The sequence below is a fragment of the Clostridium subterminale genome (assembly GCF_039521425.1).
GTDB classification, from domain to species: domain Bacteria; phylum Bacillota; class Clostridia; order Clostridiales; family Clostridiaceae; genus Clostridium_J; species Clostridium_J subterminale.
Genome location: NZ_BAAACI010000001.1, coordinates 1,095,758 through 1,142,566, shown reverse-complemented (window position 1 = coordinate 1,142,566; position 46,809 = coordinate 1,095,758). Strand labels below are relative to the sequence as shown.

General features: G+C 30.6%; 43 protein-coding genes, 1 other RNA gene and 1 pseudogene (1 of these 45 running past the window's edge). 34 read left to right on the top strand and 11 right to left on the bottom strand.

What is annotated here, in order from left to right:
* The 3 genes and pseudogenes from ABDZ93_RS05800 to ABDZ93_RS05790 all read left to right on the top strand — a co-directional run.
* Positions 1 to 183, top strand: a pseudogene (locus ABDZ93_RS05800) (glycoside hydrolase family protein); the annotation flags it as partial.
* Positions 184 to 435: 252 nt separating this feature from the next.
* On the top strand, positions 436 to 588 hold the full coding sequence (locus ABDZ93_RS05795) for a hypothetical protein (RefSeq protein ID WP_343824480.1): 153 nt from the start codon (positions 436 to 438) through the stop codon (positions 586 to 588).
* A gap of 67 nt (positions 589 to 655) precedes the next feature.
* Entirely contained in the window at positions 656 to 916 is a 261-nt protein-coding gene (locus ABDZ93_RS05790) for a hypothetical protein (protein ID WP_343824478.1), read from the top strand.
* Between the two features lie 594 nt (positions 917 to 1,510).
* Here the strand turns inward: ABDZ93_RS05790 and ABDZ93_RS05785 are convergent.
* Positions 1,511 to 2,311 carry a MerR family transcriptional regulator gene (locus tag ABDZ93_RS05785; RefSeq protein ID WP_343824476.1) on the bottom strand — a complete coding sequence of 267 codons (801 nt, stop codon included), beginning with the start codon at positions 2,309 to 2,311 and terminating at the stop codon, positions 1,511 to 1,513.
* A gap of 108 nt (positions 2,312 to 2,419) precedes the next feature.
* Here ABDZ93_RS05785 and ABDZ93_RS05780 point away from each other — a divergent pair, with 108 nt between their 5' ends.
* Both ABDZ93_RS05780 and ABDZ93_RS05775 read left to right on the top strand, forming a co-directional pair.
* Positions 2,420 to 4,147 carry an ABC transporter ATP-binding protein gene (locus tag ABDZ93_RS05780; RefSeq protein ID WP_343824474.1) on the top strand — a complete coding sequence of 576 codons (1,728 nt, stop codon included), beginning with the start codon at positions 2,420 to 2,422 and terminating at the stop codon, positions 4,145 to 4,147.
* Positions 4,148 to 4,151: 4 nt separating this feature from the next.
* Positions 4,152 to 5,978, top strand: a complete 1,827-nt coding sequence (locus tag ABDZ93_RS05775; RefSeq protein WP_343824472.1) for an ABC transporter ATP-binding protein — start codon at positions 4,152 to 4,154, stop codon at positions 5,976 to 5,978.
* A 128-nt stretch (positions 5,979 to 6,106) separates the two neighbouring features.
* Here the strand turns inward: ABDZ93_RS05775 and ABDZ93_RS05770 are convergent, their stop codons facing one another.
* Entirely contained in the window at positions 6,107 to 6,706 is a 600-nt protein-coding gene (locus tag ABDZ93_RS05770) for an aldehyde dehydrogenase family protein (protein ID WP_343824470.1), read from the bottom strand.
* 637 nt (positions 6,707 to 7,343) lie between these two features.
* Between ABDZ93_RS05770 and ABDZ93_RS05765 the strand changes: the two genes are divergently transcribed.
* The 5 genes from ABDZ93_RS05765 (at position 7,344) to ABDZ93_RS05745 (ending at position 13,604) form a co-directional block, all read left to right on the top strand.
* Positions 7,344 to 8,147 (top strand): RelA/SpoT domain-containing protein, encoded by an 804-nt coding sequence (locus ABDZ93_RS05765; protein ID WP_343824469.1) that lies wholly within the window; start codon positions 7,344 to 7,346, stop codon positions 8,145 to 8,147.
* A 265-nt stretch (positions 8,148 to 8,412) separates the two neighbouring features.
* Positions 8,413 to 9,450, top strand: coding sequence for a phosphatase domain-containing putative toxin (locus ABDZ93_RS05760; RefSeq protein ID WP_343824467.1), 1,038 nt, complete (start codon positions 8,413 to 8,415; stop codon positions 9,448 to 9,450).
* A gap of 1,370 nt (positions 9,451 to 10,820) precedes the next feature.
* Complete coding sequence (locus ABDZ93_RS05755; protein ID WP_343824465.1) at positions 10,821 to 11,411, top strand: P-loop nucleotide/nucleoside kinase family protein; 591 nt, start codon at positions 10,821 to 10,823, stop codon at positions 11,409 to 11,411.
* Positions 11,412 to 11,504: 93 nt separating this feature from the next.
* The gene (locus tag ABDZ93_RS05750) at positions 11,505 to 11,642 is read left to right on the top strand and encodes a hypothetical protein (RefSeq protein WP_343824463.1); all 138 of its coding nucleotides are present in this window, start codon (positions 11,505 to 11,507) and stop codon (positions 11,640 to 11,642) included.
* Positions 11,643 to 11,681: 39 nt separating this feature from the next.
* A complete protein-coding gene (locus ABDZ93_RS05745) occupies positions 11,682 to 13,604 on the top strand; it encodes a S41 family peptidase (RefSeq protein WP_343824461.1) in 1,923 nt (640 codons plus the stop codon).
* 123 nt (positions 13,605 to 13,727) lie between these two features.
* Here ABDZ93_RS05745 and ABDZ93_RS05740 read toward each other — a convergent pair whose 3' ends face one another.
* From ABDZ93_RS05740 to ABDZ93_RS05730, 3 genes are read right to left on the bottom strand one after another with little or no spacing between them, the layout of a single operon-like run.
* Positions 13,728 to 13,937, bottom strand: coding sequence for a hypothetical protein (locus tag ABDZ93_RS05740; protein ID WP_343824459.1), 210 nt, complete (start codon positions 13,935 to 13,937; stop codon positions 13,728 to 13,730).
* A 23-nt stretch (positions 13,938 to 13,960) separates the two neighbouring features.
* Positions 13,961 to 14,164, bottom strand: a complete 204-nt coding sequence (locus ABDZ93_RS05735) for a helix-turn-helix transcriptional regulator (protein WP_343824456.1) — start codon at positions 14,162 to 14,164, stop codon at positions 13,961 to 13,963.
* Between the two features lie 14 nt (positions 14,165 to 14,178).
* The gene (locus tag ABDZ93_RS05730; protein ID WP_343824454.1) at positions 14,179 to 14,580 is read right to left on the bottom strand and encodes a DUF2178 domain-containing protein; all 402 of its coding nucleotides are present in this window, start codon (positions 14,578 to 14,580) and stop codon (positions 14,179 to 14,181) included.
* 478 nt (positions 14,581 to 15,058) lie between these two features.
* Here ABDZ93_RS05730 and ABDZ93_RS05725 point away from each other — a divergent pair, with 478 nt between their 5' ends.
* The 5 genes from ABDZ93_RS05725 (at position 15,059) to ABDZ93_RS05705 (ending at position 20,051) form a co-directional block, all read left to right on the top strand.
* Positions 15,059 to 15,520, top strand: coding sequence for a hypothetical protein (locus tag ABDZ93_RS05725; RefSeq protein WP_343824452.1), 462 nt, complete (start codon positions 15,059 to 15,061; stop codon positions 15,518 to 15,520).
* A 3-nt stretch (positions 15,521 to 15,523) separates the two neighbouring features.
* On the top strand, positions 15,524 to 15,772 hold the full coding sequence (locus tag ABDZ93_RS05720) for a BhlA/UviB family holin-like peptide (protein ID WP_343824545.1): 249 nt from the start codon (positions 15,524 to 15,526) through the stop codon (positions 15,770 to 15,772).
* 753 nt (positions 15,773 to 16,525) lie between these two features.
* The gene (locus tag ABDZ93_RS05715; protein WP_343824450.1) at positions 16,526 to 17,605 is read left to right on the top strand and encodes an AI-2E family transporter; all 1,080 of its coding nucleotides are present in this window, start codon (positions 16,526 to 16,528) and stop codon (positions 17,603 to 17,605) included.
* A 199-nt stretch (positions 17,606 to 17,804) separates the two neighbouring features.
* A complete protein-coding gene (locus tag ABDZ93_RS05710; protein WP_343824448.1) occupies positions 17,805 to 18,572 on the top strand; it encodes a dimethylarginine dimethylaminohydrolase family protein in 768 nt (255 codons plus the stop codon).
* A gap of 21 nt (positions 18,573 to 18,593) precedes the next feature.
* A complete protein-coding gene (locus ABDZ93_RS05705) occupies positions 18,594 to 20,051 on the top strand; it encodes a basic amino acid/polyamine antiporter (RefSeq protein ID WP_343824446.1) in 1,458 nt (485 codons plus the stop codon).
* A 108-nt stretch (positions 20,052 to 20,159) separates the two neighbouring features.
* Here ABDZ93_RS05705 and ABDZ93_RS05700 read toward each other — a convergent pair whose 3' ends face one another.
* The 4 genes from ABDZ93_RS05700 to ABDZ93_RS05685 form a co-directional block, all read right to left on the bottom strand.
* Positions 20,160 to 20,327 (bottom strand): hypothetical protein, encoded by a 168-nt coding sequence (locus ABDZ93_RS05700; RefSeq protein WP_198028596.1) that lies wholly within the window; start codon positions 20,325 to 20,327, stop codon positions 20,160 to 20,162.
* A gap of 446 nt (positions 20,328 to 20,773) precedes the next feature.
* Positions 20,774 to 23,275: a CoA-disulfide reductase gene (locus ABDZ93_RS05695; protein ID WP_343824442.1), complete on the bottom strand. Its 2,502-nt coding sequence runs from the start codon at positions 23,273 to 23,275 to the stop codon at positions 20,774 to 20,776.
* A 158-nt stretch (positions 23,276 to 23,433) separates the two neighbouring features.
* Positions 23,434 to 23,727, bottom strand: coding sequence for an ArsR/SmtB family transcription factor (locus tag ABDZ93_RS05690; protein WP_343824440.1), 294 nt, complete (start codon positions 23,725 to 23,727; stop codon positions 23,434 to 23,436).
* A gap of 304 nt (positions 23,728 to 24,031) precedes the next feature.
* The gene (locus tag ABDZ93_RS05685) at positions 24,032 to 25,423 is read right to left on the bottom strand and encodes a hypothetical protein (protein WP_343824438.1); all 1,392 of its coding nucleotides are present in this window, start codon (positions 25,421 to 25,423) and stop codon (positions 24,032 to 24,034) included.
* Between the two features lie 233 nt (positions 25,424 to 25,656).
* Between ABDZ93_RS05685 and ABDZ93_RS05680 the strand changes: the two genes are divergently transcribed.
* From ABDZ93_RS05680 to ssrS, 19 genes are all read left to right on the top strand, one after another.
* Positions 25,657 to 26,070, top strand: a complete 414-nt coding sequence (locus tag ABDZ93_RS05680; protein ID WP_343824435.1) for a DUF3785 family protein — start codon at positions 25,657 to 25,659, stop codon at positions 26,068 to 26,070.
* A gap of 142 nt (positions 26,071 to 26,212) precedes the next feature.
* A complete protein-coding gene (locus tag ABDZ93_RS05675) occupies positions 26,213 to 26,875 on the top strand; it encodes a hypothetical protein (protein ID WP_343824432.1) in 663 nt (220 codons plus the stop codon).
* 292 nt (positions 26,876 to 27,167) lie between these two features.
* Positions 27,168 to 27,761 carry a Holliday junction branch migration protein RuvA gene (gene ruvA / locus ABDZ93_RS05670; protein ID WP_343824430.1) on the top strand — a complete coding sequence of 198 codons (594 nt, stop codon included), beginning with the start codon at positions 27,168 to 27,170 and terminating at the stop codon, positions 27,759 to 27,761.
* 37 nt (positions 27,762 to 27,798) lie between these two features.
* Positions 27,799 to 28,806 carry a Holliday junction branch migration DNA helicase RuvB gene (gene ruvB, locus ABDZ93_RS05665; RefSeq protein ID WP_343824428.1) on the top strand — a complete coding sequence of 336 codons (1,008 nt, stop codon included), beginning with the start codon at positions 27,799 to 27,801 and terminating at the stop codon, positions 28,804 to 28,806.
* Positions 28,807 to 28,850: 44 nt separating this feature from the next.
* Complete coding sequence (gene queA / locus ABDZ93_RS05660; RefSeq protein ID WP_343824426.1) at positions 28,851 to 29,879, top strand: tRNA preQ1(34) S-adenosylmethionine ribosyltransferase-isomerase QueA; 1,029 nt, start codon at positions 28,851 to 28,853, stop codon at positions 29,877 to 29,879.
* 16 nt (positions 29,880 to 29,895) lie between these two features.
* Entirely contained in the window at positions 29,896 to 31,023 is a 1,128-nt protein-coding gene (gene tgt / locus ABDZ93_RS05655) for a tRNA guanosine(34) transglycosylase Tgt (protein ID WP_343824424.1), read from the top strand.
* A 51-nt stretch (positions 31,024 to 31,074) separates the two neighbouring features.
* Positions 31,075 to 31,365, top strand: a complete 291-nt coding sequence (yajC, locus tag ABDZ93_RS05650; RefSeq protein ID WP_343824422.1) for a preprotein translocase subunit YajC — start codon at positions 31,075 to 31,077, stop codon at positions 31,363 to 31,365.
* A 54-nt stretch (positions 31,366 to 31,419) separates the two neighbouring features.
* Positions 31,420 to 31,788 carry a TIGR04086 family membrane protein gene (locus ABDZ93_RS05645; protein ID WP_343824421.1) on the top strand — a complete coding sequence of 123 codons (369 nt, stop codon included), beginning with the start codon at positions 31,420 to 31,422 and terminating at the stop codon, positions 31,786 to 31,788.
* Positions 31,789 to 31,815: 27 nt separating this feature from the next.
* Positions 31,816 to 31,953, top strand: coding sequence for a six-cysteine ranthipeptide SCIFF (gene scfA, locus ABDZ93_RS05640; protein WP_035134469.1), 138 nt, complete (start codon positions 31,816 to 31,818; stop codon positions 31,951 to 31,953).
* A gap of 58 nt (positions 31,954 to 32,011) precedes the next feature.
* Entirely contained in the window at positions 32,012 to 33,376 is a 1,365-nt protein-coding gene (gene scfB / locus ABDZ93_RS05635) for a thioether cross-link-forming SCIFF peptide maturase (protein WP_343824420.1), read from the top strand.
* A 169-nt stretch (positions 33,377 to 33,545) separates the two neighbouring features.
* Positions 33,546 to 35,690 (top strand): protein translocase subunit SecD, encoded by a 2,145-nt coding sequence (secD, locus tag ABDZ93_RS05630; RefSeq protein ID WP_343824418.1) that lies wholly within the window; start codon positions 33,546 to 33,548, stop codon positions 35,688 to 35,690.
* A 249-nt stretch (positions 35,691 to 35,939) separates the two neighbouring features.
* Complete coding sequence (locus ABDZ93_RS05625; RefSeq protein ID WP_343824416.1) at positions 35,940 to 36,785, top strand: DHH family phosphoesterase; 846 nt, start codon at positions 35,940 to 35,942, stop codon at positions 36,783 to 36,785.
* Between the two features lie 122 nt (positions 36,786 to 36,907).
* Positions 36,908 to 37,426, top strand: coding sequence for an adenine phosphoribosyltransferase (locus ABDZ93_RS05620; protein WP_343824415.1), 519 nt, complete (start codon positions 36,908 to 36,910; stop codon positions 37,424 to 37,426).
* Positions 37,427 to 37,532: 106 nt separating this feature from the next.
* Positions 37,533 to 39,704 carry a RelA/SpoT family protein gene (locus ABDZ93_RS05615; RefSeq protein ID WP_343824413.1) on the top strand — a complete coding sequence of 724 codons (2,172 nt, stop codon included), beginning with the start codon at positions 37,533 to 37,535 and terminating at the stop codon, positions 39,702 to 39,704.
* A gap of 15 nt (positions 39,705 to 39,719) precedes the next feature.
* Positions 39,720 to 40,169 (top strand): D-aminoacyl-tRNA deacylase, encoded by a 450-nt coding sequence (gene dtd, locus ABDZ93_RS05610; RefSeq protein ID WP_343824411.1) that lies wholly within the window; start codon positions 39,720 to 39,722, stop codon positions 40,167 to 40,169.
* 37 nt (positions 40,170 to 40,206) lie between these two features.
* Positions 40,207 to 40,809, top strand: a complete 603-nt coding sequence (locus tag ABDZ93_RS05605) for an MBL fold metallo-hydrolase (protein ID WP_343824409.1) — start codon at positions 40,207 to 40,209, stop codon at positions 40,807 to 40,809.
* A gap of 62 nt (positions 40,810 to 40,871) precedes the next feature.
* Positions 40,872 to 42,320: a coproporphyrinogen III oxidase gene (locus ABDZ93_RS05600; protein ID WP_343824407.1), complete on the top strand. Its 1,449-nt coding sequence runs from the start codon at positions 40,872 to 40,874 to the stop codon at positions 42,318 to 42,320.
* A gap of 93 nt (positions 42,321 to 42,413) precedes the next feature.
* Positions 42,414 to 44,198 carry an aspartate--tRNA ligase gene (gene aspS, locus ABDZ93_RS05595; protein ID WP_343824406.1) on the top strand — a complete coding sequence of 595 codons (1,785 nt, stop codon included), beginning with the start codon at positions 42,414 to 42,416 and terminating at the stop codon, positions 44,196 to 44,198.
* A 141-nt stretch (positions 44,199 to 44,339) separates the two neighbouring features.
* A non-coding RNA gene (gene ssrS, locus ABDZ93_RS05590) (6S RNA) lies at positions 44,340 to 44,519 on the top strand.
* A 244-nt stretch (positions 44,520 to 44,763) separates the two neighbouring features.
* Here the strand turns inward: ssrS and ABDZ93_RS05585 are convergent.
* Positions 44,764 to 45,339 (bottom strand): response regulator, encoded by a 576-nt coding sequence (locus tag ABDZ93_RS05585; protein ID WP_343824404.1) that lies wholly within the window; start codon positions 45,337 to 45,339, stop codon positions 44,764 to 44,766.
* A gap of 8 nt (positions 45,340 to 45,347) precedes the next feature.
* Positions 45,348 to 46,809, bottom strand: the 3' portion of a protein-coding gene (locus ABDZ93_RS05580) for a sensor histidine kinase (RefSeq protein ID WP_343824402.1). It continues 368 nt past the right edge of the window; only the last 1,462 of its 1,830 coding nucleotides appear in the window; its start codon lies beyond the right edge, outside the window; its stop codon occupies positions 45,348 to 45,350.

Below are 46,809 nucleotides of genomic sequence, written 5' to 3'. Positions count from 1 at the left end.
AATTTTTTACCAATGAAAAATTTATTCAATCCTTCAGAAGGTGAAGAGTCTTTTGATAACGGTACTCTATATAAATCAAGTTTAGTAAGATTGAAAAATAGATATTTGCTATATTACTCTGCAAGGAGTAAAGCGGGACAATGGAGAATTGGTTTAGCTGAAGAAAAAGATATTGCACAATGAAAATAAAGAGAGTATTTAAATTCTACAATATAATCACAGTTAACAAATATAAATTGTAAGTATGAGAAAAAGTGGACCAACTTTTATAGTTGATCCACTTTTTTAAAATTTCCACTAGGTGATATTATCTTATTATATATTATGTTCAAATACCAAATTTATGAGTTTAAAGAATATAACATTGGGTTTATGATAGTAATATATATTTATTAATGATGTGAAAAGGATGGGGTTAAATTGTACGTTAAACAATTGTCAGAAAACGAAGAAAAAGCACTAAATCAAAGATTTGAAAAGATAAAAGAATTTCAAGAAAAAGGCATATGCTTCGGATGTTATAACTTTAATACAGGAGATATATTCCCTAACGAGGGTTTAATTTTTTACGAGGACGTGTCAATTTGAAAAATATCCAAGAGCAACTGGGCAGACAATCATTGTATCAAAGGAACATTATGAAGACATTTCTGAAATGCCTCTTGAATTAGGAACATATATATTAAAAATATCAAGTGAAATAATTAAACTTCATAAAGAAATTATTGGTGCAGAAAAAGTATATATGTGTACAATATGTGACGGCAAAAGGAATCATTTACATTTTCAACTTTTCCCTCGATTAAAAGGCGAGCCGAGAGGCTATGGAAATTTTGTCAGAGAGGAAGGAATTATTATGGATTATCGTGAAACAGTAGAGCTTTATAAAAGTAAAATGAAAGAATTTATACTATAAGCTAGGAAGTATAAGAATGCCATTTGTAAAATGCAATCTGCGACACTTCATATTTTATATGAATATAATGCTATATCTTCTAATGTTTTGACCTAATCATAAAAGTGTGAGGAACTTGGTATTTCGCACTTTCTTCTACATAAAATAAATTATATTTTCCAAAGTAAATGGTTTATCTGCTATCCCAAGTAGCATTGCAGGAGTTACTTCCTCCTTCATATATTTTAAGGAACTCGTTATAAAAGGTTCCCTTGATTTACATTTAAAGAAGATTATTAACAAACTGAATTTATCTGATGACTACCCGCTCTAATAATCCTATCTTCTTCAAATCAGGAGTAAAGAGCGACTACGTCCATGAATAAAGATTTCCCATAAAGGACAATGACTTCTACGTATTAAAAATACTGATACTTAGAAGTCTGTTAGTAAGCTTCAGTGGGAGTAAAAACACCTTCTAAAGCAAAGAACCCTGTTTATAAAAGTGTACTTTCCATCTAGGCGCCATAATCTTAGCTATGTCAATGGTTTAAATGGGGTGGAATACCGGAAGTGTGGAAGTTAGGAATCTGGTAAGGAGCATTGAAGAAGAAATCAAATATCATCCACCATAATTTCTATCTTTACACAGTATTGTTGTTCATCCTCAGTGGAAAGTTCATTTAGAGGATATTCCTCATAGGCATGACCACAAATGCGTAGTTTATTTTCTTCTATAAATGTAAATAGCTTTTGATAGAACCTATCTGCTTCTCCATAAGCACATCTGCCATAGATCACTGCATATTTGCCTTCTGGCTTATATGCATTTGGGTCGTTTTCTACTTTAAAATAACATTGTGAAAGTAATAGAGGCTCTCCAGATTGAATATTTTCTTTATATATAATAGTGCCAAGGGGATATCCTAAATCAATTCCATTTTCAGCAGCAAAATCATAAAATGAAATGAAAGAAGCATCTAGATCATCAGTAGAAAGTATTGGTCCTAAAAAAATGGGCTCTTTCTTTTTATATTCTATATTTATGCTGTTCTCCTCATATTTAAGAGCATCCTCTGCCATATCCATGTATAAGTTCATAACCTCAAGCATGCGCTGAAGTTTTTTCATTTCCTTTAATATATGTTTTTTCTGTGATTTAAACAAAGAAAACATCTGCTCAGGAGTACGTCTATCTACATACTTCTTGATTTCTTCTATACCAATACCAAGTTCCCTGAGAGAAACTATTAAATATGAGGTATTAAGCTGCCTTCGAGTATAATATCGATAACCGTTTTCACCACGACATTCTGGAGACAGTAACCCAATTTGATCATAATATCTTAGATTCTCACTTTTAATACCAGTGATACGGGAAAATTCACTGATTGTCATATAAGATTTATACTTCATAAGGACCCCCAAATTTTTAATAAACTATTGACCTTAAAGTCACTTTAAGGTTTATAATACCACTGAACAGGAATTTCTGCAAACTAATTTACATAACGGAGGTACATTATGAAATATTTAAAACTGTTCTTAAAAGAGAGAAAAGGAAAAGTAGCAATAACGTTAATTATGCTTTTAGGACAGGTAGTCGGAACATTACTGATTCCATTTCTAATTGCGGGTATTGTAGACAATGGAATTTTAAAAGGAGATATGACGGAGATTCTTCGTATAGGAGTTCAAATGCTAGTAGTTGTACTAGTGACAACGGTGGCAGCTGTTTTGGGAAGCTACCATTCTGCTGATTTAGCTGCAGTTTTTGGCTATGACATGAGAGATAAAATTTTTCGTAAGAGCCAAGAATTATCTATCCATGAATTTGACACCATTGGTGTTTCTTCTATGATTACACGTACAACTGCGGATATTTCTAATCTACAAATGACTTTTGGCTTGGTCTTGCAATTGATTGTTCCAGCTCCCCTTATTATTGGGGCATCTATTGTTATGACAGCAGATACTAGTTTGGCTCTAGCATTCATACTGATTTTCAGTGTGGTGATATTTATGGTTTTTGCTGGAGTGGTCCTTAAGAAATCAAATTATATTTCTCAGAGGGTTCAAGCTAAATTAGATCGTATTAACCAAGTAATAAGAGAGTCTATCACTGGAATCCGTGTTATACGTGCTTTTGGAAATGAGAAATACGAGGAAGGTAGAGCTGGTAAAGCCTTTGAGAATTATGCTACAGATATGATAAAACTAAACAAGCTATTTGCTGTGTTGAATCCTATCATATGGCTAATTATTGGTTTGTCCGTGGCGATCATAGTTTGGTTAGGAGGACTACTTTCTATGAAAGGTGCTATGGAAATCGGACAAATCACTGCAGTTACGGAATACTCTATTATTACATTGAGCTATCTAATCATGGCTACAACAACAAGTGTTACCCTTCCTAAAATGTACTCATGTCTAAATCGTATTGAAGAGGTATTAGATATTAATCCAGAAATTCAGGATTTAAACAAAAATTTAGGAGGCGTAAGAGGAAATGCACCGGTGGTGGAATTTGAAAATGTATCCTTCTTTTATCATGGAGCAGAGGAGCCTGTTATAAAAAAACTATCATTCTGTTGCAACGTAGGACAGACCACGGCCATCATTGGAAGTACCGGTTCTGGTAAGAGTACTATCGCTAATCTTATTCTTCGACTACATGACATAGATGAGGGTGAGATTAGGCTCAAGGGTTTGGATATACGAAACTTATCGCAACAAGAATTAAGGGACAGTATTGGTTCTGTTCCTCAGAAGGCTTTCTTATTCAGTGGGACAATCGAGGACAACCTTAGAATGGGTTATAAAGCTGCAACTAAGGAAGATATGATAAGGGCATTAAGTATTTCTCAAGCAGATTCTTTTGTAGAGAAATTACCTCTTGGATTAGGCTCTCCAGTTGCCCAAGGTGGCTCTAACTTTTCAGGTGGACAGAAACAGCGTTTGGCCATTGCAAGGGCTCTTATAAAAAAGGTTCCAGTATATATTTTTGACGATAGCTTTTCTGCTCTAGACTTAAAAACCGATGCTGCACTGCGCAAATCACTGAAAGAAAATATGACTGACGCAGTTAAGATTATAATTGCCCAGAGGGTAAGCACCATTATGGATGCAGACCAAATCCTTGTACTGGATGAGGGAAAACTAGTGGGAATTGGAAAACATGATACTCTAATGAAAAACTGTTCTGTATATCGGGCAATTGCTAAAAGTCAGATGAATCTAAAGGAGGCTTGATTTCATGAAGAAGGATAAGAAAAAAAACAGTGACACATTGTCATTCAGTGAGGATATCCCTCAAAATACAAAAAAGACTATTAAGAGATTAATGAGCCACTTGGCACCACAGAAGAAAAAGTTAATGATTGTTGGAGTATCAGCATTAATCAGCAGTTCAGCCTATGCAGCTATGCCCCTTATGGTTGGAGTAGCCATTGATAATCTAGTAAATGTAATCCGTAGCTTTGATGGTTCTGTAAGTGTTCTATCTGCGGTGACAAATGCACTAGCTATACCAGTTTTACTTTTAATATTAGCTTCCATTGCTAGCAGTTTACTTTCTTATATGCAGCAGTACATCATAGCTAGCATCGGTGAAAACTTAACCTTATCTCTGCGCCAGGATATCAGCGAGAAAATCAATAAACTACCATTACGTTACTTTGATTCACATAAAACAGGAGATGTTATGAGTAGAGTAACAAATGATCTTGAAAAAGTATCCATGGTGATGCAGGTGGGCTTCATGCAGTTTATATCTTCTTGCTTTACAATTATACTCACCATTATTGCCATGGTTATCTTAAATCCAAAGTTAGCTCTTTTGGTTCTTATATTTGTTAGTATCAGTGCTATTGCAACAAATTTTGTATCCCAATTGAGTCAGCGTTATTATGCAGAGAATTTTGATGCCATGGGTGCCTTAAGCGGAAAAATTGAAGAAGTATATTCAGGTAATCGCATTATCAAGGTATTTAATCAACAATCTGATGTTATTGAAGAGATTTCTCAGTTAAATCACAAGCAGTTTGAAGCAAATAGAAAGGCACAGTTCGTTGATTTTGCTATATATCCAACCATAAGGCTTTTGAATCAATTAGGTTTCGTTGCAACAGCTATTGTAGGAGGAATCATGACACTTAGTGGACAGATTTCCTTAGGTGGGATTCAGGCATTTTTACAATATGTAAATCAAGTTTCTGAGCCTGTTACTCAGGCTGCTTATGTTATTATGTCTCTACAGTCTGCTATAGCCGGAGCTGAGAGAGTTTTTGAACTATTAGATGAAGAGGAAGAGATTACAGACAACGCATCTAGTACATTCCCAATATCTAATGGCAGAGTGACTTTTGAGAATGTAAAGTTTGGATACACACCAGAGAGAACTTTAATAAAGAACTTGAATTTGGAAGTAAAGCCTAATGAAATGGTAGCCATTGTTGGTCCAACAGGTGGAGGAAAAACTACATTAATTAACCTGATCATGCGTTTTTATGAGTTGAATGGTGGCTTAATATCCATTGATGGGGTTAATATTACTGAGATTTCTCGTAGTACATTGCGTCGACAAATTGGTATGGTACTTCAAGACACATGGCTATTTGAAGGCACAATAGCTGAGAATATTGCTTATGGTAAGATGGATGCTACACGAGAGGAGAGTGTAGCTGCTGCCAAAGCAGCCTGCTGCGACCATTTTATTCGTACACTTCCACAAGGATATGATACTATAATCTCTAGTGAGACATCTAATGTATCTCAAGGACAGATGCAACTTTTAACTATTGCTCGTGCCATGATGACTAATCCTACAATTATGATATTGGATGAAGCAACTTCCAGCGTAGATACAAGAACAGAAGTAGAACTTCAAAAAGCTTTAACAAAGCTTATGAAGGATAAAACAAGCTTTGTCATAGCTCACAGATTGTCAACTATCCAAAATGCAGATATGATTTTGGTTGTAAAGGATGGAGATATTGTGGAGAGAGGAAATCATGAGAATCTTCTAGCACAAAATGGGTTCTATGCTTCTCTTTATTACAGTCAGTTTGAAGTGGCCAATTAAATATTAACTTTTTTGTTATTGATAGATTTGTAGACAAATCAAGTATAGAAGCAATTTAAAAGAGTGGCTATGCATAGTATATAAATCAATATGCATAGCCACTCTTTTATTAATTATTTTCAAATACCTTATATGCTTATAAAATCAAGACCAAAGTAAGATTCATCTTCTGGTTTAGATTTTTCAGGTTGTGTATCTGACATATATGGAGATTCGAAGTTAGTAGGTTGACATAGAGTTTCCTTTATAGTTCTAGGTGATACCCATCTAAGCAGGTTAAGATGACTACCAGCTTTATCATTAGTTCCAGATGCTCTAGCACCACCAAATGGTTGCTGACCAACAACAGCTCTAGTTGGTTTATCATTGATATAGAAGTTACCCGCAGAGTTTCTTAGTTTGTAAAGCATGTGTTCTATATTATAGCGATTATTAGAGAAGATAGCCCCTGTAAGTCCATAGACAGATGTTGTATCACAAAGGTCTAAGGTTTTTTCCATTTCTGTAGCTTTGTGATAACGAGCTAGCACATGACCTTTTTCATGAGGAATAATAAACTCTTCAGTGATATTTGTGAAAACTTCCTTTCCATCTATAATTAAAGAAATATCTGTTTGGGTATTGTATAGCTTGTCTAACGCGGTTTTTAATTCTAGTCTTTCAGATGTACCAGTAACATAACTCTTTATAGGCTCATTTGTAGGCTTATTTATTTTGTAATTATACAACCTCCATTTAATAAAAAATAGGTCTTGTGACCTTTGGCTACAATAGATAATTACACGTTGATGTAATAATTCTATAAATATGCAATAAAAATTGAAAATCATAACGAGTATATTAGATATATAATAATTATTAGACCTTTGATTCATTAAATCATATGAATCAAATTAATATATTAGAACAAGATGTTGTGGAAAAAATTAACCTATATTCTTTAAGCTTGCATATAGTGTGCAGGAGTAAAATTTTTAGTAATTAATTGATATCTTTTATAATTTTGCGTTACAATAAGGTATCTGAAAATAAATAACAAGTCAAAGGTGAGAAGTATATTTTGAGTTAGGCAAGGAAACAAGGTTCCGCAGATAGTAGCACTATCTAAGGGTTCTGTTGACGCAGTATAAACAGAGTTCTTTGCTTCAGAGGGAGGTTTTTACTCCTACTGAAGCTTAGAAATCGTTATCTAGGGTCGTAGCCGCTCTTTACTCCCACTTTGAAGAAGATGGGAGTATTAGAGCGGGTAGTCATCAGATAACACAAAATAGACGAGCATTCTGACTTATTTATTTTTTGAAGATGCATAAGTTTAAAATATATTTACTATGGACAAAATAAGTAAAACTAGAGGTGGCAAAGTTTATGGTTTTAGATAAAGAAACTTTTTTAAGTAAATATCATCTTAAGGAAGAGGAGATTATAAAGAGTGGAATAGTTTGGGACACTCTAGAAGAAATATATAAGGATTTCAATATTTATAAAGAGACTTATGAGACACAAGCAGAATTTATAGCAAATACTCTTAGGGCACATAAGAAAATACATACGGTAAAATCTAGAGTAAAGGACTCTGAAAGGCTTATTGAAAAGATTATTAGAAAGACAACCGATAGAAAATCAAAGTATGGAGAGAATTTTCAATTTTCCGTTTCTAACTATAAAGAAGAAATAAATGATTTGATAGGTATTCGAGCCATACATATTTTCAAGGATGATTGGGAAGATATACATAATTTTATTCTATGTACTTGGAAGGTTGTTGAGATAACTGCTAATGTTCGAGAAGGCGATGATACAAAAAGATTTGAAGAGTTAAATATACAAATTAATTCTAGAAAATCAGGATACCGTTCTGTCCATTATCTTATAGAATTTTTTCCAACTAATCAAAAGGTCATAGCAGAAATTCAAGTAAGAACTATATTTGAAGAAGGCTATGGAGAGATTGACCATCAACTTAGATATTCTCACAAAGAGATTCCAGAGGTTTTATCATCAAACCTTTTGTTATTTAACCGTATAGCAGGAAGTTCCGATGAGATGGCATCCTTTATAAATATGCTAAGCAAAAACTTGATGGAAATGGAACAAAAGTATGAAAAGATAATAGCGCTTAAGGATAAAGAGATTGAGTATTTAAAAAGGCAGGTAACGAAAAATAAATAAATGTTACTCACACATTTTTTCTAGATGTATTAAAGAAAACTAAGGCGTAGAAGATTTAATATATATAATAGTGGATTAAGTAAATGTGGTTTTTTGATGAAGCTGTTTATTTCTTAATGTTTAATTTTGGTGTTGAATATCTATATATTAAATAGTAAAAAATATTAATTCCATAATAAAACCATAAGACTGGTAGAAATAGTTAAGCACAATGTGAGTTAATACCATATAATATAATGTGGAAAATTATTATGGAGAATTATATATGAAACAAAATGAAATAGCTTTAGATCACTTTACAAATTACGATTCAATTGAAGATCGTTTTAGATATGACCATCATTTATGGTATTCTTATTGCCATAAATGTCCCTATCCTTATTATTTATACTATTGCCAATATAAAGCACCTACTTATAGGCATCCATCTTTATATGAATATGGATGGCATATGAATGATGGAATGATACAAGAACCTTATTATGAACCTCGAAATAATAATTTACGCCTTTCTATAAATGCTGATAATGTAAAAAGGCTACCTAGACACTTTCGCAAAACTACTGACTTATCTAATCTTAAAGATTATAGATTTATAAACTTAAATGGATTAGCTAATTTAAATGCATCTGCTAGTGGACAATTTTCAGAAAATGGTCTTATATTAGCTAAACAATCCATAGGCAATGCTATGCCAATAATTATAGTTGACTTAAGACAAGAATCACATGGATTTATCAACGGTGTAGCGGTAAGTTGGGTAGATGACCATAACAAGGCCAATAAAGGCTTGACTAAAGAAGAAGTTTTATATGATGAAAATACAAGATTACAAAGCATCTCATTAAACAAACCAATATATATTGGTGATAAAACATTAATACCTAAAAAAATTGAAAATGAAAAAAAATTAGTTCAAAGCCATCGTATGTCATATATGCGTATACCAGTAACAGATAAAGAAATCCCTAATAATGACATGGTTGATTATTTTATAGAATTCGTTAATTCATTGCTTCCAAATACCTGGCTACATTTTCATTGCAAAGCTGGGGTAGGAAGAACAACTACTTTTATTGTAATGTATGATATGATGAAAAACGCTAAAAATGTCAGTCTCCAAGATATAATGCATAGGCAGGTCTTACTAGGAGGAAAGAACCTACTTAGGGAGGAACAGCTCCCAATGAATCGCTCCGAGAAAAGAGCTAAATTAATAAAAAGATTTTATAGGTATTGTTTTGAAAATAATGACAACTTTAAAACTACATGGTCACAATGGATTAGGCAACATAGAAATTAAACATCACCTATCAGGTTTAGAAAATACTATCTTAGGGCTGTTTTTGATGCAGAAGAAGAAGTGTGAATACCGTAATAAAGTTTTAAAATATATAAATGAATATAAATAAATATGACTGAATTAAATAAGAAGATAGTTGGCAAAAGCCTTCTTATTTAACTTTATATGAAAAAAATATCGTTTATAATTGATACAGAGAACCGTATCATAAATAAAGTAGACTTTCTTTGAAATCCTTGATTTAACTGATGTTCAGATGAGTTATAAATAATAAGATTGTATTCTATACTAAACAATTAGAAAAATTTTGATATAATATAAATAGTAATTAAAGAAAATAAAAATAGGGTGCTGCGAACACCCTATAGTATATAATTCTAGTTGCTTAGGCAACTGGTGTCACTAAAATTTAGTTATAAAAAATAGTAGCAACCAATTGCGACATGGGGCTACTATTTTTGAGATTTTTTCTATAAGTAACACTATTAATGTTAATAGTAATATTAAGAATAAACCACCTTGAATTGTCTATGAATTACATCTAAATCATTCATATTTAATAAGCGAAATCTCATAATTATTCATCTTATAATCCAGTAATAAATTTAGGTATAATATATGGAATTTTAAAACAAGATGAAGGAAATTGAAAAATAAATAATAAAGTTTATGAACAATTGCTATATAACCATATGATGAAGTTTATAAGAAAGAGAAGCTTACCATCAATGTACAAATACAATAATAGACAATTGGTGATAACCAGCATAATCTATATCAGATTTCCTTTACGATATCTTTTAAATATAAATTAAGAGGGCTTTTTTACAAGCAATTAAAAAAAATAATACATTATAAACATCATACCAAACATAGCCTAAATAAAAGTAATTGGAAGTGTGAAAAAGGGGGACCAACTGCTACAGTTAGTCCCCTTTTTCTTACCACTACACCAGGTGATGCTACTTGAAATATCTACTGGAGACAATGGAATTTTAAAAGTTAAAATTAAATTATTTTTTAAAAATTAAGTGTATATATTTATTCGATGGCTACTCGCTCTAATACGCCCATCTTCTTCAAAGTGGGAGTAAAGAGCGGCTACACCCATGGATAACGATTTCCTCTAAAGGACAACAAATTCTTAGTATCAAAAATACTGATACTAAGAATTCTGTTAGTAAGCTTTAGTGGGAGTGAAAACCCCATCTGAAGCAAAAAACTCTGTTTACAGTCATCATTATATTAAAAATAACTATTTAAATTCGTGGGGCTGTTGCACTAAGTGCAACAGCCCTTGTAATATTGTGTAAAATGATGTAATATATCCAATAAAGTTAAAGTTTAGATTAATAGGGAGGATATACATGATGAAAGATAGATTTATTATAGTGATTTATGGACCCTGTGGAGCTGGAAAGACAACAATGGGGAGAAAAATTTCTACTAGATTAGATATACCTCTTATCAGCAGAGATGACATTAAAGAATTATTATTTGATGACCTAGGGTGGAGTGACCGAGAGTGGTGCTATAAACTAGGCCGTGCAAGCTATTCTCTATTATACTTTTTTACCGAAAAGTTATTATCTACTGGGAGAACTTTTATAATTGAAAGTAATTTTATAAACGAAAATCTAAAAGACATGTGTGAAAAATATAATTATAAACTTATATTAATTAAGTGCTATGCAGATAAAGAAATCTTGTTTGAAAGAGCCATAAAACGAGATGAATCTGGAGAAAGACATCCAGGTCACATTTATCCAACAAATTATTCTGAATATAAAAATATGCTAATTGAAAATTACGATGAATCTATTTATGATCCTATTGAAGATTCTTATATTATTGAAGCTAATTGGAACATAATTAAGGTTGATACTACTTCTTTTAGTAATAACATATATGATACAATCATTAATACAATTATTAAAATAGGTAATGAAAATCAAGTCTAAAAATATGCTATACCTATAGGTGAAAGTAAAGAGATATATTGAAATTTTTGTGAAATTGAGACAACTCCTTATGGATTATTTGCAAACATTTACATGAGAATTTTTGCTGATTCAGATGAATCTATTGTTAATTTAGATAAAACAAAAAAATCAACAAAGGTTGATAATTTTTGGACATTCAATTTGATAAAAGATATTGAGAAAGATTTATTATATCATGGTTATAGTTAAAAATAAAATTTGACAATACTAAAAAAGTAGGTGGAAAGTATGAAAAAAAGAGAAGTTAAAATGAATGTATTTAGTAAAAGAATAATAATTAGTTTTATATTTATAGTTATGGCTCTAACATTTACATCTTGTACCAATTCGGATAAAACTGAAGAAAAGGATCTTAAAAGATGCCAAGATACAGAGTTTGCATCAGATAGTGGAGTTAGAATAGTAAGTTTAAGTGAAGTCCAACAGAAGAATTTGCATACTTTAGCAAAGGTCTGGGGATTTACTAAATATCGTCATCCAGACATTACAGCGGGAAATATTAATTGGGATTCAGAATTATTTAGAGTTATGCCAAAGGTACTTGAGGCAACCACCACGGAAGAAGCTGGAGATATCATGGCTACATGGTTAAATCAGTTTCCATTTGAGGTTAATACACTTAGTAAAGAACAAGATGCTCTATATAATCAAATAGAAGAGAAGGCATACTTAGATGTAGAATTCTCATGGACAAAGAATAAACAAGTTCTTGGAAATAACCTTGCTAACTATCTTGAAAATTTATCAAGAGTAAAAGTAACTGATAATGATAATGGATATGCTGTTTTTGAAGGAGGGCATATTGTTGATGTATCTTCAGATTCTCTTATGGAGAATTCTATTAAGTATGAAGACACAGGAATGAGATTACTTGGATTGTTTCGTTATTGGAATATTATAGAATATTTCTATCCATATAAAAATCTCATGGATGAAGATTGGGATCAAGTACTTTATGACAAGATTCCTGAGTTAGCACTTCAAAGTGATAAGGAATCATATGTATTATCTATTGCAAATCTTACCACATATATTCATGACTCTCATGGAGGTTTTAATGATAACTTTATGGTGCTACCACAACACTTTGGAGCATACAAAGCAAAAGCGTCAATAGTTAATATAGATGGTCAGATTGTCATTGATGGCAGGGAAGATAAGTCACCTTTAAAGCTAGGAGATATTGTGGTAGCTATGGATGGAACTCCTATAGAAAAGATAATAGAGGAGTGCAACAAATATATATCAGTATCAGATAAAAATCGTTTTACAAATGCTTTTGACTATTATCTTTTGCGCTCTACAAAAGAAATAGCTGAAATAGAGGTAATAAGAAATGGTGAAAAGTTAAGATTGAATGTTCCATGCTATTATAATAGCAATTATGATGTAAAAAAACTGGGTCAATATGAGAAAAGTGGCTTCATGGGAGACAAGAAAATAGGTTTTATTAATGTAGCTACACTTGGAAGTGGAGATTTAGATAAATTAATGAAAAAATTTCAAGGGACAGAAGGGTTGATTATTGATTTGCGATACGATAATGCAAAAATGAGTGGATATATGAAACTTATTAATTATCCTATAGGTGAATATATAAAACCTAAAGTTTCTGAATATGAACAATTTTATTCAAGTAATAGTTTCGAACCAGGGAAATTTATCAAATCAACCATTAAAAGTTCAGGGAAAGGATTCATAGAGGAACAATTGGACGAAGATTTTGATTCAATTACATTTAGTGATTCAATTACATTTAGCAAAATATTTGATAACGGCATTATTAGAACCTTATCAGGTAAAGTAAAAAATAGATATCAATATAATGGTAAGGTAATCATACTGATGAATGAATGTACGCAAAGCTACTTGGAAACAATGGCTATGTCTTTTATGGATGCACCAAATGCAACGGTAATAGGAACTCCTTCAGCAGGAGCTAATGGCGATGTTATGGAAATTACACTTCCAGGGTGTATAAAGACACGTATATCAGGACAAGGAATAACATATATGGATGGAAGTCAGACACAAAGAATAGGTCTTAAACCTGATATAACTGTAAAACAAACCGTGAAAGGAATTGCAGAGGGTAGGGATGAGGTTATAGAAAAAGCAATAGATTTAATCACGAAACCAGAGAGTGAGTAGCAATACTACAAAATAAGTAAGGACAGGTGAAATAACATTGATGAACTATACAAATAAACAATAGACTAGGCTATAAAATTTTCTTAAAAAGAGGACTTTAAGCTTTAAAGTCCTCTTTTTTACTTACGTAATTACAAAAGATAATATCCCTATAATTATACATGCAATTCCACTTAAAAATTGTCCTATTCCAGATGCTTGGCCCATTAATATTAGGTTAAAGATATTTTTACTTTTCTGGCTTTTTCCGAAGAGTCCATCATCAGTTCTCATTCTATGTATTCCCCAAAGTGTTAGTAATACTCCAAAAATTATAAATAATACTCTAATCATTTTCATCTCTCCATTTCTTATTTTTACTTGTCACCATCTTCAAATATAAAAGTTTCTTCAATTGATAAATCAAAAACTGAAGCTATTTTATATGCAAGTAGAACAGATGGGTTATACTTTTGTTTCTCCAAAGAAATAATTGTTCTTGAAGACACACATACTCTATCAGCTAATTCTTGTTGTGTTAATCCACTCTCTAAGCGTAACTCTTTAACTCGATTTTTCATTAAATCACTCCTAATTAGATGGCATGGTTATAATATTTTCTAGATAAAAATTCAGTAACCATAAGAGATACCAAAATAGTAAACAAAGCAGCATTTGTTTGAATCATAATCCAATTAGAAAGGAACATAATAATTAAAATCACAAATATTAAAATCCTTAAAGTGGACTTAGCAACTTTCCCATCTATTAAATCATCTCTTTCGTCATAGTCTTTCGATAGTTCCTTGTCTATCTCTTTTTTATTACTCCTATATTTAATATAAGAGACCATAGAAATTATCAAAAGTATTCCACCTATAAATATATTTAAATATCCAAAATTGAATCCTAGTGATGTATTGAATATTATTTCAATACCACCCATTAGAATAAGCATTAGTGATACTAGAATACGTTGTATAAATTTATTTCCCAAATAAATCACTCCTAACTATTATGAACTTAACTTCATGTGAAGTTTATTTCATGTGAAGTTAACTTCATAATATACGATTTATAAATAGATGTCAACATGTTTATTATTTTATTTAAAAAATAAAACTGGTATGGATTTAAACAGAGAGGTTTATTTAGTATGAACCCTCTGTGTCTTAGGTGGTTCAGTTAGTACTACTATAGATCCCTTCAGTAAATGTTGTTTTAAATTCTCAAATACCAATGCCTCTAATTTTATAAATATACATTTATTATGCAATAAAACAATATAATAGTATATAAGATATTCTTAATGAATTTCATGCTATTTTTATTACCTTTCATGCTTTATTAGTTTTATTCCTGTTGATTCTAGCATAAACTATAACAAAATATTAAAAGTGATAATTTCATCAGTTGTCTTTTACATAAAATTACCATCTCTATTTTATTAAGTAATATTAAGGAGGATGTGTGTAATGGAATCAATAGTGACGCTAGTAAAGAAAGCAAGATCTTATGAGAAGAATAGTATGCAATCATTGTTAATTAAATTTAATCCTACTATTAATAACTTATTAAGGAAGCTAGGATATGACTGTGTTAAAACTGACTTGATTATATTTTTCATAAAAATGATTTATTCAATTCAATTAGCAAGTATATTTAACTTATCTGACGGAGCATTAGTAAATTACATCAAGGAATCCTTATTTAGAGAATATCATAGGTTAAATGAAATCTATAGATTCAATGAAGTTAAAATGCCTAATAAATTTTCAGAATTATCAGATAATTACAAGTTCATTAAGTATAAAACTCTTATATATGAACTTGTAAACCTAAAGATTATAAGCAATAGGCAAAAATGTGTTCTCTTAGAAAAATATCATTACAGTCCTACTAATAAAGAAATATCTCAAGTAAGGAGTGTGAAATAAATGATGGAAAATGAAATTCTAAAGGTAGCATTATCACAAGGTATTTGGGCTGTACTAAGTATATTTTTATTGTTTTATATACTAAAAGCTCAAGAAAAAAGAGATGTGAAGCAAGAAGAAAGAGAAAAAAACTATCAAGATGTAATATCACACCTTACCGATAAATTGAGGATAGTAGATGAAGTAAAAAAAGATGTAGAAGATCTAAGAAAGGATGTAGAGGAACTAAAAAATTATATGAGAAAAATTTAAGGAATTTTTATTTTAGGCTTACAAATTAAAAATTAAACACTCTTTAATAAGTATAATTAATATATCAGATGTTAAGTAGTTCAGAGAAAATTGAGAAGGTAATTTATGATTAAAAAATGTAATGGTAAATTTACTTACAAAGAAATTATGAAGGCAACTTTGGATTTCTATTGATGCTCTGTAAAAATTATAATGTATAATATAAAATCAGTGTAGTAACGAGATATTACTTTCTTCATTAATAGAGCTATCATTATTCTTTATAATATATTTAGATGAATCATATTCCCACATCATTTAAAAAAGATCATTATATTCAAGTTTATTAAAATTCTGAGTATAACATGTTATCATCTGTTAAGCAGGCATTTTTGTGTTCTTTCATGTGAAAAGTGTTGATAGGACTAATTTTAGCTTCTAGAGCAAAGCTATTAGGAGGAAGCTATGAAAAATCATAACATCCCAATACAAAAACCCATGGAATCTGCATGGGCAGAACAACTAGTTAAATAGGTATATAGTTAAAATTTTCCCTATATAACTATTTATATAGGGAAAATTTTAGCTAATACATACTTATTTTAAGTGTTTATTATGCTCTTTTACATCTTTTAAACTTATAATATTAATACTAAAAATGAGAAATTTTTTACAATAAGTTTCAAGTTAAAATAAGAAAAAAATAAATTTTATTGAAGTTAATTAGAAGTCTATGGTATTATAAATGCTATTAAGTAATAAGGATGTGTTTTATTGAAGAATATAAAGTTTTATACAGGATTAATTATTACCTTTCTTATATCATATATTTTAATTCGATTTGTGGACAATTATAGTTATTTTTGGGGAATAATTTCTAAATTATTATCTCTATTAACTCCTTTTTTCATAGGAATGATTCTGGCCTATATATTATCTCCGTTAGTAGACTTTATGGAGAAAAAGTTAAAAAGTAAAAGGTGGATAACCATACTTATAATTTATGGAGTAGCGATAAGCAGTATTGTTATATTTATAATAATGATAGTACCGTCTATTACAAATAGTATTATAGAGATAATAAATCAAATTCCGGAATACTCAAAAGAAGTAGAAACATGGATTTTAAGTATTGCAAGTGGAATTGAAAGTACTTATATGACTAAAATTCAAGAGGTGTTACTTTCTATAATTCCTCAATTCGGCGAGTTTGCTAAATTTATATTAGACTATATACTAAGCACTACTGTATCTTTAACTACTTTAATTGTAAATGTAGTTTTAGGGTTAATAATATCTATTTACGTTATTATAGATAAAGAGAATATATTAAATTACTTTAAGAAGGTTATTAATATAATTTTAAAAAAAGAAAGAGCAAGCTTAGTTATTGATGTATGCAAAACCTTTAATTCTAATGTGGGAACTTATATTGTAGCTAAATCTATAGATTCTTTCTTTGTAGGACTAGTAAGCTTTATTGGATTATCACTGATAGGGTCTAAATATGCATCACTACTTGGAATTATATGTGGTATAACTAATATGATACCTTACTTTGGACCTATTATAGGAATGGTACCGGCAGTGCTAATTAACATATTCTACAAGCCTTCTGTGGCAATGGGTTCTTTAGTATTTTTAGTGATTCTTCAACAAATTGAAGGTAACATTATTGAGCCTAAGTTTGTTGGTGGTAGATTAGGTCTTAGTCCAATACTGACCCTTCTTGCAGTAACTATTGGTGGAGGATTTTTTGGCATAATGGGAATGATTTTATCAGTACCAATTATGGGAGTTATAAAGATATACGTGGATAAGGTAATTGAAAAGTATCAGTACAGAGAATCATAATAGTATATATAATGGTTAAGTCAGATAAAAATTCAAATTAGTTATAGTATATAATTAAAGTTAATAAACTATATGGCATAGAAAAAATTTCTAAAGCTATATAGTTTTTTTATATAATTAAAGAATATAAATGTAACAAGTTTCATATTTTTATATAGAAATGAAGTATATAGAAATAAAGTTTATAGGGGGAATCGAGATGTTTAAAAATATAATTGTAAGAAGACCATGCAAAGGCCTAGTAGAGGGAATAACTACAGCTAATCTAGGAAAGCCTGATTATGAATTGGCATTAAAACAGCATGATAAGTATATTGAAACACTCAGAGAATGTGGCGTAAATGTAACAGTATTAGAAGCAAATGAAGAATTTCCTGATTCTTGTTTTGTAGAGGATGTTGCACTTTGTACAAGAAAATGTGCAATTGTTACACGTCCTGGTGCATTAAGTAGAAGAAATGAAATTCTCCAAAGAGACATGCAGGAAGCTTTAGAGAATTTCTATGAAAATGTTGAATATATTAAAGAGCCAGGTACTGTTGAAGCAGGAGACATAATGATGGTAGGAGATCATTTTTATATTGGACTTTCCGCTAGAACTAATGAAGAAGGTGCGAAACAAATTATTGAGATACTTAGAAAATATAGTTTAGATGGTTCAGTTGTGCCTTTGAAAGAAGTGTTACACCTTAAAACAGGACTTTCTTATATAGAGAATAATAATTTACTTGTAGCTGGAGAATTTGTTACTAGTCCAATATTCAAAGAGTTTAATAAAATCATAATTAATGATGATGAAAATTATTCTGCTAACTGCATTTGGGTAAATGATGCAGTTATCGTTCCGGCAGGTTATCCAACAACTAAAAAAGCTATAGAGGATGCAGGCTATGAAGTTAAAGAAGTAGACACTTCTGAATATAGAAAAATTGATGGTGGATTAAGCTGCTTATCACTTAGGTTTTAATTAATAATAGGGGGATTTTATATGGTGAATAACACCAATTTAAAAGATAAATCAACTGGCTTAGGATATGCAAGACTTGCAGCTGTTGCTATAGGTGCAACTATAGGTGGAGGAGTATTTAGCTTAGCAGGGGATATGGCAGCAAATGGGGCAAATACTGCCGCTGTAATAGTAGGATGGATAATTTGTGGAATAGGTATGCTAGCTCTTACTATGTGTTTTTTTGGATTAAATAAAATTAAGCCTCACTTAACAGGAGGAATATATAGCTATGCTAATGAAGGTTGGGGAGATTATGTAGGTTTTAACTCTGCCTGGGGATATTGGATAAGTGCACTGCTTGCCAATGTATCCTATGCAACTTTACTATTTGCAGCTATAGCTTACTTTATACCTATATTCGGGACAGGTAATAATCTGTGGTCTATATTATGTGCATCATTAGTTATTTGGTTCATGAATTATTTGGTATTAAGAGGTGTAAAAGAGGCAGCTGGTATAAATTTAGTAGTAACTATCAGTAAGGTTATTCCTATCCTTGTGTTTATAGTTGCAGTAATGTTTATAAGAGCCTTTGATCCAGCTATATTTATGGCTAATTTCTGGGGAGAACCGGGAGGTTTATCCTTTATAGAGCAAGTTAAGGCAACTTCTGGAACTACAGTATGGGCTTTTATAGGTATTGAAGGAGCAGTAGTTATTTCAGGAAGAGCTAAACGTTCTAAAGATGTTGGAAAAGCTACAATAACAGCATTTTTAGCTGTAATAGCAATTTATATAATGGTATCTATGCTTAGTATGGGAGTTATGCCAAGGGCAGAACTTGCAGAACTAGGTAATCCACCTATGGCAGCTATATTATCAAGTGTAGTTGGACCTTGGGGAGCAGCTCTTGTAAATATAGGAGTAATTATATCTCTTGCTGGAGCTACTTTAGGATATACAATAATAGCTTCAGAGTGTCCTTATTTAGCAGCTAAAAATGGAGTGTTTTCTAAGTCTTTTGCTAAGGAGAATAAAAATGGAGCTCCTATAAATGCACTCTTTTTAACAAATGGAATAATTCAATTATTCCTTATAATAACTTATTTAAATGAATCAACCTATCAAATATTCTATACAATTTCAGCTAGTATGATTATGATTCCATACCTTTTAAGTGCAATGTACTATTTATTAATTGCATTTCGAAAGGATGGATTTGTAGGAGAAAATGCTAAAACTATAAATATGGCTAGATTTATAGGGATTCTTGGAACTATATATGGATGTTGGCTAATCTATGCTAGTGGACTTACTGGATTACTAATAACAGCCATTTTATATGCTCCAGGTACATTAGTATATATGAAAGCTAAAAAGGAAAAAGGGGAAAAAAGTTTTGAAACTGTGAAGGATAAAGTTATCCTTGGAATAATAGTTGCTATGGCTGTATTATCTTTAATTCTTATTTTTAATGGCACAATAACTCCATTTTAAGTAATAATGTATAAATGCAATTATTATATTATAAAATAAATTTAATTAGAAACTAAATTATTGATAGTAAAAAAATCAGGAAATTATTTAAAATTTCCTGATTTTTTATTAATAAGTTATTTCATCCTTCTCAGAATGATCTTTGCTATTAGCGTAGGAACCTATTTTAACTCCATCTATTATTCCTACATCTGCACCATCCTTAGGATACATTTTTCTTAGTTCAGCTTGACTTCTTTTTTGATCTTTAAGACGACTTTTATTATTATCAACCATAAAAACACCTCCTTAAATTATATAAAGGATAACTACACAATTATTTTGTCCTTAAAGTAAGAAATTATTAAGGAAAGTAAAGGATTAGATTCCTTAGAAAGAAACATTACCATTTTATTAGAGGTATATATTGAATGTTTGGACACATAATAATATTGACAATAAAATTATATGGGAGGTATTAAAAATGGCTAAAAATCATAAAAAGCATGAACATACTCCAAGTAATCCTAAGACTGGAAATGTAAAAGATCATATATCTTCAAAGGCAGGAATTAAATCTCCTAAGGAAAAAGAATAGCTTAATATATTTACGTAAGGTATAGGTTATTTTGAATAAGTAGATGACTATCTCAATAAAGAGATAGTCATTTACTTAAACAGAAACATAAAGTTTTAATTATGGAACTATTCATCTAAAGGTAGATAAATATATGAATTATACATTAGATAAATAAGTTAAGTCCTGCATCTTCTGTAGAAGCTAAATAAGTTGCAACTCCGCCAACCTCAACTTCAGGAATTAATTCTTCATGTTTAATACCCATTAAATCCATAGACATAGCACAAGCAATGATTTTAACTCCCATTTTAAGAGCGTTAGTGATAAGAGTATCAAGGTCATCTACATTGTTTTTAGCCATAATATTTTTAATCATAGCAGGTCCCATACCAGCCATATTCATCTTAGATAATGGTAGTTTTCCAGTGCTACTTGGAAGCATTATATCAAACATTTTTTCCATAGTATCTTTTTTAACAGAAGGTTTATCTTTTCTTTTTAAGATGTTAAGTCCCCAGAAGGTAAAGAACATGGTAACTGGTTTACCCATGGATGCTGCTCCAGTAGCTATTATAAAGGATGCTATAGCTTTATCAAGGTCGCCACTAAAAACTACAAGGGTTGCACCATCTTTTTTAGAAACATCACAACTAATAGGAGATGCATTTCTTGTTAGGTCCTGAGAGGTACCTTTCTTTATTAGTGCTACAAAAGCTTTTTCTTTTTTATCGAATGTACCTTTTACAAGAGTATTTCCTGTTTTATTACACCAGCTATCAATATCCTTTTTGAAACCAGGATCAGAAGCTTTAACTTCTAATATATCTCCATCCTTTATTTTGCCCATTTCCTCAAAAACTCTTCTAATAGGACCTGGACATTGAAGTCCACAAGCATCAAGACTTACAGTAACTTTAGTAGTCTCTTCTATATTTGAAGAATCACTAGCTTCACAAGTACATTCTTCAGTTTTATCTTTTGAATTAGATTGAGTATATTTATCCTTAAAAGAAGTTAAGGAAGATTTAACGGTAGAATAGGTTTTATAGCCACCATCTAAGTTTACACAATTAAATCCATATTGAGAAAGTATTCTACAGCCAATGTATCCACGAAGACCTACTTGACAATAAACATAGATTGTTTTGTCCTTAGGTATTTTATTTAAATCATTTCTAAGAGTACCTAGAGGAATATTTATAGCATTTTCTATATGACCAACTTCAAACTCCATCTCTTCTCTTACATCTAGTATAAATTCATTGTTAGCTATTAAATCATCAACTTCATCCCATTGAACTATACTAACTAAATTATCCATTATATTAGTTCCTATATATCCAGCCATATTAACAGGGTCTTTTGCAGAAGAATATGGTGGAGCATAGCATAATTCTAATTCGGGTAAATCTGTAACTTTTAGATTACCTTTTATAGCAGTAGCTATAACATCTATACGTTTTTCTACTCCATCTAAACCTACACCTTGTGCTCCTAATATTCTTCCGTCTTTTGGATTAAATAAAAGCTTAAGAGAAATAGGGAAGGCACCAGGATAGTAACCGGCATGAGAATTTGGATGTAAATGGATTGCCTTATATTCTAAGTTAAGTCTTTTTAAAGTTTTTTCATTATTACCTGTAGTTGCAACAGTTAGTGAAAACACCTTTGCTACAGAAGAACCTAAAGTACCATTATATTCAGCTTTTTTGCCACAGATATTGTCAGCTACAATATGTCCTTGTCTATTGGCTGGCCATGCAAGTGGAATCATAGTTGGATTACCATTTATATAATCAGTTACTTCTACAGCATCACCAAGAGCATAGATGTTTTCATCAGAGGTTTTCATTTCTTTATTTACAACGATTGCTTTTCTATTGTTGACTTCTAGACCGGCATCTATAGCAATTTTACTTTCAGGAGAAACTCCTATTGATAAAACAATCATATCTGTAACGATTTCTTTACCGCTATTTAAAACTACTTTTCTACCATTGTTTTCAAAGGATTTAACACCATCTTTAAGAATTAAATTAACTCCATTTTGAAGTAAATGTTCATGAACTATAGCTGCCATCTCGTAATCTAGAGGAGCCATTACTTGATCTGCCATCTCTACAAGAGTTACAGAAACTCCTCTTTCATTAAGGTTTTCAGCCATTTCAAGACCTATAAAGCCACCACCAACAATTACAGCTTCATTTGGAGAGTTATTATCAATATAGGCTTTAATCTTATCTGTATCTGGTATATTTCTAAGAGTAAATAAATTGTTTGCCTCTTTAAGACCAGGAATAGGTGGAGTTATTGGGTTAGCACCAGGGGATAAAACTAATACATCATAACTCTCTTCATAAACTTGAGAAGAGCTATGATTTTTTACAGTAACTTTTTTAGCATCTTTATCAATTTTAATAACTTCACTAAAGTTTCTTATATCAATATTAAATCTAGTACTCATTCCTTTTACAGTTTGTACAAGAAGGTTATCTCTGTCCTTTATAGTTTCGCCAATATAATAAGGAAGTCCACAATTGGCAAAAGAAATATATTCCCCTTTTTCAAACATAATTATTTCTAAAGATTCATCTAGTCTTTTTAAACGTGCAGCAGTGGAAGCCCCACCTGCAACTCCACCAACGATAATTACTTTTTTACTCATATTAAAATCTCCTTTCAATATTAAACAATATAAATAGTATAAACAGTATAGCCATTACAATATTCAGAACCACTTGAATCTTAATATTCATATATCATGATAATACGATACAAGTTTTTTATAAAAAAGAAGTCCAAAGCATTTTGACTTCTTAATAGTTAAAATAATACTTCTATTAATTTTTTTATATTTTCATCACTAACACTATATATAATCTCTAGACCGTTACGTTGCCAATCTATAATACCAAAAGCTTTTAGCTTTGCAATGTGTTGAGATATAGTTGATTGAGGCATATCTAAGCAATTTTGCATATTAGTAACATTACTTCCACCAGTCTCAATGAGACCTTTAACAATACAGAGTCTTACTGGGTGAGCTAATGCCTTTAAAATATTTGCTTTTTCTTCAAAGAGCTTTGGGTTAGTTAAAAATGTGTCATTTTCAATCATGTTTTATACACCTCCATATCACTATATTCATATAATACGATATAGTTACAAATGTGTCAATGAATAATAAAAAAATTTTTCTGCTTGAAATATTGTATTGTACTTTAAAGAAAATTAATTCAACTAAACTTCAATGAAAACAAAAGATTTTATCCAATGACTACCCGCTCTAATACTCCCATCTTCTTCAAAGTTGGAGTAAAGAGTGGCTACGACCCTGAATAACGATTTCTAACATTCAGAGGGAGTAAAAACTCCATCTGAAGCAAAGAACTCTGTTTATGAAGCTTAGCTGAATTAGATACTATAAGAAGAATAGTGCTGCTAAAGTAGTAACAATTAAACCTAAAACTACTGGTTTAAAGTTGTGTTTTGCAAGTTCGAAAGGAGATACCTTGCATATAGCGGAAACGGGGATTATGGCCCAAGGTATTAAAGTACCTCCACCTACCCAAATAGCACCTAACTGTCCAAGAGCTGTTAAAGTAGCGATATTACCTCCAGTGGCAGTTCCAAATAAATTTGCAGTGGAGCCAGCTAGAGCGATACCAGAAAATCCAGAACCATCTAGTCCGGTGATTGCACCTACAGTAGTAGCACCAAAAGCACTTAAGAAATTGTTTAGTGGAACTGCATTAGAAAGAGCAAATCCCAAGTCATTAACTATACCCAAAGAACCAGTAGGTAAATAATTACCGATGATAGATGTAAATCCATCACCACCTACATAGAAAAAGGCAGCAATTGGAACTACAATTCCGAAAACCTTAAAGCCAAATTGTAGTCCTTCTACCAGATGGCTAGTGATTTTATCAAGAGAAGCTTTTTTATATGCTTTTATGGATATTAATATGAGTGTAATTAAGGATGTGCCACCAATTAGTGCTGTAGCATCTCGACCCTTTAAGTTTAAAAAAACCATTAAAAACACATCAATAGTAAATAAAAGTGGAATTAATATAGCAAAAAAGGATTTCCAGCCTTTGCTTAAAAGAGTTTCATCTGTAGACTCAACCTCTTCTGAATATTCAGTATAGGTGAGATTTTCAAGAGTTCCATTTTTCATATCCCTCTTTAACAGGATAAAGGCTGTAACGGTAGTCACAGCTCCCATAATAATTATAAGAGGAATACTGGCTTTAACTACTGCAGATACAGGAATACCAGCTGCATCAGCAGTTAATTTTGGAGCAGCTTGAATTACAAAGTCTGTAGACAAGGCAATACCATGACCAAAAAGGTTCATAGCTATGGCAGCACCTATGGCAGGTAGACCAGATTTAATAGCCACAGGCACTAATACAGCTCCAACTAATGCAACAGCTGGAGATGGCCAAAAGAAATAAGAAATAATCATCATTATTATGCCTATACCCCAAAAGGCTATAAAATCATTTTTCATAAACCTACTAAAGGGTTCTATCATAACTTTACTTATACCAATATAAGATAATGCTTTACTTAATCCAGCAATTATAGATATTATAAGTATTGTTGGCAGTAATTCTGTAATGGAGTAGATAAAACTATTAAAAATGCTAATTAGAGATGCAGGAATAGATTTAGTGCTAATTAATGCAATTAATACTACTCCAAGAATACATATAAGGGAACAATCTAGTTTTTTTATCATTGTTATTAAAATCAATATTATAAGAATTAAATAAATATAGTGTATTACGGTTAATTCAATCATTTGTAGCCTCCTACTAACTTATCCCAATTTAATAATAGAATATGCTGATAGAAGAAATTAGTGTTAAAAAAGCAAGATGGAAATGTGAAAAATTCATATTTTCATTAGTGCATTATATGGAATTGGAATATAAAAGTTTTTATATTATGAATAAAACTGTTTAAATAGTTTCAAATAATATATAATAATAATATGATATTTGGGAATAAATTAAAGATTTAAGGAGAAATAATATGAATAATTTTAAATTTAAACATAAGGATGAAGAGTTTATTTTATCAGAGAATAACCTTTCTTATATGGAAGCTGAGGAGATTCAAGATTTTACTATAGAAAAAGTATTAGAAATCTTAGAAGAAGGTAAGAATAAGATAGAATTTGACTATGAATATTATGCTGATAACTGCGAAGCATGTGGAAATAGTGAAGCTATAGATAAAAAACACTATAGATTTTTAGAATACCATTTTTATGTCTTTACTAAAGAAGGCAAATATATAATGAGTAATATAAGTAATGAATTTGAAACCACTACTTATTCTCAATTAGAACGAATAAAAAAGATTGATGAAAGTTATATTGTATCTATTATTATGTGTGAAAGTTGTAAGAGTTTTGCTGTAGAAGTTGAACAATGTGATATGTAATTAAATAATTATGTATATTTTTAGATTAATTCCATATACTCTTTAATGGAAGAATAATAGAGATGTATAATTTATAAATTTTTGTAAGTAATAGTGTATAAACATATCAAAACTGGATACAATCCCTAGTAGGAGGGATTGTATGATTGAAAGATATAAAAAAAATAAAGGATTATATATTTTTGTAGCCTCTGTAGGTATAATAGTTTTTTTACTTAGCTATACTGTGAGCATAGCCTTCTTAAGAAGTTCCAAGGATGGAGGATCTGGAATTTTAGGTGAAGCAACTCAAGCAAGTTTTTTAAATATGAATGATGTAGTAATTTCTGATAAAAGTAATATAGAGTTCATGTTAAACTATAAAAACTCCTTAGATAAGATAAAGGTTAATGATAAATTAGATCAAAATATAAATAAAGTAGAAAAAGGTAATTTGATTGGTCTTAATCAGGAGCAAGCTGAAAAGATATTTTCTAGTTTCGGATATAACATAGAAAAATTCACAAAGGAAGATGTTATATTTGTAAAGGATATAGAAGGGTATGACTATAAAAAAGATTCTTATTTTATAGGAATAGAGGATGAAAATATTGTTATTTATAGTAAGGATTCTAATGGAACAATAAAAATAGTAGAAGAGAAGATATTGAATCCTAAAGATGATAGTGGACAGTCGTATTTAAAAACTAACGACATAGAGAACAAAGGTAATCTTTTGAGGACATTCTACGAAGGACATAAAGATTATCAGTTTTCCAATATACAAGAGGCTATGGAATATGCTCAGGCTCTTTGTAGCACATAGTATCAGAAAAGAAGTGTTTCAAAATGAATTTTTGAAGCACTCTTTTTTTATGAGAAGTTGCATGAATGGTATGAATTTAATTTAAATTAAGTTTAAAATAGTTTTTATTGAATTGTTACATTGTAGATGGTAAAGTATAATATAGTTACAATTGACATTAATATAATTAATGAGTTAAGTTTAATATAATTATATTTAGGTATATAATAGATATGGCTTTAAACTTGTGGAGGATATCTATAAAGTAATGAAGAATCAGCAAATGGTTTAATAAAAAGATAGGTGATTGAGCATGTATGAATATATAAAAGGAATTTTTAAGTCCATAGAAAAGGAATATATAGTTATAGAATGTGGAAATATTGGATATAAGATTTTTACATCAGGCAGTACAATTTCTAATATTCCACCGATAGATCAACAAGTAAAGATTTATACTCATCAAATTGTAAGAGAAGATTTTATTGGACTTTATGGTTTTTTAACTAGAGAAGAAATATCCATGTTTAATCTTCTTATTTCCATTAATGGGGTAGGGCCTAAGGCAGCACTATCACTTATGTCTATTGCCAATGTTTCTACATTAAAGTATGCTATAATTACTGATGATGATAAATTAATAACTAAGGCTCCAGGCATTGGTAAGAAAACTGCTCAAAGGATTATATTGGAGCTTAAAGATAAGATAAATGTAGGAGATGCCATACCAGAGGGAGCTACTATTAATCATATTGATATAGATAACGAAAAACTATCAGAAGCAGTGGGTGCACTTATAGCGCTTGGATACTCTGATAAAGAGGCAGAAAAAGCAGTAGAAAAAGCTGATAAAAGTAAGAATGTTGAAGATATTATAAAGGAATGTTTGAAAATATTAATGGGTTAGTAACATTAGTAAGGTTTTGTAGTTAAGGAGGGGGATTATGGAAGATAGATTTATTACATCTAATATTATTGAGGAAGATATAGAAGTAGAATATTCCTTAAGACCTCAGCGCCTTAAGGAATATATAGGACAAGAAAAAGTTAAAAATAAGTTAGATATATTTTTAAAAGCTGCAAAAATGAGAAAAGAACCATTAGATCATTTACTTTTATATGGCCCACCAGGACTTGGTAAAACCACATTGGCTAACATCGTAGCAAAGGAGATGGGGGGGAATTTAAAAATTACCTCTGGACCGGCTATAGAGAGAGCTGGAGATTTAGCGGCATTGTTAACGAATTTAAATACTAACGATGTATTATTCATAGATGAAATTCATAGATTGAATAGGTCTGTAGAAGAAATTTTATATCCAGCCATGGAAGATTTCGCTTTAGATATTGTTATTGGTAAGGGGGCATCAGCAAAATCTATAAGACTAGATTTACCTAAATTTACTTTAATAGGCGCAACTACTAGGGTAGGACTTTTGACTGCACCTTTAAGAGATAGATTTGGAGTACTCTGTTCAATGGAATATTATAATCATGATGAACTTAAAGAAATTGTTTTAAGGTCATCTGAAATATTAGGAGTGGAAATTGATAAGGACGGCGCTTTAAGTCTAGGAATGAGATCTAGAGGAACACCAAGGATAGCAAATAGGTTATTAAAAAGAGTTAGAGATTACTCTATGGTTAAAGGTATAGATATAATTGACAGTAATATGGTGGAGCAGGCAGCGGAACTTTTAGAAGTTGATAGAGAAGGCTTTGATAGATTAGATAATAAGATATTAGAAGCCATAGTAGATAACTTTAATGGGGGACCCGTTGGCGTTGAAACTCTAGCTTATTTTATAGGTGAAGAAGTCAGTACCATTGAAGATGTATACGAACCATATCTTATACAAAAGGGGTTTATTGTGAGAACTCCAAGGGGAAGAATGGCAGCAAAAAAAGCCTATGAACATTTAGGAAGAATTATTCCAGAGCATATATTATAGAAATAATGATAAACATATAGATAGAATAGGGAAGTGTATAGACTTTGAAAGTAAAGGATTTTTATTTTGATTTACCAAAGGAATTAATAGCTCAGCATCCTTTAGAAAAAAGAGATGAATCGAGGCTTATGGTTCTAAATAAAAAAAGTGGTGAAATAGAACATAAAGTGTTTAAAGATATTATAGATTATTTAAATCAAGGAGATTGTCTTGTATTAAATGACACGAGAGTTATGCCAGCTAGACTTTATGGAGCTAAAGAAGGCTCCGGTGGTAAAATGGAGTTTTTGCTTTTAAATAGGCATGAAGATGATATATGGGAAACCTTAGTTAAGCCTGGCAAAAGAGGAAAAGTAGGAGCTAAATTTGTCTTTGGAAATGGAGAACTAGAGGCTGAGGTAGTAGAAGTTTTAGAAAATGGAAATAGAAAAGTAAAGTTTCACTATGAGGGTATTTTTGAAGAAGTATTAGATAGACTAGGTGAAATGCCACTACCACCATATATAGAAGAAAAGCTAGAAGATAGAGAGAGGTATCAAACGGTTTACTCAAAGGAAGTAGGTTCTGCAGCAGCCCCTACAGCTGGATTACACTTCACAGAGGAACTACTTCAGACTATCAAGAAAAAGGGGATAAATATAGCTTTTGTAACTTTGCATGTAGGCCTTGGAACCTTTAGACCGGTAAAAGCTGAAGAAATTCAAGATCATGAAATGCATTCGGAGTATTATATTTTAGATAAGGAAAATGCTGAAATAATAAATAGTACTAAAAGAAGTGGTAAAAGAGTTATAGCTGTGGGAACCACATCTAATAGAACTCTTGAAAGTATAGCTAATGAAGAAGGTCAAGTTAAAGAGCAATCAGGATATACTAGTATATTCATATATCCAGGGTATAAATTTAAAATAGTAGATGCCATAATAACTAATTTTCATTTACCAGAATCTACATTAATAATGCTTATAAGTGCATTTTCAACTAGGGAAATAGTGATGAATGCTTATAAAATTGCAGTAGAAAATAAATATAGATTCTTTAGTTTTGGTGATGCTATGTTTATCCATGAATAGGAAGGACGATGAATAGGTGTATAAATTACTAAAAAAGAGTGGAAAAGTTAGACGTGGGGAATTTGTTACTCCTCATGGTACGATACAGACCCCTGTGTTCATGAATGTTGGTACTTTGGCTGCCATAAAGGGAGCAGTATCATCTATGGATTTAAAAGAAATTGGGTGTCAAGTAGAATTATCAAATACATATCATCTTCATTTAAGACCAGGAGATGAAGTAGTTAAAAAAATGGGAGGACTTCATGAATTTATGAATTGGGATAGACCAATTCTCACAGATTCAGGTGGATTTCAAGTATTCTCATTAGCAAGTATGAGAAAAATTAAAGAAGAGGGTGTATATTTTAGCTCTCATATTGATGGTAGAAAAATATTTATGGGCCCTGAAGAAAGCATGCAAATTCAAAGTAATTTAGCTTCAACAATTGCTATGGCATTTGATGAATGTATCCCAAATCCATCGTCAAGAGAATATGTAGAAAACTCTGTAGCAAGAACCACTAGATGGCTTGAAAGATGTAAAGTTGAAATGGAAAGATTAAATTCAGATCCCAATACTATAAATAAAAAGCAAATGCTATTTGGCATAAATCAAGGTGGAGTTTACGAGGATATTAGAATAGAACATGCTAAAACTATTAGAAAACTAGATCTGGATGGATATGCAATTGGAGGATTAGCTGTTGGTGAAAGCCATGAGGATATGTACAGAATTATTGATGCTGTGGTTCCTCATCTTCCAGAGGATAAGCCAATTTATCTTATGGGAGTAGGAACTCCTGAAAATATATTAGAGGCGGTTTCAAGAGGGGTAGATTTCTTTGACTGTGTATTACCTGCTAGAAATGGAAGGCATGGACATGTGTTTACTAAGTATGGTAAAATAAACATCATGAATGCCAAATATGAACTAGATAAAAGTCCTATAAATGAAGGTTGTGATTGTCCAACATGTAGACATTATACAAGAGGATATATAAGACACTTATTTAAAGCTAAGGAAATGTTAGCGATGAGACTTTGTGTACTTCATAACTTGTATTTCTATAATAAATTAATGGAAGACATAAGAAATGCAATTGATGGAGACTACTTTGAAGAATTTAAAAATCAAAGACTTTCAGAGTGGGGAAAAAAATAATTAGGTATCTATTATTTTAATATATACATAACTAGTGAAAGGAGAGATATTATGCAAAACTTAATGGCGTTTCTTCCGATGGTACTTGTACTTGTGTTGTTTTACTTCATGATTTTCATGCCAGAAAAGAAAAGAAAGAAACAATACAATGATATGTTGAATTCTTTAGCTATAAATGATGAGATTATGACTAAAGGTGGAATCATGGGAAGAATAATAAATATTCAAGAAGAATATGTTATTTTAGAAAGTGGCCCAGATAGAGCAAGAATAAAAATGAGCAAACTAGGTATTGCTTCAGTTACTAAATCAGCTAATGAACCAGAAGAAATAAAGGAATAATCATCATAAAGCCCCTTATATAAACATATTTATTAATATAAGGGGGTTTTGGGTATGTATAAAAAAATTAATTATTCTACTATTGGAGTAGGGGTGCTAAGAGCATCAATTTTAACAATAATTTGCGTTTTAGTATATTCATTAGTTACTTCATATTTCCCGTTTAGTGACACAGTCACATCAGTATTTTTAGTTATAGCTACATTGGCTAGTGTGGTATATGGAGCTATATATGCTACATTAAAAATGGGAAGCAAGGGATGGCTGGTGGGATTGCTAGTAGCAGTATTTTATATGTTAATACTTTATATAGTATCTTTATGCTTTGGTAATAACTTGGCATTAGGAGGAAAAGACGTAGTTAGATTAATTTTAGCATTAGCAGCAGGATCACTGTCAGGAATGCTAGGAGTGAATCTATAGATATTATCAATTTTAGGAGGAATAGAAATGAAACATATAAAAACTATCAACAAATCTAACATTAAAGAAAGTTTAAAGAAACCAGGTTGTAAAGAGTGTGCTAATTCATGTCAATCAGCTTGTAAAACTTCTTGTACAGTAGCTAATTTAGAGTGTGAAAACTAATCATTTTAAAGGCAGTAACAAAAAGTTACTGCTTTGTGTTTAGTTAGGAGGAAAAACAATGGAATTAATTCATAAATTTATACAAGGTAATGATTTTTATGTAATAGATGTAAATTCAGGTGCAGTTCATGAAGTAGATGAGCTTGTATATGACATGCTAGACTCAGATAAACTTAAAACTAAAGACGAGTTAAAAGAAATATATAAGGATAGATACTCCAGTGAAGAAATTGATGAGGTATATGAGGAATTAGAATCTTTAGTTCATGAAGAAATACTTTATTCTAAAGATTTATATGAAAATATAGCAATGATGAGTGGACAAGCAGAGGTAGCTATTAAAGCCCTTTGTCTTAATATAATTCATGATTGTAATTTGAAGTGCAAATATTGTTTTGCTGATGAAGGAGAATATAAGGGTTGTAGAAAAACCATGAGCGCGCAAACTGGTAAAGACGCTATAGATTTCGTTATAAAAAACTCAGGAAAAAGAAAAAATATAGAGATTGACTTATTTGGTGGAGAGCCACTTATGGCCTTTGACATCATAAAGGAAATAGTAGATTATGGTAGGGAACAAGAAAAACTTCACAATAAAAATATTAGGTTTACTATGACTACTAACGCTACCCTTTTAAATGATGAAATAATAGACTACCTTGATAAAAACATGGGAAATATAATTTTAAGTATAGATGGAAGAAAAGAAGTCAATGATAAAGTAAGAATAAGATTTGATGGAACTGGTACCTATGAATCCATATTACCTAAAATAAAGAAAATGGTAGATATAAGAGATAAGTCTAAGACTTATTATGTAAGGGGTACTTTTACAAGAGAAAATACAGATTTCTTTGAAGATGTAAAGCATATGGTAGATTTAGGCTTTGATGAAGTATCTATTGAACCAGTAGTACTTCCTGATGACCATGAACTTTCATTAAGAGAAGAGGATCTTTCTACAATTTTTAATCAATATGATAAATTATATGAATATATGGTTGAAAAATATGAGGCAGGAAAATCCTTTAAATTCTATCACTTTAATGTAGATTTACAAGGAGGTCCATGCATCTATAAGAGAATTTCAGGATGTGGAGCTGGACACGAATATGTAGCAGTTACTCCAGATGGAGAAATATATCCTTGTCATCAATTTGTAGGAAACGAAGATTTTCTTATGGGAGATATATATGAAGGGGTTAAGGACTTTTCTATAGTTCAAAATCTTAAGGATGCTCACATATATAATAAACCTACATGTAAAAATTGCTGGGCAAGATTCTATTGTAGTGGAGGATGCCAAGCTAACAACTTTAACTTTAATGGAGATGTTCACATTCCATATGAATTAGGTTGTAAGATGCAAAAGAAGAGAATAGAGTGTGCTATTGCTTTAAAAGCTAAAACAATGAATAAATAATTGTGTTTTAAAGGATAGAATTAAGAATTCTATCCTTATTTTAAGAAAAATGAGGAATATACAGAAAATTAAATTATATACACTTGATTTTATCCATATAATACCTGTAAAATAAATAATAAATAGACAAATAGAAAAATACAATTAAATAACAGGAAAGGGGATAACCATGAGGAATAAAAATAGAAAAAGTGGAATTCTAGTTATCATAGCAATAATAGTAATAGGTCTTTTTGCATACGCTGGTCTTTATGGTGTGGATTTAGGGAATTATAGAATCAAAACCTTTGAAAGTGGTATTGATAAGGGATTAGATTTAGTAGGAGGAACTTCTCTTTTAATGGAGATAAAGGAGGAGAAGGTAGATCAAGCTGTTATAGATAGAACTATAGAGCTTATTTCTATGAGGATAAATAAAGAAGGAGTAAGTGAAATTCCTATAACTCAAGAAGGCGAAAATAGAATTAGAATAGAAATTCCGGGTGAGTTTGATACAGATAAGGTTTTAGAGACCATCGGTAAAACTGGAGAATTAACCTTTGAAGACCCGGAAGGTAATGTAATTTTAACGGGTAAGGAAGTTAAAGAAGCAGGAGCATATATATCCCAAGATAATAAGTATGTTGTTAATCTTGAATTAAATGAAGAGGGAACTGCAAAGTTTGCGGAAGCAACTAAGACATTCTTAAATAAAAATATAGCTATAAAAATGGATGGTGAAATTTTGACTAATCCAACGGTTAATGCTGTTATAAGTGATGGAAAGGCAGTTATTGAAGGTATGAGTTCTCTAGAAGAAGCAAATTCTATTGCTAACATCATAACTTCTGGAGCTCTTCCAGTTAAACTAGAAGTAAGCTCAGTTAAAACTGTAGGACCAACTATTGGAGCAGAGGCATTGTCACTTAGTAAAAAAGCTGCGATGATAGGAATAGCTTGTATAATATTATTTATGGTTGCATACTATAGAGTGCCAGGAATTATTGCTTCTGTGGCTATAGTTTTATATGTAAGTTTATTACTTGTCATATTCGCTCAATTTGGAGTAGTATTAACTTTATCAGGTATTGCAGGTTTAATTCTTACCATAGGTATGGCTGTGGATGCTAATGTACTTATATTTGAAAGAACAAAGGAAGAGCTAAGGTTAGGTAAATCTATAAAGACTTCTGTGGAAGTTGGTTATAGTAGAGCACTATCATCGATTTTAGACTCTAATATAACTACAATTATTGCAGCATTAGCGCTATACTTCTTAGGATCAGGTTCTGTTAAGGGATTTGCAGTAACACTACTTATAGGTATTATTGTAAGTATATTTACTGCTCTCTTTGTTACAAAGTTTCTACTCAATAATGCTGTAAATGCAGGTTGGATAAATAAACCATCATATTTTGGCGTGAGAGAAGGAAAAAAACGTGAATTTAGTAGCCTTAAAATAATAGAGAATACCAAAATATGGTTTGCTATATCGATTATTATAACTGTTATAGGAGTTGGGTTTTTAGCAACTAGAGGCTTAAACTATGGTATAGATTTTAAAGGTGGTACATTAATTACTTTAGATATGAATCAACAATTTAATAAGGATGATGTAAATACTATTATTGATAAGTATGCTAAGGGTAAGTACTCTACAAAGTTAGCTAATGAGGGTAAAGAAATACAAATTATTGTTCAAGAAGGAGTATTAGATGAAGCAAAAACCAATGCTCTTGTTGATGAAATAAAAGGAAAATATTCTTTAGAGGATAGTGCTCTTATAGGTAAAGAAAGTATAGGATCTACTGTAGGAAATGAATTAAAGAAAAAGGCACTATTAGCATTAGGGGTAGCATCTATTGCTATGCTTATATATATCACGGCTAGATTTGAATTTAGCTATGCAGCAGCGGCTATTATAGCTTTACTTCATGATGTATTTATTACACTTTCCTTCTATGCTATATTTGATATTCAAGCTAATACACCATTTATAGCAGCTATTTTAACTATAGTAGGATATTCTATCAATGATACTATTGTTATATTTGATAGAATAAGGGAAAATGTTAAGAAGAATAGAAGAATGGATTCAAAAGAAGTTGCTAATATTAGTATCACAGAAACTATGACTAGAAGTATAAATACATCATTAACAACACTTATAACTATAGTGGCAGTTTATATTTTTGTGCCATCCATAAGAGAGTTTTCACTTCCGCTTATAGTGGGAATTGCTTGTGGAGCGTATTCTTCAATATTTATAGCTTCACCGTTATGGGTAATAATTAAAAATGCTAAGAAAAAAAAGAAAGCTAAGACAGTAGCATAATATAAAAAATTCTATGACGAAAGACATTTTATCATGTTTTTCGTCATTTTTATAATAATTTGTTTGTAAAATTGTCAGTTTTAAATTATAATATATTTGTTTTCTATAAATAGATTTCTTAGACTCCATAATATGTACAAGTGATATGGGGTTAGAAGTTTTTGTTCAAGAGAATATGATCGCTAAAATATAAAATGAAAATATAAGGGATCAAGTAACTACTCATGGAACTAATTTGGAGGAGCACATATGGAGTATAGTATGAATAGGAAAGATAATGATCCATTTCTATTAGGAAATATGAAAATTGCATTAAACAGAATTGTTAAAGCTATCAATGAGAGAGAAAAGATAGTTATATATGGCTATCATGACTTTGATAGCGTATGTGCCATATCTCTTCTTATGCTAGTATTACGATATGTAAACAGTGATGTAGAATATTATATACCCAGTGTATATAGAAATGATAGAAATTTAAATAAAGAAGATATAGAGAATAATTTATTATGTCTTGGAGCAAATTTAATTATAACTGTTGGTTGTGGAGTTAAATCTAAAGAAGAAATACAACTTTGTAAGAAAAACAATATTGATATAATTGTAACGGATTATCATAATCACATAGTAGAGGATAAGAATTGTATAACCATAAACACCTGTCAAACTAATTGTAATTATCCTTTTAAGGATTTTACAGGTTGTTCGCTTATATATAAATTCATAGAAGTTATAGCTTCTTATTATAAGATAAGTTGCACACAAAAGTATTTAGATTTAGTAATGATGGGTATAATTACAACAGGGATAGAAATAGAAGAAGAAAATCGATATTTTGTAGAAGAAGGGTGTAAAAAGTTAAAGAAAACTAATAACTATGGAGTTAAGGCATTAATAAGAGAACATGAACGGAATTATGGTGGTATTATGAAGTTTTATGATGAAGGTATCATAAAGCTTTTGCCAAAGATGATTTCAAAGAATAAGCTAGATAATGCAAGAATAATCGTTGAACTTTTTACTACTAATGATAGTTATAGAGCAAAGCAAATATCAAAATTCTTATATAAAGAGGTTATGATGAGTTTTGAATAGCTTATTTACAGAAAATCTATTTAATATACATATTTTCGAAAGTATTGCATTAAATATCAAGGTTAATATATAATTTAGTTATGTAAAGATGTGTTTGGTTAAGGGTTTAGGAGGAGTAAAAGATGAATTTAAAGGATAAAGTTAGAATAATAGACGGATTTCCAAAAGAAGGTATAAGTTTTAAAGATGTAACTACTTTACTTCAAGATGGAGAAGCATTAAGAGCGTCCATAGATGTTATTGCCAATCATTTAAAAGAGAAAAAAATTGATATCGTAATAGGACCAGAGGCTAGGGGCTTTTTATTTGGAGTACCAGTGGCTTATGCTTTAGGAGCTGGTTTTGTACCAGTTAGAAAACCAGGTAAATTACCCTATGAAACTATTCAAACTTCTTATGATTTAGAATATGGTAGTGATGTGTTAGAAATTCATAAGGATGCTATTAAAAAGGGCCAGAGAGTAGCAATTGTTGATGATTTACTTGCTACAGGAGGAACTGTATCTGCTGTTGCAAAGCTTGTTGAGGAATCTGGTGGGGAAGTTGTAGCCATAGACTTTTTAATAGAACTTACAGAACTTAAAGGTAGAGAAAAAATAGCACAATATGATATTATGTCTGTTATAGACTATCCATTTTAGAATTGAACATAAATTGAAATAATTTGGGTTATAGTATATAATTATTACTGAGTTTAAATAGGTGGCTGGTTCATTAACCAGCCTTTAATTTTAGGAGTGTATTACAATGATTGATAAATTGATAGAAAAAATTAATAGTAATTGTCACAATGTAGATATCAATTTTGTAAATAAGGCCTATGAATTTTCTGTAAATGCCCATAAAGATCAAAGAAGAGAGTCAGGAGAGCCTTATATAATTCATCCTTTAGAAGTAGCTTGTATTTTGGCTGAACTAGGACTTGATACCTCTACTATAGTGGCAGGTCTTTTACATGATGTAATTGAAGATACAGAATATACATATGAAGATGTTTGTAACATCTTCTCTATAGAAGTGGCAGATTTAGTAGAAGGGGTATCTAAGCTAGGTAAAATAAAATATAAGTCAAAAGAAGAACAGCAAGCAGATAATGTTAGAAAAATGCTTCTTGCTATGGCCAAAGATATAAGAGTAATACTTATAAAATTGGCTGATAGATTACATAACTTAAGAACGTTAAAATACATGCCTGAGAATAAACAGAAAGAAAAGGCTAAGGAAACTTTAGATATATATGCACCGTTAGCTCACAGGTTAGGTATATCAAAAATAAAGTGGGAACTAGAGGATTTAGCATTAAGATACTTAAATCCAACAGAATATTATGACTTAGTTAAGTTGATTTCAGATAAGAGAAATGAAAGGGAAGAGCAAATAAGTCATATTATATCACAACTTAAATTAAATCTTAATATGGGTGGAATTACAGCAGAAATAGAAGGTAGACCAAAGCACTTCTATAGTATTTATAGAAAAATGATTAAAAGTAGTAAAACCATAGATCAAATATTTGATCTTACAGCAGTGAGGATATTAGTAGATGATATTGGAAATTGTTATGCAGCATTGGGAATAGTACATACTATGTATAAGCCTATACCAGGTAGATTTAAGGACTATATTGCTATGCCTAAACCTAATATGTATCAGTCTCTTCATTCAACGGTAATAGGGCCTTTCGGAAAACCCTTTGAAATACAAATTAGAACATTTGAAATGCATAGAACTGCTGAATATGGTATTGCAGCTCACTGGAAATATAAGGAAAGTGTTCAAGATGAAGATAAATCTTTAGATTCAAAGCTATATTGGCTTAGAGAAATGCTAGAATGGCAAGGAGAAACTTCTGACGCTGAAGAGTTTATGGAAGGGTTTAAGATAGATTTATTTTCTGATGAAGTATTTGTGTTTACTCCAAAGGGTGATGTTATAAATTTACCGAATGACTCTACACCTATAGATTTTGCCTATGCTATTCATACTGCAGTAGGTCATAAGTGTGTTGGAGGTAAGGTAAATGGAAAGATAGTACCTCTAGATTATAAGCTTAGAACGGGGGAAATTGTAGAGGTAATTACAGCTACTAATTCAAAAGGACCTAGCATTGATTGGCTTAATATAGTAAAGAGTAATCAAGCAAGGAGTAAAATTAAGCTTTGGTTTAAAAAGGCAAATAGAGAAGAGACCATAGCAAAGGGGAAAGAATTAGTAGATAAAGAGTGTAAGAAGCAGAATTGTATATTTTCCCAAATAATTAATGAAGATATTATAGAAAAGATTGTTAGAAGATACAACCTAAAAAATATGGATGACCTATACCATGGAGTAGGTATTGGTGACATAAATCCTAATAATATGATAAGTAAACTAAAGGATGCTCATGATAAAGAGAACTCTAAGCAGTTAAAACTTGATGAGCTAAGGCTAATTCATGAGGATAAAAACAAAAAACAAAAGAATGATAGTTATTCTGGAGTTACAGTTAAGGATATGTCTAATATTCAAGTAAGATTTGCAAAATGTTGTAGTCCTGTATATGGAGATGATATTATTGGATATATTACAAGAGGAAAGGGTGTATCTATTCATAGAAGTGACTGTAAAAATGTAATTAACTTACAGGAAAAGGAAGGTCACAAAATAGTTGAAGTAGCTTGGGGAAAAGAAAATAAAGATAAATATATTGCTGATATAGAAGTAATAGCTGAGGATAGACTAGGTCTTCTCACAGATATTATAGAAATATTAGGGCTTGTCAAAGCTAATATTTTATCAATAAGCGCTGTAACAAATAAACAAAATATAGCTGTTGTAAGTTTGAAAATAAATATTTCTAGTATAGAGCATTTAAAGGACATTCAAGCTAAACTTAGGAAAATCAAGGATGTTAAGGATGTCTATAGGAAGAAACAGTAAAAAGGAGTGCTTAATATGAGAGCTGTTGTGCAAAGAGTTAAATCTTCAAAGGTTGAAGTAGATAATAAAGTTATTAGTGAAATAGGAAAAGGAATTAACTTGCTTGTGGGAATAAGTAAGGAAGACACTAAAGAAGATATAGATTATATAGTAAGGAAAGTTCTTGGAATGAGAATTTTTGAAGATGAAAATGAAAGAATGAACTTTTCACTTCAAGATATAGGTGGGGAGCTATTATTAATATCTCAATTTACCCTATATGGTGATTGTAGAAAGGGTAAGAGACCTGATTTTATGAAGGCACAAGGTGGAGATGCTGCTAGAGCATTATATAATGAGCTGGTAGAAACCTTCAAAAAAGAAATACCTAATCTTCAAACAGGGGAGTTTGGAGCCGATATGAAGGTGGAAATTATAAATGATGGACCAGTAACACTTTTACTAGAGAGTAAAAAGGAGTTTTAAAAATTTTAAGAAACATATAGCATTTTGAGGTGATAATATGATTATAAAAAGAATGATGGCAGGAGTTTATGCTGCTAACTGTTATATATTATTTGATGAAGAAACAAAGGAAACTGTAGTTTTAGACCCAGGTGGAGACATAGATGATGTATGCAAGGCTCTTAATCAATTAGAAGCTAAGGTTAAGTATATCATATTAACTCATGGTCACTTTGATCATACTACAGGAGTAGATGGATTAAAGGCTGAAACAGGAGCAACTGTAGCTATGGCTAAAGAAGATAATGATATGATTTTAAATAATATTATGTATTATGGACCACTTATTGAAGGAGGGGCAGAACTTTTATTAAAACATGATGATGTATTAAAGTTTGGTAATTATAAAATAAAAGTTTTAGCAACACCAGGACACACACCAGGAGGAATAAGCCTTTTAGTAGATGGAAATGTTTTTACAGGGGATACTTTATTTAAAGGATCGGTTGGAAGAAGTGATTTAGCTGGTGGAGATCACAATGAGCTTATAGCAAGTATTAAAAATAATTTAATGCCACTTAATGATAGCGTGGCAGTTCACCCAGGGCATGGACCAAGTAGTACCATAGGCCAAGAAAGAATGGAAAATCCATTTTTATAGGTAAAATTATAAACTGTATATTTGGTTATAAGAAGGTAATTTGAAATAAGGATTTGATAAATATGACAAAGGATATGAAGTCTATAAAAGTAAAGCTAAGTAATATGAACTTTAGATATGATGTATTTCTTATGATAAATCTATTTTTTAGTTTTATTAATATAGAATTTGTAAATGAGGAATTTGATTTATCTATAGATATAGATGAAGAAGCAGGAAATATCATAATTAAAGGAAGTGAAGGATTTTTTAATTATGAAATCAATAGAAATTATAAGCTTTCAGAGGAAGTTAAAAAGTCCTTATTCATATATATTAGAAATATAACAGGAAAGGTTCTTCCATGGGGAACTTTAGTTGGTATAAGGCCTTCTAAAAAAGCACTAGACCTTTTAGAAAAAGGATATAGTGAAGAGGAAGTAATAAAAGAATTTAAGGATAGACATGAAACTAGCAAGGAGAAGACAAAGCTTTGTATAGATGTAGCTAAGTACGAGAAAAGTGTAGTCAACAAAGATAAAGATACTATAAGTATATATGTGGGTATGCCATTTTGTCCAACTAGATGTGTTTATTGTTCTTTTACTTCAAATCCTATAGGAGGAAAGTCAGCTTTAGTTAAAGAATATCTTAATGCTATTACCAAGGAAATAAAATCTATAAGTAAATATGTATCAGAAAAGAATTTAACTATAGAGACCGTTTATTTTGGTGGAGGTACTCCTACTTCTATAAATGATGAAGAATTTGAAGATATAATGAATAAGATATATAAGGGATTTGTTGAAGGTAAGGGTATTAAAGAATTTACTGTAGAATGTGGAAGAGTGGATAGTATAACAGAAGGAAAACTTCAATCTATGAAAAGATATAAGGTTCATAGAATCAGTATAAATCCTCAAAGTATGAATGATGATACTTTAAAAAACATTGGTAGAAATCATAGTAGCAAGGATGTAGAAAACTGCTTTAATCTAGCACGAAGTCTAGGTTTTGATAATATAAATATGGATATGATAGTTGGGCTTCCAGGAGAAGATTTAAGTCACATACATAGAAGTTGTGAAGAAATACTTAAACTGAATCCAGACAGCATAACTATTCATGGTATGTCTATTAAAAGAGGCTCTAGGCTACATGAAAATCTAGTTAATAAGGGACAGTTTACTATTCCTAATCAGCATGAGTTAAATGCTATGTATGAAGCTACCAAAAAGCTTTCTTTAGATTTGAATATGAAACCCTATTATATGTATAGACAAAAAAATATGGTAGGGAACATGGAGAATGTAGGCTACTGTAGAGATGAAAAAATATGTATATATAATATTCAGATGATTGAGGAAAAGCAAACTATTATAGCTCTCGGAGCAGATGGAGTTTCAAAGGTTGTTTTCTTAGATGAAAATAGAATAGAGCGATTTGCAAATGTTAAGGATGTAAAAGAGTATAATAGTAGAATAGACGAGATGATAGCTAGAAAGATAGAATTACTCAATACACTATATTAAAACAATTATGTACATAGGTTTTAAATAAAATTTCATTTGGGTAATGATATTATAATATAAATTAGACATAATAATTAAATAGGAGGAATTTAAATGGGAGAATCACTTAATGGACTTAAAAGAACCATTATGTGTGGTGAAGTAAGAGAATCAAATATCTCTGAAAAAATCACTGTTATGGGTTGGGTCCAAAGAAAAAGAAATTTAGGAAGTTTAGTTTTTGTAGATTTAAGAGACAGAACTGGATTATTACAAGTTGTATTTGGTGAAGAAATAAATAGGGAAGCCTTTGAAAAAGCTGATTTAGTTAAATCTGAGTACTGCATAGCTGTTACTGGAGAGGTTATCAGAAGAGAATCTCCTAATAAAAATTTACCAACAGGAATGGTAGAGCTTAAAGGAGAAAATATTAAAATACTTTCAGAATCAGAAACTCCACCTATATATATTAAAGAAAACTTGGATGCTAGTGAAAATATTAGATTAAAATATAGATATCTAGATCTTAGAAGACCAGATATGCAAAAAATATTAATGATTAGACATAAAGCTGGAAAAGTAGTAAGAGATTATCTAGATGAAAATGGATTCTTAGAAATGGAAACACCAATGCTTACTAAGAGCACTCCAGAAGGAGCTAGAGATTACTTAGTGCCTAGTAGAAATTACCCAGGAATGTTTTATGCATTACCTCAATCTCCACAAATATTTAAGCAATTATTAATGGTTTCTGGATATGACAAGTATTTTCAAATTGTTAAATGTTTTAGAGATGAAGATTTAAGAGCTAATAGACAACCAGAGTTTACGCAAATAGATTTAGAGATGAGCTTTGTTGAAATGGATGATATCATAGCCTTAAATGAAGGTCTTTTAAAAAGAGTATTTAAAGAAGTTATAGATGTAGATGTACAACTTCCAATAAAGAGAATGCCTTATGTAGAAGCTATGAATAAATATGGTAGTGACAAGCCAGATTTAAGATTTGGTATGGAGATACAAGATATTACTGAGGCAGTAAGAGGTACAGATTTTGCTGTGTTTAAAGGAGCCATTGAAAATGGTGGTTCAGTAAGAGCTATTGTAGCTAAAAACTGTGCAGACATGGGGAGAAAGAAAATTGATAAACTAGGTGAGTTTGTTAAAACTTATAAAGCAAAAGGCCTTGCTTGGATAGCTTATAAAGAAGGAGAAATAAAATCTCCAATAGCTAAATTCTTCTCAGAAGAAGATATGGCTAAATTATTAAATGCTGCTGGAGCAGAAGTAGGAGATTTAGTTTTAATAGTTGCAGATGTTGATAGTGTAGTACTTCAATCTCTTGGAGCTTTAAGATTAGAACTTGCTAAGGAACTTGGAATCTTAGACGGAAGCAAAGAATTTAACTTTGTATGGATTACTGAATTCCCAATGTTTGAGTATGACGAAGAAGAGAAGAGATTCGTAGCTCTTCACCATCCATTCACAGCACCTATGGATGAAGATTTAGAACTTCTAGAAACAGATCCAGGAAGAGCTCGTGCTAAGGCTTATGATATAGTATTAAACGGAGAGGAACTTGGTGGAGGAAGTATAAGAATTCACGATACAAAACTTCAACAAAAAATATTTAATCTTTTAGGCTTTACTGATGAAAGTGCATGGGAAAGATTTGGATTCTTACTAGAAGCATTCAAATATGGCCCACCACCACATGGCGGACTTGCATATGGTTTAGATAGAATGGTAATGTTCCTTGCAGGAACTGATAATATAAAAGATGTTATTACCTTCCCTAAGAATCAAAATGCTTATTGTCCAATGAGTGAAGCACCTAATGTTGTTGATAAGAAGCAATTGAACGACTTAGGAATAGAAATAAGTAAAGTAGAAAAATAATTTAATAAAAGGTTGTATTATTAAAGAGAATAATACAACCTTTTATGGTTATAATAACTTTATAAAACTATTGATACTTAGTGATTAATATTTATTTTATAATTGCAATTTAATTGTAATTGCTATATAATAATACTAAAGAATATTCTGCTGTGTGCGTGGAGATGGTTTATGTTGAGCCAACATTTAAACATTGTGGCTGATGTTCTCATTATGGAGTGTAGACTGGCTATTTTATAGTTGGTACCAGAAGTATTGAGGCGATTCCACCCCTGGTAGACAGGGTTCAAATATCCCATTAAGACGGCACGGTGGGTATCAATAGTTTTAACATTAAGGAGTAAATACTTTGTATTTACTCTTTTTTATTTTGATATTCATGCGTATTATTGAAAAATTAAAAAGCAAGTGAAACAAGGGAGGAAATATAAATAATAAAATTGATAAAGAAAATTATAAGCCTATTGGATAAAAGAGGAGACTTATAATTTAAAGTGGCTACATAATTATATAGCCACTTTGTACAATAGTTATTAAATAACTAAGAATTTTAGTTTTACAGCAACTATTTCTTAAATGTAATATAGCAATTTAAAAATTTATCTTTATTAGCATTATCTCCTAGACCTTCATAACATTCCGAAAGAAGCTTATATACATTAGAATTAGTTGCATCGATAGATAAAGCTTTATTTAATAACAGTATTGAATCGTCATATTTTTTTAGAGACATTAACTTTGATACTCCCTTTATTATATTTTCAAGAATCTTTGTGTCTTCAGTAAGATTATTTAGTCTATAGATTAGTGAATTAATTTTGTCTGTGGTAAATGGCTTAAGTAAATATTCAACAGCTCCTAATTTAGTACAATCAACAGCATTTTTAACCGTTGGAAAAGCTGTCATGATTATTACCGTAGAAAATATTCCATCTTCCCTAATTCTTTTCAATACTTCAGTGCCACTTAATGTTGGCATTTTAATATCTAAAAAGATTAAATCAAAGGGTTCTTTAGATAATATTTCTAATGCATCTACTCCATTTAGAGCCTCAGTGACAATGTATTCATTCAATTCTAATGATGTTTTTAATAATTTTCTTATATTTTTAGTATCATCAACTACAAGTGCTTTTTTCATAGTACCTCCTAATTATATGGAATAATAATTGTAAATGTTGCACCTTCACCTAAATCACTTTCACATGTTATTTCTCCATTGTGAGAAGTTATTATATCTTTACATATCCAGAGACCAAGACCAGAGTTATTTTTAATGTCTTTATTAGTTAATTGAGTATATTTATCAAATATTTTTGTAGTATTATCCTTTAAAATTCCAACACCAGTATCAGTTACAGTTATGTTTAATTTATTATCTTTTAAGAATCCTCTTATAGAAATTAAATCGCCATCCTTGCAGTGTCTAATGGCATTTATTATTAAATTATTAAGTACCCACACTAACTTTTCACCGTCACAGGATAATGGTTTTACATTTGTATCTACATAGTATTCAAGAATAATTCCACTATAATTTGAAATACTTTTATTACTAGAGACTGAGGCTTTTATCAAATCCTCAATGGAATTATATTCTTTCTTATAAATCTCAGTTGAGGATTCCAATTTTGATAATAAAAGCATATTTGAAACAAGTAAATTTAATCTTTCGCCATCTTCCTTAATAGTGGTTAATATTTTTCTTTGTTCGTCACTTAAATCTCCTAATTTACTACTTTCTAGTAAACCTGTACCAATCATAATTGAAGTTAATGGAGTTTTAAATTCATGTGAAATTGTCGCAAAGAAATCCTTGCTAATTTGCTCTATTTCTTTTAAGTGTGTTACATCCTTTAATAGAATTACGTAGCCAACTTGAAGATCCACTTCTTTAATTTCTTTAATTGATATATTGTAATAGAGTACATCTCCATTTTGGTTTTTTAAAGTGATGATATTCAAAAAATCCCATTGGCAGTTATTCAATGTTATATCATATATAACTGAAAAAAAGCTTCTATCATTAACCAAATGAGTTAAATATCGTCCTTCTGGTTTTTCATCACTAATGCCAAAGGCATTAATAAAATTTTCGTTAACCATTGTAACTTTATAATCTTTATCAATAACTACCATTGGTGAATCTATACTTCTTAATATGGCATTTGAATTATTTCTTTCTTTTAATATTTGACCTAATGTGCTTTTTTCAAAACTTTCAATTCTTTTTGCCATTAAGTTAAATTGCTTTGCTAATTCTCCTAGTTCATCTTTTGTTGTTATTTCTAATTCTTTATATGTAGAGTTAGTTTTTATATCTTTAATAGCATCAATAATATTATTCAATGGATATAATATCTTTTTAAGAAGATGTCTGGATAAGCAAAATGAAATTAGTATTGAAGCTAAAGTAAAAAATATTGTTGTATTTATTATAATTTTGGTTTTATTTTCAACTCTAGCTTTTGAATTAATCATCATAGTTTCATTTAGGCTACTTATATTATCTAGAGTTTTTACAATTATATCATAATTAACTTTAATTTCATCGAGGAAGAAAGTATATCCTGATTCTTTACCATCATTTTGAACAATTTCCGATAAGGTA

Bases quoted from the DNA above. Each gene is read 5' to 3' on its own strand.
- ABDZ93_RS05645 (WP_343824421.1), top strand. From the start codon at position 31,420: ATGTATAAAAAAATTAATTATTCTACTATTGGAGTAGGGGTGCTAAGA.
- ABDZ93_RS05705 (WP_343824446.1), top strand. From the start codon at position 18,594: ATGGTGAATAACACCAATTTAAAAGATAAATCAACTGGCTTAGGATAT.
- ABDZ93_RS05710 (WP_343824448.1), top strand. From the start codon at position 17,805: ATGTTTAAAAATATAATTGTAAGAAGACCATGCAAAGGCCTAGTAGAG.
- ABDZ93_RS05685 (WP_343824438.1), bottom strand. From the start codon at position 25,423: ATGATTGAATTAACCGTAATACACTATATTTATTTAATTCTTATAATA.
- ABDZ93_RS05750 (WP_343824463.1), top strand. From the start codon at position 11,505: ATGAGAATTTTTGCTGATTCAGATGAATCTATTGTTAATTTAGATAAA.
- ABDZ93_RS05785 (WP_343824476.1), bottom strand. From the start codon at position 2,311: ATGAAGTATAAATCTTATATGACAATCAGTGAATTTTCCCGTATCACT.
- ABDZ93_RS05680 (WP_343824435.1), top strand. From the start codon at position 25,657: ATGAATAATTTTAAATTTAAACATAAGGATGAAGAGTTTATTTTATCA.
- ABDZ93_RS05790 (WP_343824478.1), top strand. From the start codon at position 656: ATGCCTCTTGAATTAGGAACATATATATTAAAAATATCAAGTGAAATA.
- yajC (WP_343824422.1), top strand. From the start codon at position 31,075: ATGCAAAACTTAATGGCGTTTCTTCCGATGGTACTTGTACTTGTGTTG.
- ABDZ93_RS05735 (WP_343824456.1), bottom strand. From the start codon at position 14,164: ATGAAAAATCGAGTTAAAGAGTTACGCTTAGAGAGTGGATTAACACAA.
- ABDZ93_RS05780 (WP_343824474.1), top strand. From the start codon at position 2,420: ATGAAATATTTAAAACTGTTCTTAAAAGAGAGAAAAGGAAAAGTAGCA.
- ABDZ93_RS05725 (WP_343824452.1), top strand. From the start codon at position 15,059: ATGGAATCAATAGTGACGCTAGTAAAGAAAGCAAGATCTTATGAGAAG.
- dtd (WP_343824411.1), top strand. From the start codon at position 39,720: ATGAGAGCTGTTGTGCAAAGAGTTAAATCTTCAAAGGTTGAAGTAGAT.
- ABDZ93_RS05620 (WP_343824415.1), top strand. From the start codon at position 36,908: ATGAATTTAAAGGATAAAGTTAGAATAATAGACGGATTTCCAAAAGAA.
- secD (WP_343824418.1), top strand. From the start codon at position 33,546: ATGAGGAATAAAAATAGAAAAAGTGGAATTCTAGTTATCATAGCAATA.
- ABDZ93_RS05695 (WP_343824442.1), bottom strand. From the start codon at position 23,275: ATGAGTAAAAAAGTAATTATCGTTGGTGGAGTTGCAGGTGGGGCTTCC.
- scfA (WP_035134469.1), top strand. From the start codon at position 31,816: ATGAAACATATAAAAACTATCAACAAATCTAACATTAAAGAAAGTTTA.
- ABDZ93_RS05690 (WP_343824440.1), bottom strand. From the start codon at position 23,727: ATGATTGAAAATGACACATTTTTAACTAACCCAAAGCTCTTTGAAGAA.
- ABDZ93_RS05675 (WP_343824432.1), top strand. From the start codon at position 26,213: ATGATTGAAAGATATAAAAAAAATAAAGGATTATATATTTTTGTAGCC.
- ruvA (WP_343824430.1), top strand. From the start codon at position 27,168: ATGTATGAATATATAAAAGGAATTTTTAAGTCCATAGAAAAGGAATAT.
- ABDZ93_RS05600 (WP_343824407.1), top strand. From the start codon at position 40,872: ATGACAAAGGATATGAAGTCTATAAAAGTAAAGCTAAGTAATATGAAC.
- ABDZ93_RS05775 (WP_343824472.1), top strand. From the start codon at position 4,152: ATGAAGAAGGATAAGAAAAAAAACAGTGACACATTGTCATTCAGTGAG.
- ABDZ93_RS05745 (WP_343824461.1), top strand. From the start codon at position 11,682: ATGAAAAAAAGAGAAGTTAAAATGAATGTATTTAGTAAAAGAATAATA.
- ABDZ93_RS05740 (WP_343824459.1), bottom strand. From the start codon at position 13,937: ATGATTAGAGTATTATTTATAATTTTTGGAGTATTACTAACACTTTGG.
- ABDZ93_RS05720 (WP_343824545.1), top strand. From the start codon at position 15,524: ATGGAAAATGAAATTCTAAAGGTAGCATTATCACAAGGTATTTGGGCT.
- ABDZ93_RS05755 (WP_343824465.1), top strand. From the start codon at position 10,821: ATGAAAGATAGATTTATTATAGTGATTTATGGACCCTGTGGAGCTGGA.
- ABDZ93_RS05615 (WP_343824413.1), top strand. From the start codon at position 37,533: ATGATTGATAAATTGATAGAAAAAATTAATAGTAATTGTCACAATGTA.
- ABDZ93_RS05605 (WP_343824409.1), top strand. From the start codon at position 40,207: ATGATTATAAAAAGAATGATGGCAGGAGTTTATGCTGCTAACTGTTAT.
- ABDZ93_RS05760 (WP_343824467.1), top strand. From the start codon at position 8,413: ATGAAACAAAATGAAATAGCTTTAGATCACTTTACAAATTACGATTCA.
- aspS (WP_343824406.1), top strand. From the start codon at position 42,414: ATGGGAGAATCACTTAATGGACTTAAAAGAACCATTATGTGTGGTGAA.
- ABDZ93_RS05700 (WP_198028596.1), bottom strand. From the start codon at position 20,327: ATGGTTGATAATAATAAAAGTCGTCTTAAAGATCAAAAAAGAAGTCAA.
- ABDZ93_RS05765 (WP_343824469.1), top strand. From the start codon at position 7,344: ATGGTTTTAGATAAAGAAACTTTTTTAAGTAAATATCATCTTAAGGAA.
- ABDZ93_RS05585 (WP_343824404.1), bottom strand. From the start codon at position 45,339: ATGAAAAAAGCACTTGTAGTTGATGATACTAAAAATATAAGAAAATTA.
- scfB (WP_343824420.1), top strand. From the start codon at position 32,012: ATGGAATTAATTCATAAATTTATACAAGGTAATGATTTTTATGTAATA.
- ABDZ93_RS05625 (WP_343824416.1), top strand. From the start codon at position 35,940: ATGGAGTATAGTATGAATAGGAAAGATAATGATCCATTTCTATTAGGA.
- ruvB (WP_343824428.1), top strand. From the start codon at position 27,799: ATGGAAGATAGATTTATTACATCTAATATTATTGAGGAAGATATAGAA.